Source organism: Providencia sp. PROV156, from assembly GCF_028480905.1.
Taxonomy (GTDB): domain Bacteria; phylum Pseudomonadota; class Gammaproteobacteria; order Enterobacterales; family Enterobacteriaceae; genus Providencia; species Providencia hangzhouensis.
The window spans coordinates 115,343-173,013 of the sequence record NZ_JAMPPE010000005.1; the positions used below are offsets into that span (position 1 = coordinate 115,343).

The window sequence follows — 57,671 nt, forward strand, 5'->3', positions numbered from 1 at the left end:
AAGCTCCTAAGTGGTCAAAAGAATTATTAAGGTATTGGAAGTTTAATCACGATATTTTGCCGCCGATTTACCAATGCACCTCTGTGGTTGGTAAAGTGAGTAAAGAAGCCGCTCAAGAAACGGGATTAAAAGAAAATACGCCAATTATTTTAGGGTCGGCAGATACCGCCGCTGCAGCATTCGCGGTTGGGTTACTTGACCCTGAAACGGCTTTTGAATCAACAGGAACATCGGGAGTCATTACGTTTTGCTTAGAAGAGCCAAATTTTGATCCTCGTTTTATGAACCGGTACCACATCGTCCCCAATCAATGGTTGGCCCATGGTGCGATGTCGACAACAGGGGGAACATTCAGTTGGTTAAATCAGGCTATTTGGCCGGAAGTTAATGACCATGAACAGTTGGAAATATTTTCAAAATCATCAGTACCTGGTGCCAATGGCTTAATTTATCTGCCTTATTTAGCTGGAGAACGTAGCCCTATTTGGGATGTTAATGCATCGGGAGCGTGGATAGGCTTACGTCTAAATCATACTCGCGATGATATGGTCAGGGCGGCATTTGAAGGTACAGCATATGGTTTAAAACAGATTTTAAATATTGCTAATGAAAAATGGGGAGTGATATTAGATGAATTACTCAGCGTAGGGGGAGGATCACGTAATACGTTATGGACTCAAATTAAAGCGGATATTCTTCAGGTTGAATATAATATTGCCCAAACAGCAGACGCAGCGGCTTTTGGCGCCGCAATGGTTGGTGCGACAGGAGCTGGTTTTTTCTGTGGCATTAATGACCCTGATTTACCGATTATAAAAACAGAAGATATCACATTCACACCAAATCAAGATAAAAAAACGCAAGATACTTATGACAAGCAGTTTAATATTTACAATGGGCTGTATCCTTTATTAAAAGAAACAATGCATAGCTTGTCGAGTAAATAAAATTATTTGAAGTAAGTTTAAATTAAATAACGTTCCTAAATGTTAATTTTAATGAATTAGCAGGGATCGTTTCATTCTTAAAAAAGCAGGTAATAAAACGTGTATTAAATAATAAACTGCTCTGGAGCGAAAATAATGATAAATTCAAATCCGATTAAGCCAAAGACGAATTATCGTTGGGTGGTATTAGCCCTGATTTTTATCGTCTATGCTGTAAATTATGCAGACAGAAGTAATATTGGTGCAGTTCTACCTTTTATTACTGATGAGTTTAAATTAACTAATTTAGAAGCGGGATCTCTCGCGAGTATGTTTTTCCTCGGTTATGCTTTATGCCAAATACCCGCGGGCTTTTGGATGGCAAAACGTGGGATCAGAGGAATGGTGTCATTATCCATTCTCGGTTTCTCCGCCATGACTTGGTTTATTGGCTTAGCCCAATCTGCCTTTGCAATTAAGTGGTTGCGTCTTGGCCTAGGTATGGCAGAAGCGCCAACTCCTGTCGGGCTAACGTCGACAATTAATAATTGGTTTCCAGCAAAAGAAAAAGCAACTGCCACTGGGGTTTATATTGCTTCAACGATGTTTGCTCCGATTATTGTTCCACCATTAGTCGTTTGGATTGCATTAACTTATGGATGGCGCTGGGTCTTTATTCTGTTCGCTATTCCCGGTATTTTTCTCGCTATTATTTGGTATTTATTTGTTAGAACAAAACCAGAGGAAAGTCGCTTTGTTTCACAAAGTGAATTAGATTATATTCGTGCCGATAATTCAGAAATTGCAGAAAAGAAAATAGAAGGCAATATTGTTCTGAGTCCTAAATTTAATACGCTAGATAAATTTATTCGTGTTAAATCAGTCACGCCATTAAGTTCAGCTTCCCAAATATTTAAATCTAAAAATATTTGGTGTAATACCATTTCTTATTTCATGATGGTCAGTATTTTATATGGAATATTAACCTGGATACCTTCTTATCTGGTGAATGAAAAAGGCTTTTCATTTATGAAGATGGGCTTTGTTGCATCAATGCCATTTGTTGGTGGGTTTATCGGTTCGATTTTTGGTGGCTGGATTTCTGATAAAGTTTTTGGTCGTCGTCGTAAACCTACGATGCTATTTACCGCGGTAGCGACGATTGCCATGATGTTAGTGATGTTGAATGTTCCTGAAAGTACGACTGCAGTTGCGCTTGCCCTTTTCTCGGTTGGTTTATTCTTGAATATTGGCTGGCCTGCATTTACTGCTTATCCAATGGGAGTTGCTGATAATAATAACTACCCAATTGCGATATCTGTTGTGAATAGTGGAGGAAACTTAGGTGGCTTCGTTTCACCTATGATGGCAGGGCTATTGTTAGATATGACTGGTAAGTTTGATGCTGTTTTCTCTTACTTTGGTATCTGTGCGGTGATTGGCTTAATTATGATCCTGTTACTTGATGAACCGAAATAATAAAAAGTCGTATCAGGTGGGGCAATACCCACCTGAATTTTTAACTTATTGGTAATAAAAATTTCTAAAGGATTATTTTTATGAAAATAGTCATTGCACCTGACTCATTTAAAGAGAGTTTATCTGCATTGAAAGTCGCAACGGTTATTGAGAACGGGTTCAAAGAGGTATTTCCACATGCAACTTATGTAAAGTGTCCTATTGCGGATGGAGGTGAAGGCACTGTTGTGACGATGGTTGAGGCTACCCATGGCGAAATCTATCACCTTGATGTTATTGGTCCTTTAGGCACGAGTGTTCAAGCATTCTATGGTTTATCTCAAAATAAGCAGCAAGCATTTATAGAAATGGCTGCAGCAAGTGGGCTAGAGCTAGTCCCTGTTGAATTAAGAAACCCGTTACTTACGACATCATATGGCACAGGAGAGTTGATAAAAGCCTGCCTAGATACTGGGGTAAAGCAGATTATTATTGGTATAGGCGGGAGTGCAACTAATGATGGCGGAGCAGGAATGTTGCAAGCACTTGGGGCCAAATTATTAGATTCACATGGGCAACAAATTAAATTAGGAGGACAAGCACTTGCCGACTTAGCGTGTATTGATGTTAGTACAATAGACCCTAGGATAAAAGCTTGTCAATTTAGTATTGCTTGCGATGTTTCGAACCCATTGATTGGTAAAAATGGTGCATCTGTAATATTTGGCCCCCAAAAGGGTGCGACAAATGAACATATTGAAATGTTAGACAAAAATTTAGAACATTTCGCAGATATCATTAAGCGAGATTTGCATGTTGAAGTTCATTATATTGCAGGAGCCGGTGCAGCAGGAGGGATGGGAGCGGCTTTACTTGCTTTCCTAAAAGCGGAACTTAAGCCTGGCTTTGATATTATTGCACAAACCTTGAACCTTGAATCACATATGGTAGGGGCGAGTTTAGTCATTACAGGGGAAGGGCGATTAGATAGCCAAAGTTTGAATGGCAAAGTGCCTTTCGGCGTCGCTCAGTTAGCTAGAAAACATAAAATACCCGTTATTGCCATTGTTGGAAGCCTTGGTGATGACCTCAGTCATTTACAACAATATGGTATTGATTCAGCGTTTAGTATTTTGCATAAAATTAGTTCACTAAAAGAAGCACTGAATAATGCTGAAAGTAATTTATTTAATTGTACTAAAAATATAGCGAATACGTTGAATATTAAAATTGACAACAAGAATTGAAGTAATAATTTGAAAATTTAGCTTTGTTTGCTTTATTTTGAATTGAATTTATTTTTCTTGATTTTTTCAATGAATATTGAATACTGGAACCAATTAAATTAATAATAAACATTATTAAAACTTATAGTTTAAAATCTTGTTTCTATTTTACAGCACCAGCAAAAGAGGTTGAAATATGTATGATTATTGTCTTACCTCCAAATTAGCGCAAGAAATCGTTGATAGAACCATGAAGATTATTGATTGCAATATTAATGTTATGGACGAAACTGGATGTATTATAGGAAGTGGAGATAGTAATAGATTAGGCGAATTTCATGAAGGCGCTTTGCTTGCAATAAAGCAAAAGCGAACGGTTGTTATTGATGACGCCACTGCAAATCATTTACATGGGGTTAAACCAGGTGTTAATTTACCTCTTTATTTGAATAGTAAAATTATAGGTGTAATAGGATTAACAGGAGAACCAACCCAAATTAAACAATTTGGGGAGTTGGTTTCAATGACAGCCGTAATGATGCTAGAGCAGGCAGAGATTTATAACCATTTGAATTTAAACGATCGTTTTAAAGAAGAAATTATTCTAACTTATATCGAAAATGGAACAATTCCCGATAATATAACTGAATGGTCTAAAAAGCTTAATATTAATTTTTCTATTCCACGAGTTGCTATAATTATTGAATTAGATAGTGGCCAATTAGGTGTGAATAGTGCATTTAGTGAATTGCAAGAAATTAAAAAGCTAATTGAATATAAGAATCCTGATAACTTAGTCGCTATTCAATCTTTGACGGAAATTGTTTGTTTAACCCCTGCACTAAATAAGTTTAATCGATGGGATATTGATAATGAAAAAAAGAAAATTATAAAATTAGAATCAGATATTCAGAAGTTATTTAAATTACAAGTGAAAATATCATTAGGTAATTTTTTTTTAGAGCCCGCAGAGGAATCGATTAAAAAATCATACGAGACGGCTAAAATTACCATGCAAGTAGGGAAAGCTAAGAAACCCCAGTTAAAAATTTACTGTTACCAAGATATTATGCTACCGGTTTTATTATACGGTTTAAATTTTAAATGGTCTTCAGAAGAACTATTAAAACCATTGAATACATTATTACATGAAGATTCTAATGGTGTGCTAATTAAAACATTAACAGTCTGGTTTAAAAATAATTTATTATCTCGTGAAACAGCTAACGAGTTGTTTATTCATAGAAATACATTAGATTATCGTTTAAAAAGGATATCTGAGATAACAAAATTAGATCTATTAACGATTGAAAGTAAGGTACTGTTGTATGTTGCTCTACAGCTGAAAAACTAATCTGATAACACTATTGAGGGGCAGTTTTCATAGAGTAATAGAAGAAAATGCCATCCTTGTAGGGAATCGCCTCAAACTCTGATGCAACGAAACGTCAGTAAATTTTTAACTTCTTATCTCATACCCTGATTAGTTAGCGGCTATTTGTCGACTCGCAAGTGCTTCGAGCATGATAAGGCTTTTTACCTACATCACATGACCACCCAATGAGTAGCCTATCAGGAAAACAAAAACGTATTAACATCAAACTAAGCTAGCACAGATTGTTTTTAATCTGCTAGAGATCAATCTATCTTCTATTTTGCTCAATAACGTCTAATTTAATCATATTTTAATTCCAATATTTTTTATTGGTATTTTTACTTAAATGTATAGCCTCTATATTTTAACTATCACCATTAGGTCAGTGATGTAATTATCGAGAATAACTTAAGGTGTTCTGTTTATTCATGGTGGGTTTTCTAGAAACTGACTTTATCCAACGTATATTAATTTAGTTAGTTAATCTTAAAAAATAACCTAATTGTAATTATAGGAGCCAATTTTTGGGTTTTTTGAGGCTTAAAGATAAGATTTATATAATTATAGATTTATTGAAAATTACTTTTTATTACCATTTGAAATATTTTGCAATGAAGTTTTTTTCTAGTAGATACTTATTTAATTCGTTTGTTCTTAATTGTTTCTATTTTCATTTCAATTTAAAAAAATGTTTTATTATATTATTGTTTTCTAGGTGCCATTCATATAAAAAACACAAAAATTTAATGTATCTATATGATATTTATTGTTTTATGTTTATTTTTCTTTTTGGCTTAAATGTAACAATCAGTGAATTGAGAAACATTATGAAAATATTTAATTGTTTTTTTTGAGATGTTTCTGATTAATTATTTTTCAGTAAACTTTTCGTTTTAATGATTTTATCTAATTCTAGTTTCATTATTATCTTCCACCTCATTTTTTTTCACTAATAAGAACCCGTTTTATGAGTATAAAAAACTTTATTAGTAATGATTGGGTTTATTTTGTGGTTTTTTATTAAAAAAAGGTCGATTTAATTAGATGTACATCACTCGTTTATCCAGTAATGGAGTATTTAAAATAGAGTATTCTCTGGATATTATATATATATCACTAACTTACAATGTGAGTAGTTAATTAATCTTCAGATTTGACATAACTAGAATGAGATATAATAATGGCACCGCATTGATGCATTGTTTAATTATTTTATTTATTAATGGAGTTTGATAAATAGGAATAGTTATTAGTGTCAATCCTTAATATTTACTAATCGAATATATTTTAAGAAAAAATTAAAATAATCAGATTGATAATAACTCATTATTTTAATTTGTGTCGTCTTTTTTATCTAATGGAAATGTATAAAATGAAATTAAATAAACTTGCTTTAGTATTAGGTTTAGGTCTGGCAGTAGTTGCTGGTTCTGCTTCTGCAAACCAAGGTGGCGGTCAAGTCACTTTTAAAGGTTCAATTATTGATGCTCCTTGCTCAATTCCACCAGGTTCTCAAGCATTTGAAGTACAAATGGGTGCTATCGCGACGTCTGCATTAAACGGTGGCGGTAAAAGTATTGCTCGTGACTTCAATATCCAATTAGAGCAGTGTGACATCACAACTCTGAAAACTGTTCAAACTACATTTACTGGTATTCCAAGTACTTCGGTAACTGATGGTTTAGCTATTGCTGGTACTGCGAAAAACGCGGGTATCGTGATCACTGATTACAACGGAACTAAAATTGCTTTAGGTGCTAAATCACCATCTCAAACTTTATTAACTGGTGCGAACACATTGCGTTTCCAAGCTTATTTGCAAGGCGATGATGATGCAGCAAACAAACCAGCTGTACCAGGTGAATTTGATGCAATTGCAACATTTGCTCTGAGCTACCAGTAATTGGTATAGCCCGTACAAGGATGTATGGGCACTAATTTTAATGCATTGAAATTGGTTATTAAGTTGAAATGGAGTCGCTATGAATCACTTTGGCATCATTGTCATGGTGCTTTCAGGAATGATATTTGCCCCGATAGTTAGTGCGCAAAATCAAAATTCTCGGGCACAAAGTCAGTTCAAAGGAACTGTTACCATGGGCGGTTCAATCATTGAGAGCCCTTGTGCAATAGATGCAGATAGCCGAGATCAATCAGTTAACATAACGACTGTACCGGTTAGCCAGATAATTCACGACAGAGAAAGTCCTACAAGTGATTTCTCTATACGCCTTATCAATTGTGTTTTAACACCGGTAACTCCTGGAACTCCTAATTGGCAAACTTTCAATATTACATTCGATGGTCCAACAGATGGCCGTAACTTCGATGTTTTTGGGCATGCAAATGGATTGTCAGTAAAAATTTCTGATACAGCTGGAAATGTAGCTATACCTGGTAGAGCAATGCCTGATTTACCCATTAGCGCAGGCAATACAACTCTGCATTATAAGGTGCGGGTAGTATCTAATAATAAACGTTTAAAACCAGGCAATTATCAGACAACTATCCGTTTTAAAATGGATTATTACTGAGTTATTACTAAGGGACTATTATGGCTCTGCAATTAAAAAGTAAAAATAAAGTATTTAATAACTCAGTAAGTTATTTTTTAACGCCTGTTGCTACCATGGTGTTTCTTGCTATTGCTCATATAAATTTAGCTAATGCAAATAATGATAGTATTGAGTTTAATACAGATGTTTTAGATCTTCAGGATAAAAAAAATATTTCCTTAAACGAGTTCTCTCGTGCGGGCTATGTTATGCCAGGGAAATATCCATTTAAAATTAATTTAAATAATCGCGACTTAGCTGACATTTTTGATATTGAATATATCGAGGATCCTAATGATCCAAGTATGACGGAGCCTTGTTTAACGCCAGATGTTGTTGAACATATTGCTTTGCGCGATGAATGGAAGAAAAAGGTTGAGTTTGCTAAAAATGGCCAATGTTTAATTCCAGAAACGATCCCTGGAATGACAGTAAGCGGTTCTTTAGCCAAAGAAACAGTCACAATTACTGTACCTCAGGCTTATATCGAATTTACTTCTGATAACTGGGATCCGCCATCTCGTTGGGATGAAGGTGTACCCGCCCTAATTTTTGACTATAACTTGAATGCTAACTTAACAAGGCCTGCGGATTCAGCCAATACCCAGTCAGTTACTGGTAACGGTACAACTGGCTTTAACCTTGGTGCGTGGCGTTTTAGGGCAGATTGGCAAGCAAGTTATAATCGCACTAATGGGCAATCGACCGACCGTAAATGGGATTGGAGCCAATATTATGCCTATAGAGCAGTAAAAGAGCTAAATGCAAAGCTCACGATGGGTGAGCAATTTTTACGTTCAGGACTATTTGACTCATTCCGTTATATGGGGGCCAGCCTGATCTCTGACGAAAGAATGCTACCACCAAACCTACGTGGCTATGCACCGGAGGTGACTGGCGTTGCAAGAACCAATGCAAAAGTGATCGTGACTCAGCAAGGACGTGTTATTTATGAAACACAAGTTGCTCCGGGGCCTTTTCGTATTCAAGATTTAAGTGATGCGGTTAGCGGTAAATTAGATGTACGCGTCGAAGAGCAGGATGGCTCGGTACAAGAATTCCAAATGAATACCGCCTCCATTCCTTATTTAACTCGTCCAGGCTCAGTGCTGTTTAAGATTGCAGGTGGCCGACCGAATAATATGGAACATGAAACAGAAGGGCAAGGGTTTGTTACGGGGGAATTTAGCTGGGGGGTCTCCAACGGTTGGTCATTATTCGGCGGTGCAATAGCAGCAGGTGACTATAACGCGTTATCACTCGGTGTTGGTCGAGATTTACTCGCCTTTGGTGCAATTTCATTCGATGTCACCGAGTCACGCGCGAAACTGAAAACAGATAACAAAATCTATACAGGGGCATCGTATCGCTTAAGTTATTCAAAACGTTTTGAAGACTATGATAGCCAAGTCACTTTCGCAGGATACCGATTCTCTGAACGTGACTTTATGAGTATGAACCAGTACCTCGATCGTCGTTATAGAGGTGTGGAATTCGATAATAGTAAAGAGCTGTATACGATTACATTTAATAAGTATTTCACCAGTGCAGATCTGACAGCGTATCTGAACTATAACCACGAAACCTATTGGAATAAACCAGCGGCAAAACGTTATAACCTTTCTATTGCGAAATATTTTGATATTGGCCGTTTTAAAAATATCAACTTAAGTTTAACGGCATTCCGTAACAAATTTGATAATAGAAATAATGATGACGGGCTATATATGAATCTCTCTTTGCCTTGGGCAGATAGAGCGTCAATTAGCTACAACAATATGGTGACAAGAGATGGTAACTCACACACCGTCAGTTATTTTGATTCCATTGATGATAAGACGAACTATCGCGTGGGTACTGGGGTAAGTAACCGAGGCCGTGGAACTATTGATGGTTTCTATACACGTTACGCTGATTTAGCAACACTTACTGCAAGTACCAGCTATATCAATGGTGATACTGCTTCAGCTGCATTTTCTTTACAAGGTGGGGCAACAGTCACAGGGCATGGTGCGGCATTGCACCGCATTAATACCCCAGGTGGAAGCCGTGTGATGGTGGGAACGGAAGGTGTGAAAAATGTGCCTATTCAAGGTTTTGGGCCGACCACTGAAACCAATATTTTTGGTAAAGCGGTAGTTGCTGATATTAGTGATTACTATCGTACCAGTACATCCATTGATGTGACTCAATTGCCTGACAACGTAGAAGCCATCCGGACATCTCAGCCAATTACGCTGACAGAAGGGGCTGTAGGTTATCGCGAGTTTGAAGTGTTATCGGGTATTAAAACCATGGTGAGATTGGCATTGGCAGATGGAAGTTATCCGCCATTCGGTGCAACCGTGAGAAATGAGAAGAATAGAGAGCTCGGTATCGTAACTGATAATGGGTCTGTGTATATCTCAGGTATCAACCCAAATGAAGTTTTAGATGTGTATTGGGATGGAAGTGTGCAATGCAAAATTCAGGTTCCAGAAAATATTACCACGGCTGAATTTAACTCACTGTTATTACCGTGTACAAACAGCCCAAGTGTTGAACCTGGGTATATGCCAGCAAAAGCCGTTCCTGTTGGGCAGTCTGCTCCAGTTTACAAGCCTGCGCCGATTAAACAGGGCGTAGCGCCGAGTCAGCGTTGGTTATTAAAACCACCGGATATTGCTTACAGCACAGATTATACAGAGTAACCCAAGTTGCTTGATTTTATAAATAGTTGGTACTTATGAATATTAAAAAAATTGCATTTTTTACTACAACAATCACGTTATCTGCGGTGCTATGCGGGCAGGCTCTGGCTGCTATTGCACTTGATAGAACACGCGTTATTTATAATGGGACTGAAAAAACCATTAGCTTGAATATTAAGAATGAAAACACAGAATTACCTTATCTTGCGCAGGGTTGGATTGAAGACGCTAATGGTAACAAAATTGAAAGCCCACTCACGGTTTTACCACCAGTTCAACGTGTAGAACCAGGTGAAGGTAGCCAGGTTAAAATTCAATCTCTTCCTGATATCGCTACATTACCTCAAGACAGAGAAAGTGTTTATTACTTTAACTTACGTGAGATTCCACCACGTAGTAAAGAAGCTAACGTTTTACAGATTGCATTACAGACGCGTATTAAATTGTTTTATCGACCAAAAGCGTTATACGCCACTCGTACGGATTTAGAAAATCCATGGCAGGAAAAAATTACGTTAACGCGTAAAGGAGATGCCTACGAAATCACAAATCCAACTGCTTACTTTGTCACGATTGTGGATGCAAGTTCAAGAGTGGGAGGAGATACGGTGAAGCAATTTGAGCCTGTGATGATCTCACCAAAAAGTAACGGAATGCTTAAGGGTAGCGCAAGTGCCATGGGGGCAAAACCAGTTCTAACTTATATCAATGATTATGGTGGAAGGCCTAAATTGACGTTTGGTTGCGCCGGTACAACTTGCAAAGTTGAATCTTCGACGGACAGATAACGGAGAATAATGTATGAAAAGGACTCTCCAGTTCAGCACTATCTTATTTGGCTTAGTTCCAGTGTTTACCTTTGGAATAAATAGCTGGGATATTGATGGATTACACGGAACATTGACAGTAAATGGCATGATGACCGAGGCACCTTGTACGATGGATGTGACCAATTCAAAGCGCCAAGAAGTGTCTCTAGGGGAGATCCCTTCTTATTCACTCCGTAAACCTGGTGATAGAGCTGAGCCAGTGTCATTCGAATTAGAATTTAGGCACTGCATTCGTACGGAAAGCCGAATGAAAGACACTCGAACGGGTCGTGCACTTTGGGATGCAATGCAACCGGTGATAACGGTTTCTTTTGTTGCCGTATCGGATAAGCATTTTCCAGAAATGTTAAGTGTAAAAGGTGTCTCTGGCGTGGCGTTAGAAGTGACGGATGCACAACGAGAAGATATCAGGCTAGGAAGTCGTGGTCGTCCACAATTTCTCGATGCACCGCAAGGCACACTTCAATATTTTGTAACGCCAGTGAGAACTCCCGAAAAACTGACGGAAGGAAGTTTCAGCGCCGTAATGGACTTTAAGGTGGATTATGAGTGATTTAAATAAGCAGCGGTACCTGCTGGCATCATGTCTCGCTGGAATATTTTTTACATCGGTTTCCTATGCAGGATTACCCGATTCGCGTATTAGCCCATCAGGAAGTACAAGGGCGACAATTACGCCAGGTATGATAACCGTACCGATTAAAGGGGTTGTTTTGGCACCACCACCTTGCAAAATTAATGGCGGAAATATAATCAAAGTTAATTTTGACGAAATCATGAGTACACGGATTGACGGTAATGCCTATGCAAAATCGATAAATTACAATATTGATTGTGAAAAAAGACCGACATCACAAATGAAAATGACGTTGGTTGGTATTCCTGCCTCCTTTGATAGTGGTGCGATTGAAACAGACATTCAAGGTTTAGGAATCGCTTTTCGTTATAACGGAAGCAAACTTCGATTAAACCAAGAAATTAAGTTTGTGTATCCAAATGCCCCTCAATTTGAAGCCATACCTGTTCGTGATTTATCCACAACATTAACAAAGGGTGGGGTTTTTCATGCGGGCGTCACTATCAAACTTGATTATCAGTGAGGGGAAAATAATGAAAAAAATAATGAAAAGACTTCCTCTGATAATGAGTTTGTTAGTTATACCTGTTAGCGCTGCGATGGCAAACGATGTGGAATTTACTGGAACCTTGTTACTTCCACCGCCTTGCACTGTTTTTGAAGATAAAGTTCACGTCATCGAATACAAAGACATTGGTTTACATAAGGTTGATGGCGTTAACTTTGCGAAACCGATTAATTACGCATTGAAGTGTGAAGAAAACTTAAAAGGTTGGGACTTAATGCTAACTATCAAAGGGACAGCAACAGATTTTGATAAGTCGGCACTGGAAACTAATGTTCGAGATCTTGGCATGCGTATTACCCAAAATGGCCTCGGTTTTGAAATTAATAAACCGTTAAAGATTAGCTATGGGCAACCACCTGTTTTAGAGGTTGTTCCTGTAAAGAGATTGGGCGTTACGTTGCCTGAAGGAGGCTTTGCCGCAACAGGGACATTGCTAGCGGAGTACCAATAATGAACAAACTAATTCAATGTGCAGTAGCTAGTGCCTTACTTATCAACGTTAGCACTGCTTTCGCTGTGCCTGATAATTTAAGGATTATCGGTAATTTAGTGGAGGAACCCTGCACTATTTTACCGGGTGATGAAAACATCCTGATGGAGTTTTTTGATACACCAGAAAAAAACTTTTACGCCTATGGTGAAACGCCTCCTAAAGAGTTTGCGATTAAACTGGCCGACTGTGACACAACGATAGGCAAATTTGTGGAAGTGACGTTTTCAGGAACACCTAATCTTGCACTTCCTGGTTTTATTGCATTATCAACAGGTAGTGTTGCATCTGGTTTCGCAGTGGGGTTACAAAACTCAGATAAAACACCACTGGCTATTGACCAGAAAGGCTCGAAGTTAACGTTACAAGATGGTGCTAACCAATTGAGGTTCTATGCCTATTTAAAAGGTGAACCGGATGCTATTGCAAATAAGACAATAAAAGTAGGCCCTTACAGTGCTGTAGCAACATTTAAATTAGATTATGAATAATAAGGCTGTGAACTAATATGAAAGTATTTTTATCGCTATTAATTGGTGCAGTCATGTTTTCATCTACTGCATCAGCCTCTGTTTTTTCCTATATCACTGAATCAAAGCCCGGTAATAACCCAAATAATGGGGATGCAAACTATAAGTACGTCATTGCTCGCTGGGACCCTGAATTGCCAACTACGCGTAATCCTTGCTTTAGGTGGTCGAAATGCTATCTCACCATAAGCCATAAGCATACAGCTGCTGGAACACCAGGGGCGGCAACCGTCGAGTTGGCCGAAATTTCTAAGTATGAATACATGCGTGACGTTCAGAACATACCCGGTGTTTTGGCAAAGGCGACAGCTCCAGCAACACAGTGGGCTGTTCATACTGGGGTTAGGCTACAGAATAATCAGGAATGTGTGGGGCTGTTTTACCAAGATCGTACTGGGGTTACGAGTAACGGTGGGTTAATTCCCGGCTCATTATGTGGTATTGCGCCTCCACCGATTGGGGCTTGTAAGATTAACAATACGATCCCTGATATTAATTTTGGTTCGATTAGTGAAGCTGAACTTGCTGGTCAATCAAAACAAGTAAACATAAGTGTGACCTGTAACTTAGCGATGGATGTGCTAGTGATTGCCACAGGTGTTAACGTGACAAATGGCCGTGTTAATTTACGACCAGATAACAGTTTATACGCGAATTTGTATCTAGGTGGAAACGATACGCCAGGAGAAGCTGGTTACAGAATTCATGTGCCTGCTGGTGGAACAAATTCGGTAACCATGAAAGCTGTATTAGGTACTAATGGCCGAGTTCAAGCCGGTCAGTTTGAAGGTGCCGCAGCCCTTATTTTAACTGTGCCTTAATAAATGGTGAAAATATGTATTCAGAAAATGGCAGTGAAAAAATCCATTATATGGTAGGTCAGAGGATCTTAGAAAAGCGTAGAGAACTGGGGTATACAGGGTTTCAGTTAGCTCAGTTATTAGGTGTTAGTCAACAACAGATCTCACGCTATGAAAGAGGCAAAATCAAGATTGATTTGTTTCACTTGTTTAAACTTGCATTTTTGATGGGAACACCAATTGATTGGTTCCTTGAAGATATCAGCTCTCAGCTCAGTGAAAATGGGCGACTGGATGATACGCAATAATAAGTCTTTAAATGGTTGTTAATGATAAATAGGTTGAGATGATGATTTTATGTCTCCTAACTGTAATAGAAGTCGCTAAGCAAACACGTACAGTAACAGTAGAAAACTCAACCTATTTATTTTTGAATAAAGTGTCGTAACAAACTGCCAACCCTTTCTTTTATAGAGTTCTCCTCGTTTTTTTATCTCGCTCTTGCCTTTTAACACTTTAAAATTCATAGATTCAACAAATTAAATTGATGTTTTTGTGCGTTGCAACAACTTTTTAGTGAATGCAAATGCAAACTAATATCATTTGCGCTTATTTGCGTGTAATATACGCTACATTGTGGATCACCAAATTTTATCATCAGTACTTTTATCGATGGACGGAGGAAATTAGATGTTTGCAAAATCATTAGTTTCGGGTATTGCGTTGTTATCTGCGTTAGTGTTAGCTGGTTGTGATAACGCAAAAGACACGACAGAAACAGCTCAAGTCGCAGAAAAACAAACTATCACAATAGAACATGCCCAAGGCAAAACTGAAATTCCTCGTCATCCGCAAAAAGTCATGGTGATGAACATGGAAACATTGGACATCATGGATGCACTCGGGGCTCCAGTTGCCGGTGTTCCACAAACCAACGTTCACTTCCCTGAATTCTTAACTAAATACAGTGGTTCTGAATACATCAATGGCGGGACATTATTTGAACCTGCTTATGAAGCCTTAAGTAATGCTAAGCCTGACCTGATTTTAGGTGGTAGCCGTGCTCGTGATGCCTATGACAAACTCAGCGGTGTTGCACCAACTATTTCATTAGATATTGATAACAAAAACTTTATTGGTAGCTTAACTGAACGTACTAATGAACTTGGCGCGCTATTCGGTAAAGAAGAACAAGCCAAAAAACTGATTTCTGACTTCAATACTAAAATTGAAGGTATCAAAGCTAAAGCGCCGACTGCGGGTAAAGCGATGGTAATCTTAGTTAGTGGCGGTAAAATTTCTGCGTATGGACCAGGTTCTCGTTTCGGTTTTATCTTTGATGTATTAGGTTTTGAACCTGCTTATGTATTTGAAGAAAACACGGGTCGCCACGGTAATATCGTTAATGCAGAATTACTGGTGAAATTAAACCCAGACTGGTTATTTGTTATCGACCGTGACAGCGCAATTGGCAAAACGGATGCACAGCCTGCTGCGGAAGTATTAGATAACGCATTAGTTAGAAAAACCGCTGCATGGGAAAAAGGCCAAATTACTTACCTTGACCCAACAGCAGTATATATTGCCGGTGGGATCCAAACTTATTCTCAGTTAATGGACGATATCAATACAGCATTAGAGAAGAGCCAAGCAAAATAACCGATGAAAACGCTTTATCTTTTTTGTGGAATTGTCGCGTTATTGGTTTTAGCGGTATTAAGCTTGTTTATTGGAGCGGGTGACGTGTCACCCGTTTCGCTTTTCACCGACCCAGAGATGCAAGACATCTTTTTTATTAGCCGAATTCCCCGAACCGTCTCCTTGATTTTAGCTGGTAGCGCCATGAGTGTTGCTGGGCTAATCATGCAATTATTAACACAAAACCGTTTTGTTGAACCTTCCCTCGCAGGAACAACCCAGTCAGCCAGTTTAGGCTTATTGGTCGTCATGGTGCTTTTCCCAGCAGCAAGTATTATGACTAAAATGGTGGTGGCCAGCGGTTTTGCACTTCTTGGCACCATGTTGTTTATGGTGCTATTACGTCGTGTGATTTTAAAATCTGCCCTGATAGTTCCACTGGTGGGGATTATGTTAGGGGCAGTTATTAGCGCATTGACCATTTTTACCGCTTATTACTTCGACTTACTACAATCTCTTGGTGCATGGATGAGCGGTGACTTTTCTAGCATCATTCAAGGCCGATATGAACTTTTGTGGTTAGTGGGAATATTAACATTAATTGCTTGCTGGATTGCCGATAGCTTTACGGTGGCTGGTATGGGACGTGAGTTTTCAATTAATGTTGGCCTAAATTATCGCAAAGTGATGACCATTGGTTTATCGATTATCGCTTTAATCAGTGGCGTCGTGGTCGTGGTGGTCGGGGCATTACCTTTCCTAGGCTTAATTATTCCAAATCTCGTGAGCTTAGTGATGGGCGATAACATACGTAAAACCATCCCATGGATTTGTATTGCTGGTGGTGGCTTAGTTTTACTGTGTGACATTATTGGGCGCTTAATTCGCTATCCATTTGAAATCCCAGCAAGTGTGATTTTAGGTGTCGTTGGCGCGGTGATTTTTTTATATTTATTGTTGAAGCAACAACGTTATGCAAAAAGTTAATTCATCAATAGCGTTACCTAAAAAAGGGGTAACGCCGTTGCAAAGAATATGGATACTACTGGCACTATCGCTGCTATCCATTGTGCTTTATATGACGGTCAATTTGGGTAGCAATCTTGCTTATATTTTGCCGCATCGAGGCTATATTGTTCTCACCATGGTTGTGGTAGCTTTCTCGGCTGGGGTTTCAACAGTTCTCTTTCAAACGATTGCTAATAATAAGATATTAACCCCATCTATCATGGGATTAGAAGCATTGTTTGTATTATTACAAACCATTTTTATCTTCTATAGTGAGAGCTTTCCATCCTCTTGGTTATTGAATATTGGTAAGTTTCTATTAGAGTCCACACTACTTGTACTGTTCTCTGTTCTGCTCTACCGCTGGTTATTTGTGTCAGTTAAAATGAATATCAACCTAGTATTGATGGTGGGTATCATTCTTGGCACATTATTTCGTAGCGTAGCGACATTGCTGCAGCGCCTAATGGACCCTAATGAATTTTCCATTTTACAAAGCCGGATGTTTGCCACCTTCACAAAGGGAACACCTGAGCTAATTCTATTCACATTAATGATCACGGCAGTCGTAGGTGTCCTATTGTGGCGCATGCGTTATTGTTTTGATGTTATCGCGTTAGGGCAAGCCAATGCGGTGAATCTAGGGATTAATTATCGCCAGCAAGTCACTGTCATTTTGTTGCTTATCTCAATATTAGTTGCAGTTTCTACAGCATTAGTTGGGCCTTTAACATTCTTAGGTTTGATGGTCGCGAATTTAGCTTATTTAGTGGCTGGCAGTAGCCAACACCGCTATTTGCTACCCGTTTCCTTTCTACTTGGTGTCATTGCGTTGATTGGTGGGCAGTTGATTCTAGAATATGGCTTAAATATGGCTGGGACATTATCAGTTGTTATCGAATTTGTCGGCGGTATTTTCTTTATTTATATGGTGTTAAGAAGGTTTTAGTATGATTGAAATTAGTCAGATATCGAAAAGTTATCAGGATACTAAAGTCTTAGATAACGTAACAACAACAATTAAAAATAGCGGTATTACCTCAATCATCGGGCCTAATGGTGCAGGTAAATCAACACTGTTGTCGATAATTGGGCGCTTGTTACAGCCTGATCACGGTGGTTACGTCAAAGTGAATGATTTAGACGTATCGACAACACCGAGTGATAAATTAGCGAAATGTTTGTCAGTTTTACGCCAAGAAAATCAATTTGCCAGCCGTTTAACAGTCGAGGAATTGGTTGGTTTTGGGCGTTACCCATACACTAAAGGCCGTTTAACCATTGACGATAAAAAGAAAATTGATGAGTCACTCTCTTTTCTAAATTTGTCAGATTTACGTCACCGTTATTTAGATGAATTATCGGGTGGCCAACGCCAACGGGCTTATGTCGCAATGGTTTTATGTCAAGATACAGAATATGTTTTACTTGATGAGCCATTGAATAACCTGGATATGAAACATGCGGTGATCATGATGAAACTGCTGCGTAAAGCGGCAGATGAGCTAGGCAAAACCATTATCTTAGTAATCCACGATATAAATTTCGCTTCCGTTTATTCGGACTATATTGTCGCTCTGAGAAACGGCCGCCTGTCTTATCACGGTAAGCCAGAAGAGATCATGAAATCTGACATTATTGAGGATATTTTTGATACTCCGGTTGATATTAAACGGGTGGATGATCAGTATATTGCTCTCTACTACTAAATTTTCGTCATCCTTCGAGCTGTAGCGGTGTTGGCTACGCTCAGCTACTCGGGTCACATACTTTTGTATGCTCCCCGAGATATCTTCTCTTGCCGCCTTGCTACAGTTCGAATGATTTAGAAAATTAAATGGTTATCATCCTTCGAGCTGTAGCGGTGTTGGCTACGTTCAGCTACTCCGGGTCACATACTTTTGTATGCTCCCCGAGATATCTTCTCTTGCCGCCTTGCTACAGCTCGAATGATTTAGAAAATTATAGTGAATTAGAATATTTTTCTTGGGAAGAAAATAGAAAAAACAAAACATCTACGGTGAAATTTCAATGTCTTCATCGGTTGTCAGTAAATCTAGTGATTGCAACACTTCTAAGCGTTTTATCCCATCGGCATTAACCACTAAACGCGCCAGCTCATTGTAGGTTTTTTTGTTAATTGTGACACGGCGGCAAAGGTAAATATGGTAGACCTTTTCACCAATGATTGCAGGTTCATCATCATTTACAGTGAGTTCTTCATAGCTAATATCGATATATTTTAGAAAATCTGAAATATTAAAGCGTGTGATATCAGCAATTGATGATTGGTTTTTTTCAAACACCGAATGGCGGTTATGAAGCAATACATCTTTGCGGTAATACAGGATATCTTCCATACGTTGGACATTAACTAAATTAACCCAATGGGATTTTTGTCGCATTTCACGGATATCAGGGGAGAGCATGTTTTCACTGATGAAGCGAAAAGACTCTTTGCATAGCCCGACAGGGGCCTTAACACCTTCACGATAAATACGTAGCTGTCTATCCGGGATCCACTTTTGGAAAACGCGATAGAGTTGCTCACGACCGATTTCTTTCAGCCTATCTTTGAAAATATAGCCAATAACCATAGCTAAAAATAAATTTGCACTCAATGCGCCATATTTTCCTTGCCAAAGAAAGGCGATTAACGTGGCAAAAATCATTGAGATTGCTGCAGCGATACCATAAATGGAGTGCAATAATAATGGCAACCCACGTTTATGGCGGATCTCTAAGTAAAGGTAGCGATTGATGTATTTTTTCAATAAATTGCGACGATATGTCACTAATTCGGCATCAGTTTCATCACTGGGAAAACAATCAGGGTATTGTTTCTTTAGGTAACGCATTTCTTGATACCAAAAATGACGGATTTCTTCACGTAACGGTATTTGCTTCTCAGCTAATAAATCACGCAAATAATTCATGGTGTAGTAGGTCATAAATTCGTCGCAATAAGAAAATGCATTTGAGCGAATGCTTTCTTCAATTTTTCCCGCCAGTGGCGCTAACGCCCGATAAACCCCGAGGCATTTCGCCATGTTCGCCATAAACTCGGTTAAGTATTCATCTGTTTGTCGTTGGGCGTTTTGGCTTATCATTTTGACATTAATTCGTACCGTGCGCTTAAAGGTTAAAGCATAGCGTTTTAACTTGTTCTCATACTCGTCCAATGAGGGTGGGTTTAATGGGTCACATTGTTCTAACCAGCGTTTTAAGTCATCTAATTCGCCATTTTCTTCTGGTAAAGCTGAAAGCTTAACCGTGGGTGGGCTTAAGCGGATATAGTTTTTGAGGCTACGTTGAAGGCTTGATGGCGTGTATAGATCAGGGTTGACTTGCAATGATGATGGAAGAAAGAAAAAACTTTCGACCTGATAGCGGATCTCTTTTGATTTACGAGGCAATAGAACTTTTTGTTTGATTTCAAACTGTTTTTTACCGTGGATCTTGAGAGACTCTTTAATCATATATTGCCTTATTTGATGCGATGACTCATTTTTACCCTAATGATTGCAGTGCTAATGATTGCAGTGCTAATGATTGCAGCATAGCACGTTTATTTATTGAAGAACTTTAAGCAATAGCATACAGGAAGCAATAATGACAGTCTGTGAGGGAATGTTGAAAGATGTGGCAATTAAGAAGTGTTATTATAACGAGGCACATTACTATGCCTCATTATCGTTTAGCTATTCGTTATTGAATAACTTATTTTTTTGCAGCAGGGCGTACCGCCGTCACTTCGATTTCTACTCTCCAAGCTGGGTTAGCCAGTTTAGCGACTTGGAAGGTAGAACGAGCTGGCAGATTAGTAATTTTCTCAGACTCATAGAACTTATTGTAACCAGCCATGAAGCCAGCGAAGTCCATAGTACCTTGAGTTTCTTCACCACCAACTAAAAATACTTGCATTTTAACAACGTCATTCATTGTCAAACCCATACCTTCGAGGTTAGCTTGGATTTGTTTTAATACGTTGATTGTTTGTGCTTCGGTATTACCATAAGACTCTAAAACGCCTTCTTTAGCGTCTGCAGAGATTTTAGAAGGGACTTTTCCGCTTAGGAAAATGAGGTTGCCCGCATTGATTTCTACTGATTCAGAGATAGGGAATCCTTTCACTGGAACGCGTTTAACATCATCAGCTGCATTCGCACTTGCTACACCTAAAATCAAAGGCAGAGAAAGCAATAAAGTTTTATAGCGCATGTAAACTCCTTAACATTATCAAAGTAAATAGGATCTATTAATTTTATCAAAAATTAAACTTTCATTTAACTTTAAACTATTCGCTAATAGATCCACAGTAAAAATCGTTATTTTCCCCGTTTTTTAGTTAAAACGAGAAAGTTTATACGGCGTAGGGTCGATAAATGGTGTTTCACCCATTAACAATTCTGCCGTTAATCGACCAGATGCAGGGCTTTCTGTCATACCCCAGCCTGTAGCGGTGTTGATGACCAGACCTGGATACTGCTCGATGGTTGAAATAATTGGAATTTCATCATCCGTTGGTGCAACAGTACCACCCCAACGCTCAACCACTTTAGACTCTTTAAATACTGGGAACTCTTTTCTCAGTCTTTCTAGAACGCCATCTAAGTGTTCATTGTTTGGTGTATTTGTTGCCGTACGGAACTCTTCGAATGGTGTCTTCTCGTCTAAATTCCAAGATGTTGCCATCATGAAGGAGTTGAATAAGTCTTTACCAAGAGAGAATTCTAATGGTAATTCACCGCCACCTAATACATGTAGGAATCTTGGGCCTAACAGGAAGCTGTCTTTAACAATAGAGCTGGTAAAGATACGTGGTGCAACAGCATAAGTCCCATCAGCTTGTTCACGGAAGTGAATACCGTTAGGTAAGTGTACGTTACCTTTTGGTGCACCTGGTACGCCAGTAATACGCTGTTGTGACAGATAAACGTTTAGTGTTGGAACGTCAATACCTAAGTTACCCATGAACAGACGCGACCAAATACCCCCCGTCAGAACAACACGAGACGTTTTGATTGCACCTTTTTCAGTGACAACATCAGAAATTTTGCCGCCTGCAGTTTCAATACCACGTACTGCACAATTAGTGTAGATGCGAATACCGATTGATTTAGCGTAGTTTGCCATCGTTGGCGTAACAACTTCTGGGTCAAGGCTACCAGAGTCTTCTTCAAAACCACCAATTTTCCATGGGGTTTGCGCATCAACCAGACGATTAGCCAGTTCAGTACCTTCAATCATACGGGTACGTAAAGGCGTATCGAAACCTGGGTTTTCAGATGCAGACTTAATCCACGCTCTTGAAATTTCTAAATCTTCTTCGCTTGAAGGCACTTCAACGCGGCCTTGAACACGGTAGCTGGTATCAGCACCGATTTTTTCGTTCATACCGAGCCATTGAATTTTCCCATAGTGGTGTAAAGGGAAAATAGCTGGAGAGGTTTTGTAGCTGATGATTTGGCTATATGCACGGCCTGATTGCTCACCGCCCACAACACCTTTTTCACAGATAATAACATTAAGACCTTTCTCTGCAAGGTTAATTGCGGTCATGATCCCTTGAAGGCCAGCACCGATGATGACTGCATCCGCAGACTCTGGTAATTTGCCTTCTGTACCAGCAACAGCGGGTACGCGTGATTTAGTCGATTCAAAACGACCTTCACGATTGATCATAGGAACAACCGCAGCACCTCCTGCTAGAACACCAGCAGCACCAACCCCTAATAATAGCTTTCTTCTCGAGATTTTCATCTATAACCTCAATAACAATCTTGTTTTTTATATAGTAAATAATTTCAAATTGAGATAATGATCTTATCATATATTTTGTAATTGTTAAGTGGCGGTAGCATTTGTTAATAAAGGTCATTGAAATGAAATGCGACGTAAATTGATCTACTCAGTGCTGTAAAGGCTTTGTAGGTGATTACTTTATTTTAGAGATATAAGAATTAATATTTTTTTAATGTTAATGTCATTAAAAGTGTACAGGTGTAAATATGAAAATTTAGCTTAAAGGCAATAATTGATGAGGGAGTCAAAGAGGGAGATTAATATTTCACCATAGATGAAAATTCTGAATATCCCTTAAGTTCTAAAATTGGGAAATTAATATATAAATGAGTTTTAAATGTACTTTTTGAGCTATTTTTGTTCATTTGATTATTAATCATCCATTTGTTAAGGCTTGCAGTATTTAAACGTATTTAATATTGATTGGTTAGGTTGCATAAATATTGTCCACTAGGTTAGCTGGGGAGTTGGTATATAACAAGTTGATAATAAATGTTATTTTGTTTCTGTGGTGAAGTGTCTAAACAAAAATAAATAACCTAGTCTTTATTAAGGTTAATTATCGTAATCATTTATGAGATAGAATTAGATAAATTTAAAGCAATAGATGTTTTTCATTATTTTTAATGTTGTTAAAAATAACCACTTATTTTCTGATGGCAACGAATAGTAAAAAGTAATAGGACGTATGACAAGAGCGAATAATTAAGATTAAGTAATGAATGATAAATTGAATAATAAGCTAAACTGGCTTTAATGATAAAAAATACAGAGTTATTCATGCAGTTAATAATATTTTCATAAATAGTTACTTTTACTTCAGGTACACATCATTCAGTTATTTTACTTTATTAGTCGATATGCACCATGATAGCTTCACTTATTAGCGATATATTCATTTCCTGTGGGGATTTGCGCGAAAAAATTAGCATAATCCTCGGAGCGAACCTGTTGAAGGATGGTTTCAAGCGCTGATAGCGGTGCTTCTGACCAATCGCAGCGAATATCAATGTCTGCGTATTGCCGGTCATTCCATACTTTTAATGCAGCGGAGCGGATGCCTCGATAATCACCACCTTCATCGGCACCGGCTTGCATGGCAATGAGTAATCGATCAGCCAGATCTTGGTCAGCATTTTTATAATAGCTTTGATAAATAGCGCTTAGAACCTGTTCACCTACTAACATATTTCCAGCAATGGCTAAGTTGGGTTCCGATAGACTTCCACACCAAGGTAAGCAATATTGACCTGTCCAATCAGCTGTATCACCATAGTTATCCATAATAATTAATTGTCGCCGTTCACAGTCAATATCTTCCTTAACCAGATGATCTAAGCTTTTATTCGCATTATGGCCTTGCTGCAAATATTCAATACCTGTTAAGCCAGCAATGGGGTTGGTCATTGCTTGAGTTGCGATTGCCCCCGTTTGGCTTTTGCCATGTAAGACCAATGCACCAACCGCAGGACCACCCGTTGCCGTCGCTGCACCTATTTTTCCTGTCAATGGGCAGCGCGCCACAATTGAAAATGTCATTTTACACCTCATAAATTAGACCTTGATCAAATTTATCATTATAAATTCTTGCTTGAAATATAATTTATCATCATAAATAAAGAAAAAGATAAAATTATTAACAAAATTGACACAAATCACACTTCACAATCATATAGCAATGTCAGCACTCAGGGGGAAGCAAATGAAAATGCGTTTATGTAGGTGGATAGCCAGTTTTTGGCTTTTATGCTTTATTTCGCTACCGACATTGGCGGTGAACCATCCTGATGTCTTATTATTAGGGCAAGTTGCTGAGCCGCAGTCATTAGACCCACAAGTGGCAACCGCTGCGAATGATTCCCGAATTTTGGTTAACTTGTACGAAGGGTTAGTTCGCAATGCGGACGGTACATTAACGCTTGAACCTGCTTTAGCCCAATCATGGTCTGTTAGTGATGATGGCCTGACATATACTTTCCATTTACGCGAGAATATAAAATTTCACGATGGTAGCCCATTCAATGCGGATGCAGTTAAATTCACATTTGAGCGAATGTTGGATAACCAGCACCCGTACTACCATACAGGGCCATTCCCATTATCATTTTTCTTTTCTGCAATAGACAAGATAGAAACTCCAGATGATAAAACGGTGGTGTTTGCCTTAAAAGAACCGTTTGCCCCGTTTTTATCGAACTTAGCGACACCAGCAGGGCTGATTGTTTCACCCACAGCAGTAAAGAAATATGACAAAGACTTTAGCCGGCACCCCAGCGGAACAGGTCCCTTCAAGTTTGATGAGTGGACCGCAAACCAAAGGGTGGTCGTATCCGCTAATGAAGACTATTGGGATGGTAAACCCAGTTTAAAACATGTTGTTTTTCGGCCTATCACTGACGCCAATACTCGGGTAGCCGAAATGTTATCGGGGGGAATTGATGCCATGGTGGAAGTCCCTGCTGATAACGTCCCATTATTTGTTAATGACAACCGCTTTCATGTTTATGAAGCCGTAGGGCCTCGTGTTTGGTACGCCATGCTCAATGCGTCTCAGCCACCGTTTGATGATGTGCGTGTGAGGCAAGCCGTTAACTATGCGGTAAATAAAGACAATATTGTGAAATACATTCTTCAGGACTCTGCGGGGGTAGCACAAGGGCCCATCCCATCGGCATTTGATTGGGCATTTGATGCAGAAACCAAGGCTTATCCTTATGACCCTGAAAAAGCACGCCAATTAATAGCAGAAGCAGGGGCTCAAGGGCAAAAAGTTATTTTTCATGTCACGGAAGGGGGCTCAGGGATGCTAGACCCGATCCCCATGGCGACAGCCATTCAAGCAGACCTGAAAGCGGTTGGGCTATCTGTCGAAATTCAAACCTTTGAATGGAATACTTACCTATCAAAGGTCAATGCAGGTCTAAAACAAGCGCATATGGCCGAAATGGCGTGGATGACGAATGACCCAGATACTTTACCCTTTTTAACCTTACATAGCGCTTCTTGGCCGGATAAAGGCGGGTTCAATTCTGGTTATTACAGTAACAAGCAGCTCGATAGGTTATTAGACAAAGCTCGAGTCATCAATAATCTCGAGGAGCGCGCCCAGTTATATCGGCAAGTACAAAAAATTGTTCATCAAGATGCCCCTTGGTTATTTGTGGCGAATTGGAAGCAAAATGCGGTCGCTAATGAGCATGTTAAACATTTCAAATTGCAGCCTAACTTTAACTTATTACTTAAAGACGTTCGTAAAGATTGATTAATGTGAATTAAATATTCAATTAATCTTTTGATTTTATGGGGAAAAACTATGTGGTTATACTGTTTGAAACGCATTTTAGCGACCATACCCATACTGATTGGTTTGACGTTAATTGTCTTTTTTATCATGGCAATGATCCCTGGAGACCCTGCTCAAGCGCTGCTTGGCCCTTGGGCGACTCCTGAAAATGTGGCTAGAGTAAAAACAGAGCTTGGGTTGGATAAGCCGTTATATCAGCAATATTTTATTTGGATGCATAATTTAATTTCGGGTGACTTTGGCCGTTCATTTGTTCTTAACCGGCCTGTCGTTGATGAAGTTTTAGAGCGATTTTCTGCCACATTAATTTTGGGCGGAAGTGCGTTGTTACTGAGTTCAGTTTTAGGGTTACTGGCCGGAGTCCTTTCCGCCATTCGCCAATTCAGTTGGAGTGACCGATTTATTACACTTGCTGTTTTATTGGGTATCTCAATGCCATCTTTTTGGATCGGCTTATTGATGATTATGCTTTTTTCTGTTCAATTACAATGGGTTCCGGCATCAGGAATGTACGATATTTGGCAAGGCGGTGGCCTGAGCGATTTACTGCATCACCTTGTTTTGCCCGCAGTGACGCTTTCATTAGTCGCGACAGGGGTGATAGCGCGCCTGACGCGTACAGCAATGTTAGAAGTATTGCGGCTTGATTTTATTCGCACCGCAAGAGCAAAAGGTTTGAGCGAGCGCAAAGTGATTTTTCGCCATGCATTTCGCATGGCACTGGTTTCCGTTATCCCAGTCATTGGTATCCAAGCGGGCTTTGTTTTTGGTGGTGCGGTGTACATTGAAACCGTTTTTCAGTGGCCGGGGCTAGGTGCCATGCTAGTGAAAGCCGTGGCAACCCGTGACTTGTTTTTAGTTCAAGGGGGCGTATTGATTGCAGCAGCGTCCTATGTCTTTATCAATTTACTTGCTGATGTTGTGCAAGCCATGTTAGACCCGAGGTTGAAATCATGAGCCAGTCTGTGACCCCTGTTATTCAGCATCGTCATCGCCAATCGATTGGCTCATTATTACTGGCGAACCGTTTAGCAACTTTGGGCTTATTTACGTTATCTATCATTATGCTCTTGGCATTTTTAGCACCTTGGCTCCCCCTTGCTAATCCTGATGAAACGGATTTAGTTAATCGGCTACTTCCCGCTTTTTCATCTGGCCATTTATTAGGTACTGACCATTTAGGGCGAGATATTTTGTCTCGATTGCTGTGGGGAACACGAGTATCTCTATTGGTTGGTATTTCCGCAACGCTAATTGCGGCAATATTCGGCACCCTGATTGGCTTGGTAGCTGGGTATGTAGGCCATCGTACTGATACATTATTGATGCGTTGTATTGATATGCTAATGGCATTTCCATACATTTTATTAGCCTTAGCGATTGTAGCGGTACTTGGGCCAGGGCTACTCAATGCGTTGTATGCTATCGCATTAGTGAATATTCCCTTTTTTGCTAGGAATATTCGTGGGTTAACGGTGGGTTTACGTGATAGAGATTTTATTCAAGCTGCAAGGTTGTCAGGTAAAAACCACCTACAAGTCCTATTAACGGAAGTGTTACCGAATGTCTTGCCAATCATTGTGGTTACCATGTCAACGACCATTGGCTGGATGATCTTAGAGACGGCAGGCTTGTCATTTTTAGGGCTAGGTACTCAACCACCGAATGCAGATTTAGGTTCAATGCTAGGGCAAGGGCGCGCACAAATGTTTGTTGCTCCTCATGTGGCATTGGTACCTGGTATTATGATCTTTCTTATTGTGATCAGTTTTACCGTTGGTGCGGGGGAATGTTTAGGGCTAATTGGAGAAAGCGGTTCGGGTAAGAGTGTTACGGCTTTATCGGTAATGGGGTTGCTTGCATCGCCTCCTGCGTTGGTTACCGCTGGTGGTATTTATGTAGAACATGAAGAAATGTTGTCATTACCGTTATCCGTTATGCAACGCCGTCGCGGTGCGAAGGTATCTTATATTTTCCAAGACCCACTGACGACACTCCATCCGCAATTTACCATTGGTGTGCAATTGCGTGAGGCCATTACCGCTCACCAATCGTTGTCATTCTATGAGGCGAAAAATAAAGCCATTGAATTATTGGATAGCGTTGGGATCCCAGATGCGCAGGAGCGTTTTGATGCCTACCCCCATGAGCTTTCGGGCGGGCAGCGCCAGCGTGTAGGGATAGCGATGGCATTGGCTAATGACCCTGTGTTGATTATTGCCGACGAGCCGACCACCGCATTAGATGTTACGGTGCAGGCGCGTATTTTAGAGTTACTCAACCAACTACGCCGTGAACGTGGTGTTGCACTCTTATTTATTACCCATGATTTCGCGGTTATTAACCAAATTTGCGACCGTGTTGCCGTCATGCAGCAAGGTGAGATAGTTGAAACAGGGGAGACACAAACGGTATTACGCCAGCCTCAGCATCCTTATACACAACGCCTGATCGCCAGTGTCCCTAAATTAGGGGAAGGGCGTGGATTTTTAAAACAAGTCCAACAACTTTATGGTCATCAGCCCAATGGTAATGATTTAACATCGGCACAGGAGGTTTAATGAAAAAAGTGATTGAAGTTAATCAGTTGGTGAAAACCTTTGGGCAGCCAAGAAGCCTATTTCACCCTCGTGGACGCCAAGTTCACGCACTAAAAAATATTTCATTATCGCTCTATGAAGGTGAAACCCTTGCTGTTGTAGGGGAGAGTGGCTCTGGAAAAAGTACCTTAGCGCGTATTTTAGTTGGGTTGGAGCGTGAAACCTCGGGGGAAATCACGGTATTAGGGCAAACTCGTGACGAATGGCTGCAACATGGTTCACGTGCATTTGGGCAAGCCATTCAGTACGTTTTTCAAGACCCGGTTGCATCTTTGAACCCCCGTAAAACGATAGGCGAGACATTAACGGTTCCATTGAAATACTTAAAGCACATGAACACATCACAAAGAGCGAAGCGTTTGGCGGAATTACTCGAAGCCGTCAATATGCCAATCGACGCTTTAGCTTGCTATCCTCATGAGTTTTCAGGAGGGCAGGCACAGCGGTTAGCGATTGCGAGAGCATTAGCTGCGGATGCACGAATATTGGTACTTGATGAACCCGTTAGTGCGCTGGATGTTTCGGTACAAGCGCAAGTTTTATTGTTATTAGAACAACTTAAACAACAGTTTTCATTGTCGTATTTATTTATTAGCCATGATTTGGCGGTAGTGGAGTCGATTGCAGATAGAGTTGCCGTACTCTATTTAGGGGATTTGCTAGAATGTCGAGATACCCGCAGCTTATTTGCCGCACCGGAGCATGAATATACACGAAATTTATTGGCAAGTGCCCCACGAATTCGTGTTGATTCAGTCGATTAGAAACTTATTTAAACCAGTTGAGAAGCTAATATGAGCACCAATAAGCCAATGACGATAGAGTCAGTGCGTATTAAACGTACTGATGAAATCGTCAATGCGATAAAAGAAACCATTATGGCCAATAACCTCATACCCGGTGACCGTTTGCCACAAGAAAAAGAGCTAATTGAACATTATAACGCTAGCAAAAGCACTGTGAGAGAAGCATTAAAGTCATTGGAAGTTCAAGGGTTAATTAAAACAAAAACTGGGCCTGGTGGTGGCGCGTTTATTGATTCAATGACTGAAGCGCGAGCGATGAGTTTGTTATCGAACTATTTATTTACGCGGGATATATCAATCAAGGATATTTATACGTTACGTAAATTATTAGAACCGGTGGTAGCAGTCAGTGCCATTGATAATATCGATAACGCAGGAATTCAAAAGCTGTACGATACCATCGCCGTTTATGACCATGAGCCCGTAGATGAAAATGAACGCTGGCAGCAACGAATGGCAGAACTGGATTTTCATGCGGTGGTCGCCAGCTATTCCGATAACGTTTTATTAGTGTTTATCTGCCATTTTTTACAACGCTTACTCAAAGACTTAGCCGTTTGTCAGGACATTTATTTAAAACCTGAGCCTGTCGACAGGCGCCAAGGCATCGAATACCAATATCAATTAATCGAGGCTTTACGCCGTAAAGATGCCGCTAAAGTTCAATCGGTAATGGAAGCACATATGGCTTATGCAGAACAAGCCATGTTAGCTCTACAAGCCACATTACAAGAACGTTTCTTAAGTGAAGATAGGTAATATAATGATAGATAAAGTATATCTGACCTCTGTATTAAAAACATTATTATGCACACCTAGCCCTGTAGGGATGACTGAACAAGCCGTTGCGCAAACTCACCAATGGTTGTCGGAGTTGGGGTTTACACCAAAATACACACGCCGCGGGGTGCTCTATATCACACTCGGTTCTGAAGAACCTAAACGTGCATTAGCCGCACACCTTGATACATTAGGGGCGATGGTGACACAACTCAAACCGAATGGGCGTTTGGCACTGCGTAATACAGGCACATGGGCAGCCCGTTTTGCGGAAGGTGCAAGGGTGACAGTATTTAGTGATGATCACCAATATCGTGGGACGATTTTGCCGTTAAAAGCCTCAGGGCACCGTTTTAATACTGAGGTAGATACCCAAGTAGCCGATTGGGATAATTTAGAAATTCGCCTTGATGCCCCCTGTTATAACTTTGCTGATTTGCAATCCCATGGCTTAAACGTCGGTGATATTGTTGCGGTGGATGCTCAGCCCGAATTCATTGATAACGGTTTTATTGTATCGCGTCATTTGGATGATAAAGCCGGATGTGCAGTGATGTTAGCCGCATTAAAATCACTGGTGGATGACGGTATTGTGCCAGCGGTATCTTGCCAAATGATGTTCACGATTTCAGAAGAGGTCGGTATCGGAGGCACCCACGGTTTTGGTCCGCAAGTTCAAGAGTTATTGGCGATTGATAACTCCGTTTCTGCGCCAGACCAAACCACAAGGGATGACGCCCTCACCTTAGCTTTTCGCGACAGAACTGGCCCGTTTGATTTAGCAATTACGCGGCATTTATTACAATTATGCCAGCAGTATGATATTCCTCACGTCCGCGATACGTTTAAACATTATCGTTCGGATAGTGCTGCAGCAATTGATGCAGGATGGGATATTCGTGCGGCTTTAGCATGTTTCGCACTAGATAGCTCCCACGGCTGGGAAAGGACTCATTTGGACTCATTAGTCGCGCTCGCGACGTTAGTAAGACGCTATATTGAAAGTGATTTAGTGCCATTACCGGGGCAATCATTATAAAGCGAATAATGTGCGGTTGATGGTAAAAAGCCCTCATATCATTTAACGTGAGGAGGGCTTTGAACATGTTAATTGTTAACTTAGATTGGCTTGTGATAAATATTTTTGCATCTCATCTGCGGGTACCATACCGCCACCTGTTGCCCATACCAGATGTGTTGCGTTGGCCAGTTGCTTAGGCGTGAGTGATTTGGATTGCAAATAATCTGTGCTTTGCGTGACATGCACACAGCCAGTCATACCCGCCAAGGCCGAAGGCTCTAATTTAATAGATTCTGTCTGGTTGAGTAAGCCTAACAGGTTATACATTTCGCTATCATCGATAGTGTAATAACCATCAATCAACCGCTCCATCGCGCGCCCCACAAAACCGGATGCGCGGCCAACGGCAAGGCCATCAGCGGCAGTGATATTATCGATACCAATCTCTTGAACTGACACGCCATCATGTAACCCGGTATGTACTCCTAACAACATGCAAGGTGAATGGGTTGGTTCTGCAAATAAGCAATGGGCGGCATCCCCAAAGGCGAGTTTTAACCCGAAAGCAACGCCACCGGGGCCACCACCAACACCACAAGGTAAATAGACAAATAGCGGGTGGTCGTTATCCACTGTAATCCCTTGCTCTACAAATTGTTTTTTTAGGCGAAGGCCTGCGACGGCATAGCCAAGAAATAGGGTTGTGGAGTTTTCATCATCAATAAAAAAGCAGTTTGGGTCTTTTTCTGCTTCTTTACGGCCTTGTTCAACGGCGATGCTGTAATCTTGCTCATATTCCACAACATTCACACCATGTGAACGCAATTTGTCTTTTTTCCATTGTCTGGCATCTGCGGACATATGCACGCTGACGCTAAAGCCAAGTTTAGCGCTCATAATACCGATGGACATGCCAAGGTTACCGGTTGAGCCCACCGCGATGCGGTATTGGCTAAAGAATTGACGAAATTGTTCTGAGAATAAAATTTCGTAATTATCATCTGTTGATAATAAACCAGCTTCTAAAGCCAATTTTTCTGCATGGGTTAAAACCTCATAGATGCCACCGCGGGCTTTGATTGACCCTGAAATTGGCAGGTGGCTATCTTTTTTCAGTAACATTTTCCCTGTTATTGGCGTTTGATACCGTTTTTCCAGCGCGGCCTGCATGTTGGGAATATCGATAACTTCAGATTCAATAATCCCTTGTGTCGCTTGAGTTTCTGGAAACGCTTTCATCAAATAAGGCGCAAAGCGGGTTAAGCGCGCTTCTGCATCTTGAACATCTTCAATGATAAGCCCGACATAAGGCAAACCCGCTTGGGTCGTCGTGACCTTTGGGTTGAACCACGCAATTTGCTTTAAATCGATTAAGTCCTGAACTAAAGGGTAGTCAGCAATTAACTTATCAACATTTATCTGAGTCATAATTACTCTCTTTTAAATCACAAATGAAAGTGCAAAAGTCCCGGCCAGCGCGACGAAAGACGCAATCAACGTGGCGACACTATAAAAACGGAATGTTTCGGCTAAAGTCGCATTACAGTACTGTTTGACTAACCAGAACAATGAATCAGTGACGATAGTGCAGCCAATTGCGCCTGAGCCAATGGCTAATGTCATAATTTCTGGGCTAATGTGTGGGTACATTGGCATTAGCGGAGCAACAATCGCCGTTGCGCCCATCATCGCAACGGTGGCAGAACCGACAGCGGCATGAAGAATAATGGCGACTAGCCAAGCCAGTAAAATTGGGTGCATATCAATACCAGATAACACCATCGCTAAGGAATCGCTCAGTCCACTGCCTTTTAAGATACCGTTAAATGCCCCGCCTGCGCCGATAATCAATAAAATATTAGCGATTGAGCTAAAACTCTCTTCGGTTTTGCTGAGTAATACGCTCATACCCATGTTACGTCTTATCCCTAACATGTAATAAGCGACAAAAGCAGCAATAAACATAGCGGTTATTGGGTTACCAATAAACTGTAAGAGGGTAAATAACTGGCTATCTTTGCTCATGTTCAAGTCAGCGGCAGTCTTGATTAACATGAGGGCAATTGGCAATAACACCGTGAACAGTGTCGCACCTAAAGAAGGTAAGTCTTTTTCTTCACGTACCTCAAGATCTGAGAACGCTTCTGGCACAGTTTTAAACGGTAAGCGGTCACCTAAGAATTTGAGGAACAGTGGCCCGCCGACTAATGATGCGACTAGGCCTACGGCTAACCCTGCAACAATCACCGTACCAATATCAGCACCTAATTCATTTGTGACAAATAGAGCGGCAGGGTGTGGCGGTACGATGCAATGGACAGCCATCAGCGCAGTACACAATGGGATCGCTAACTTTAATAATGAAGTATTGGTTCTTTTGGCAATGGAAAATGCGAGTGGGATCAGTAACACCACACCGACCTCAACAAACAGGGTGATACCGCAGATTAACCCAATGAGTACCATGGTGACATCGGGAGTTAACCAACGGCTTTTTTGTAATGTCACCCCAATTCGCTCTGCTGCCCCGGAGATTTCCATCATTTTTCCAAGAATAGTTCCTAGCCCGATAATGGCAGCTAAGAAACCAAGTGTACCCCCAATGCCATTTTCGATAGCGTTGACCATCTCCAATGGATTCATTTGCATGGAGATACCGACAAAGAAGCTGGCGAGTAAAAGTGCTAAAAAGGGATGAAACTTAAATTTAATAATTGAAACGATGATTAGTAAAATACTGATAACTAAAGTACCAATCATCCACATTGTAGAGTCCATATCCTACCTCTGATCATCTTGTTATTGTTTTTCTATTGGATAATAAATATTCAGTGGTGACAAACGATGAAACACGAGCTTTAGATGAATCAAATTAACCCAAAGGTGTGATATTAGTCATATAAAACGGAGAATAGCGTCTTTGGGTCATATAAATTCATCTTAAAAAGGGTATTGTAGAAATCACTGAGTATCGTTGTTTTTATTGGAGGCGTTGATGTCAGAAAATTTCAATCAATTTGAGCAATCTGGATTTATTCAATGGAATAAACGGCTATCAAGTTATCAGCTATCGCGCCTACATACCTTTGAAGCAGCAGCACGGCATAGCTCTTTTGCATTAGCGGCAGAGGAGCTGGCATTAACACCCAGTGCAGTTAGCCACCGAATTAATACGTTAGAAGGGGAGTTAGGTTTTAAATTATTTGAGCGTTTTCATCGGCGTATTGAGCTGACGATTGATGGTGAGCGAATTTATTGGGCACTACGCAAAAATTTGGATGATATTAACCAAGAAATTATTGATATCAAGAACCAAGAAATCTCGGGTGAACTTACGGTGTATTCACGGCCATCCATCGCCCAGTGCTGGTTAATTCCCAAAATTGCGGATTTTGCTAACCAATATCCCTCTATTCAGTTAAATCTATTAACGGGCAACGATGACGTTAACTTTCGTGGCTATGGCATTGATATTGCTATTTATTATGATGATATTACTCGGCCCAATTTATATTGTGAAGATTTAATGTCAGAGTCAATTGTTCCGGTCTGTAGTCCACAATATGCTAAACAACATGATTTGCTTAATAATATTCATCAATTGAAAAATTGTACTTTGCTACATGATAGACAAGCTTGGAGCAGTAACTCTGATTATGATGAATGGAAGGCGTGGAGTGAACATTACCAATTAACCTTGTTTCCTCATCGCCGAAACCTATGCTTTGATCGCTCTGATTTAGCGATTGTTGCCGCAATGAACCATGCTGGTGTGGCGATGGGACGTAAACAATTGGTTGAAAAACGCTTAAAGCGCCAAGAACTGGTAATGCCATTTGGTGATATTTCGCTGAAGTGTCAACAGCGCCACTATTTTGCGATGCTAAATGATAAACGAAACCCAAAGGCGGATATTTTTATTCAATGGTTAAAACAGTAAGTTAACGCAATACCACAAGTAAAATGATGCTTATTCGAGTAAGATAACCTCTTGGTGATATTTCTAGAGAATGGAAAAACCTGAAGCTATGGCCCCGAAAACGCAAAAAGTTGCCACGATCAAAGATGTCGCTGCCAAAGCTCAGGCAGGGAAAACCAGTATCTCACGTTATTTGAATGGTGAATTTCATTTGCTTTCTGATAATTTACGTCAACGCATTGAAAGCGCCATTCGTGAATTAAACTATCGCCCAAACCAAATGGCGCGTAGCTTGAAACATGGGCGGACAGGCTTGATTGGTTTGATTATTGCCGATATCGGTAACCCATTCTCTGTTGAAGTATTAAAAGGGGTAGAAGCCGAGTCAATCAAACAAGGTTTCATGACCGTGGTTTGCAATGCAGATAACAGCATTGAGCGTGAATGTCAATTTATTCAATTGCTAAAAGGTTACCGCGTTGATGGGCTTATCATAAATTCAGCGGGTGTTAACGAACAATTCATTGAAGTGCTGAAAGAAACCACCCTACCTTTCGTCTTGTTAGATAGAAAAATCGACAATTTTCCCAGTGACATGGTGGGGCTAGATAACCCCGCTTCTGCACAAATGGCCTTTAATCATCTGATTGAACAAGGGTTTGAAGCGATTTGCTTCGTGACTGAGCCCATTGTGTATAACAGCGCACGCCAAGAGCGCTTACAGACCTTTCAAGCGTTATCGCAGAGCCATCAACATATCCAAAGCGAATTTCATGAAGTGACCTTGCCTGACCCTACAAAATTGGAGGCCATTGTTGCCGATTTTTGTACTGCACATCGTGGTATGCGCAAAGTGATTGTTGCCGCTAATGGAGTGCTCACTTTGCAGTTGGCATATGTCATGAATAAACAAGGGTTACGTTGGGGAACGGATATTGGCTTTTTGAGTTTCGATAACCTCGAATGGGCGGCATTGGCTGGGCAAGGGGTAACCTCAGTGTCTCAACCGACAGCGGAAATGGGGCATAAAGCGGTGGAGTGCTTATTGGAAAAACTTGAAAACCCAGATAAACCCCCGATGCAATACTTATTTAATGGGGAATTGCTGATCCGAAAATCGACGACATTGTAGTCTTTGGGGCTAAGTTATTCGGTTCTTAAAATTTCGTTACTATTTCTCAATTTGGCTTAAGGTTTGTTGCATGTATACTGATATGCAGATTATGTTATAACCATTTTGAGGGCATAGGGAACATATGAGAAAGATAGGGATATTATTGCTAGCTAGCATTGTTCTAGCGGGGTGTAGCACCAGAAGCGGTATCAAAGAATATACCTGCCAAGTTGACCAAAGCTATAATCACATCACATTAGAGCGAAATGGCAAATTTATCTTTCCAACGGGTGCAAGTAAGGTACAAGTCTTTTTCAATAATAATCAGGTTAATATCGTTGATTTTGTTGGCTATGAGTATATGAGTTATCCGTTAGTGAAAAGTACGGAACAGCGACGCGTTGAGAAAATAAAAGATTTTAACATCGTGATAAATAAAGGTGATTATTATTCTGATGTCAATGGCATGTTGGAGATTTACTCACCCAGTCAAAAAACCGTCGGATTATATTATTTAGCACCATCAACCAGTAAACTGAATTCTATCCAATTTTTGACCGAGTGTGAGCGAAGCAATGTTGCTCGCCCGGGACACGCTCATGCGCATTGATGGTTAAAGAGCCAAAGAGCCCTAATAAATTAGGGCATTCCAGCTATTTTGCTATTTCAGGGTTAACACAGTTTTGGCTTAGGTCACCCTTTAAAGCCGCTATTAGGTTATCAACGGCACATTCGACCATAGCATAACGGGTTTCATGGGTGGCAGAACCGATGTGCGGCAGAGCAACCACATTTGGCAGCGTGAGTAGCTTAGAGTTGCTTGGAAGGGGTTCAACTTCAAACACATCTAAACCCGCCCCGCGAATTGTGCCACTTTCTAATGCATCGATCAGGGCGGCTTCATCGACGATACGGCCTCTTGAACCGTTGATCAAAAATGCACTGGGTTTCATTTTTGCCAACTCATTTTTACCGATCAACTTTTCGGTTGACGCTGATAATGGCAGCACGACACAGACAAAATCCGATTCTGCCAGCAACGTATCGAGGTCACAACGACGTGCCTTAAGTTGGGTTTCTGCATCGGGGTGGATATGGTTATTGTAATAGAGAACTGGCATCCCGAAGCCTAAATAAGCGCGTTTGGCAACGGCATAGCCAATGCGGCCCATGCCTAAAATACCGATAGTTTTCCCATTCACATTACTGCCATATGCATCTTCACCAATACTTTGAGTCCATTGGCCATTTTTGACCATCTCAGCCATTTCGATAATGCGGCGTGCACTGCAAAGCACTAACGTAAAAATGGTATCGGCGGTGGTTTCGGTTAATACATTAGGTGTATGCATTAATGCAATCTTTCTAGCATTCATTGCATCAATATCAAATTGATCGACACCAACGGAAATGGTCGATGCCGCTTTCAAATTCGGAGCATTGGCAATGTCATCTGCCGTGATAGGATAGCTGGCCCCGATAATGCCGTCAGCGCGGGATAACGCTTGTTTAAAGCTAGCGAGATTTTCAGGTGTAACGCTATCAAATACAGTAACATTAAAGTGTTGCTGTAGCCGTTCAAGTTGATCCGTAGGAATGGATTTATATAAAATAATATTCTGTTTCATAGTATCCCTTTTAAGCATGCTTCGTGATGACAACATCATTGTTTTGTTCTTGGCTTGGTTTGACTATCAAGGTAAAGAAAACCGAGGCTAATAATGCGAGTCCCATAAACATATACGAAGCACTTGGGCTACCTGTTGCTCCATTTAAATAGCCAACAAACCATGAACCAAAGAATGAACCTAATGCGCCCATACTATTGATTAATGCCATTGCACCACCTGCAACGTTCTTTGGCAACATTTCAGGAATGATAGCGAAGAAGGGCCCATATGGGGCGTACATTGCTGCACCCGCAATCACTAATAAGGTATAAGAGAACCAAAAATTCGTGCTACCGAGTAAGTACGAACCGAGGAAGCAAATCGCACCGAGTAAAAGCATTGGCCAAACGAATAGTTTGCGGTTATGCATACGGTCAGATGCCCATGATACGAGGATCATCGCTAAGGTTGCCGCAAGGTAAGGAACGGCAGAAAGCCAGCCTGTTTCTACCATCCCAAGGTTAGATGCTCCACGAATAATAGATGGCAGCCACAGTACGAAGCCATACACACCGATGCTCCAGCAAAAATACTGGGCGCACAGTAAAATCACGTTACGTGATTTAAAAGCTTCACGGTAGTTACGGACAGGTTTGATGTTTTTCTGTTCGTCACTGAGAATTTTATCTAATGTCTCTTTTTCAGTCTGGCTTAGCCAATTCACTTGGCTTGGTTTATCACGTGCTGTTCTCCACCAGAAAAAAGCCCACAAAATCGCTGGAACCCCTTCAATGATAAACATTTCACGCCAACCGAACGCTTGAATGAGATAACCGGATAGCACGGACATCCACAACACCGTGACTGGGTTACCTAAAATTAAAAAGGTATTGGCGCGTGAGCGTTCTGATTGAGTGAACCAGTTACTGATATAGATGAGCATCGCTGGCATCACGGCGGCTTCAACGACACCCAAACTAAAGCGAATAATCACTAGCATTGGGATATTACTGACCATTCCCGTTAAGCTGGCAAACATTCCCCAGAGAAAAATACAGGCAAAAATCAGTTTGCGGACACTGCGCTTTTCCGCGTAGATAGCGCCTGGTATTTGGAAAAAGAAATAGCCAAGGAAAAATAATGAGCCGAGTAGTGACGACATCCCTTTGGTAATGCCTAAGTCAGCGTTGATACCTGCAGCGGCGGCAAAGCTATAGTTTGCTCTATCCAAATAAGCAAGGCTATAGGTGATAAACACGATTGGCATGATGCGCCACCAACGTGACGCTGCTGGAGTATTCATTGTCATAATCGATTTCCTTTTAACATGCAGCTTTAGTGGTGGTGGCGGAGAGTAATGCCATTTCATGCTGCAATTGCGCTTGAGTTGGTAAGCCTTCACTATCACCTATAACTTGAATGGCTCTAGCTCCAACAAAATTACCTCTTGCAACAGCTTGCGGTAGTGTTAAGCCTTCAAGTAAGGCGCTAATGACGCCAACGGCAAAACCATCGCCGGCACCGACGGTATCAATGACTTGTTTAATATGCACGGCAGGAACCATACCTTGTTGGTTACCCGCAGTTTTATAATATGCGCCGTGTTCTCCGGTTTTAATCACAACGGCTTCAACACCTTGAGCGAGGTAAAAGTCAGCAATAGACTCGGGTTGGTCGAAGCCCGTCAGAATTTTGCCTTCTTTTAAGCCTGGTAAGACCCAATTAGCTTGGAACGCGAGTTGGTTGAGCTGTTCTACCATCGCTGTTTCACTCTTCCATAGAGAAGGGCGCAAGTTGGGGTCAAATGATAGTGTTTTTCCTGCATTTCGCATCCATTTCGCGGCATGCAGTGACAGTTGGTAGCTGGTGGGTGAAAGTGCTGCTGCCACGCCACTTAAATGTAAATGGCGTGCGGATAGAAAATAATCTTCATTAAAGTCTGTTAAATCTAAGTGACTTGCCGCAGAACCTTGACGAAAATACTCTACGATGGGATCGGTTCCATTTTCGGCTTTAGATTTGAGTTGAAAGCCAGTTGGGTAACGAGAATCTACCGTAACACATTGAGTATCTATATATTCATTATCCAATGTGGCTTGGATAAAACGCCCAAAAGAGTCATTACCTAAGCGGCTAATCCATCCCGTTTTTAACCCAAGGCGTGAAAGGCCAACAGCAACGTTGAGTTCAGCCCCTGCGGCACGGCGAACAAAGTTTTCGACCTCATGTAATTTCCCTGTTTGTGTGGCGACGAACATCATCATGGCCTCACCAAGAGTTACGACATCTAATTGGTTTTTCATAAAATTAATTCTCCCTCTAACCTAGAAAGTCTTTAACAGAGAAACATAGTATTCAGTGACTGCACGTAAATCATCGCCTTCGAGTGGAAACTCGATACCACAAGGAACGTCATTCGGTAGGGCGGTTAGCACTTCTTTCCAAGTGCCATCACTGTCATCAAGTGCTACAGCAACACGTTTGTTGTCACGCAATTGGCAGGCTTTAACGTGAATGTAAGCGACTTGGGGAGCAAAAATATGTGCGGCTTTTAACGGATCTTCCCGATGCCAATGCCAGTTCGCCATATCAAACGCCATTTTTATGGGCATATTCTGGGTTTTGACATCAGCAAAAAAGCGTTCAAGAGGCGCAATATGACCACCGGCTTCTGTTTGGTCGTTCTCAATCACTAATTGGGTGGTGTATTGATTGATGACACCAATAACTTCGGATAAGTCATAGCACTCAGGTAGCTCACCAAGTGATAGTTTTAAAAAGCGTGCATTGAGTTGTTTGGCATCTTCGAAATAGCCTTGTAATTTGGTGATTGCGATAGGAGCTCGTTGTTGAAATAGGGTATCAGGAATAGAATAGACAGCTTTTAGTTGCCTTGTTTGTAGCTTATCAGCAATATCCGTCAGGCTATCATTCGGCAGCAAAAGCTCTTGGCGGATCTCCACGCCATCTGCATGGCTGTTTTGAATCATTTCGAATAAGGCTTGTTGGCCGCCTAATTGTTTTACGGTTTGCGCCCCATAGGCCGCAGTGACAACAATAATGTGTTTGCTCATGACTTTCCTCTGTCTGATTAAAGGGCATTTTGCCCATTTGTCATTGCGAATAATGCATTATGGAACCGGTTCCATAATGCTTTCTAGTGAGGAAAGAGCAAAATTAGAGCTGTATCACTAATCAAATGGCGATTAATGTTTAATTGCAGATCTTTATCACAACTCTAGATGTAATGGGTGTAACGCTTATTATTCATTCTGATAAATGAATTTATGGTATATAACTAGTTGATTACTAATTTTTTATCTTTCTTGATATACAGCTAACATGAAAATATGCCTAGTAAATGCGTGATTCTTCATAATTAATTATTGTTAGCTGTATCTCAATTTCGTCTTCTTCGTCTTTTAATGAAATAATATTTCAATATATTAATTAAGGTGTGAAATTTTAGTGCAATGCTACATTATTTCACAAACTCTACCCTGGCTACACCACAGCAACTCATAAATATAATAAGTTACGAAGATGAGGTTCTGAGTATGAAAGTAATGAAATTAACCGCACTTTATAGTGCGCTTCTGTTAGCTAGCGTTTCATGGGCTCAAGCAAATACCAATGAAAGTGCCGGCGTCTATAAAAAAGCCTGTACACCTGAGTTAATTCAAGCAGCAAAAAGCAATGCAGATATTTGCTATGGCGTGAATACGGCTAGTGATATTCAAATTACTAAAAAAAACGATGATAAATATAAGATAAAAGTTGTCATTATTGGTGAAAGTACCAATAAGAATTATATGAATACTTATGGCTACCCATTAGAAAATACACCGTTTCTTTCATCGGTAAATGGGCGTTTTTTCAATAATTTTATTAGTGCGGCATCCAATACGGTACCGACCTTAACGCGAGCTTTAGCGAAAAATGATTTAAAGACGATCACTCAGCACCATGAAAAGCCGTATTACAATAATAATTCAGTTGTTGATTTAGCCAACAAAGCGGGTTATGAAACTTATTATATCGGTAATAATGGCAGTTTTGGTGATGATGAAATTGGCTTTACAAATTATTTTCTAAAGGCGAATTATTTTTTACCGGTTAGAGACAGCAAGCCTGGTTTTGAAAACCTTTTCGTGCAAGAAAAGTTTGTCGTTGATGACAGTGTGAATAAACTCACCAATGATTTTAAAATGTTACCTGCCTTTAAAGCTGCGTTAAATAACCCGTCAGAGAAAGAAAAAGTCATTTTTGTTCATATGTGGGGGCCTCACCATGATGGTTGGCCGAAAGGAGCTTGCGAACTCGTTAAAAATAATTACAACATTAACCCTGAGCAATTTGATACTGGCTGGGGAAGTATAGCGAACTGTTATGTTTCAGCGATTAAACTGAGTGATGATTTTATTGGCGATATTTATAGTATCTTGCAAGAAAATAATAAAAATGGGGATTACCCGTTCTCCATTTTATATTTTTCTGACCATGGGCAAGGGCTAGTCAAAGCCAATAAGCAGCACGTAAAAGCTCTGGAAGCAGAGTATAAAGGGTATATCAAAGACGGAAATTTATACTTACGCCATGGTCAACTCGTGAAAGGGGCATATCAAGTCCCATTAGTGGTCATCAATTCGGATGATACTAAACGTGAATTTCGCGATGAAATGTTAAGTGAGTGGAATTTATTTGATTACTTCGCGTCGTGGTTAGGAGTAGAAACTAACCTAACCTCCCCAGCGAAAAGTATCGTGGCGGAGACTATCACACCTGAAAAAGATATCGATGTCTTTGTTTTCCCACGGGACGAGTTTGTGAAGTACGATAGCTTGCCGCAGGATACCGTATTATCACCAGCCACAGTTAATACCAAAGTTGTCGCTGACAATTAATATGTCAAAAAATAAGGCAGAACCGAGCTATCAGTTCTGCCTTTATTTTTATTCAACAAGTTATTGACTCAATGCATCTGCAACTGCTTTAAAGCGGGCAAATTTATCACGTAACTGTTGATACCCAACGGCGTTTGGTTGGTAAGTCGTGATTTTGGGTGTGCTTGCCGCAATAGCGACATCAAAACCTGAATAGTAACCTGTTCCGACTGCGGCACAAAGTGCAGCGGCTTGGCAACCTGATTGCTGTACATTGACGACATCTAACGGCAAGTTACTGGCATCACAGAACATTTGCATCCACAGTGGTGACTGTGTTGGGCCACCCGTGAAACGAATAGATTCTGTTGTATTATCAAGGCCAACAATACGGTCTTGATGTAGCAAATGTGAAAACACAATTCCTTGATAGATAGCATAAACAATATCAGCATCCGTATGGTGTGAGCTCAAACCGAGTAGACCACCATGCAAATTACTGTGGTAGTTAGAACCGTACAGCCAAGGAAAAAACAGAATATCATTTGGCCGTGTTGCCCCTTCAGCCACACAGTGATTCAGTACGTTATAATCTTGCAAACGTTGATTGAAGAAGTGACGAGTGAACCACGCGAGGTTACTGGCGGAAGTCGGGCTGCCTTCGTGGACAAAATAGGTACCTGGAATACAGTATTTACTCCATACGTATGGGTAATCTGAAGGCACAATTTCATCGAAGACACGGGTTGAAATGGTCCAAGTTCCGGCTACGGCGCTGAGTTTATCTTTTTGGCTCACCCCTGACGCCAACGCTGCACCCACGACATCAAAGAAGCCACCAAATACAGGGGTTCCTTCTACAAGTCCAGACTCAGCAGCGGCTTTGTGGGTTACCGTTCCTGCAAGTTGAGCCGAATTAATCACCGGTGCTAGTTTGTCATTTGCCTCATCAATACCAAATAGTTGGCATAATTTAGGGTCATAACTCGACAGGGTTTGGTTAAATAATTGGCTGCCAGAAATATTGGTTTCTTCGCAGGCAATTTGGTCGGTTAGACGGTAGCGAATGTAATCGTGGACCATCAAAACATGTTGAGTATCGCGATAATTATCGGGCTCGTGTTGTTTTAACCAACGTAGCAGCGCCACAGGATGAGAAGCCCATAATTGCTGCAAACTCAATGGATAAGCTTTATCCGCGGTGCCGTCTTGGTGCCATTCATCAACAATAGATTGAGCTCGTGAATCAGATGACACAATCCCATTCCTAACCGGTTTTCCTTGGCTATTGAGTAAATACAGCCCTTTGCCGTGAGAAGAAAAGCTGACACCGGAAATTTGGGCGGCGTTGAGCTGGCTATTTTGAATCGCTTGGCGAATCACGCTGCAAGCCGCTTCCCACAGCATTTCCATATTGCGTTCACTAAAACCTGCTTGTGGACTCTCAGTGGGAAAAGAATGTTCAGCAACGGTAATTTCTTGGCCTTCTGCGGTGTAGATACCCGCTTTAATGACGGTACCACCAAGGTCAACACCCATAAAAAATGCATTCATTATCGGCTCCTTTAGGCGTTGTGCCAGCCTGCTTGTTGCATTTTGTCTTCCATCCAATGACGAGCTTTGATAATTTCAATCAGTGGCTCATCGGCTTTTTCTGTCCACATTTCAATCAGGAAGGAGCCACGGTAATTTAAACGTTTTAATAATTTGAATAAATTAACAAAATCCACGCAGCCTTCACCGAAAGGCACATCACGGAATTGGCCTTTACAGGTTTCAGTCACCGCATACGTATCTTTTAAGTGAATTGCTGCGACGTGTTCAATTCCTTGGGTGAATTCTTTTTCGACATCATTGCCCCATGCCGTTAAGTTGCCGACATCAGGATACACCTTGAACCAAGGCGAGCGAATTTTATCGGAAAGCGTTTGCCATTTGCTAATGGAATTCATAAATGGCGTATCCATGATTTCTACCGCACACATCACTTGAGAAGCGGCCGCAATTTCACTGACCCATTGCATGCCTTTTTCGAAATTGGCAATCGTTTCGGCATCTTGCTCTTCATAGTAAACGTCATAACCCGCGAGCTGAATAGTGCGAATGCCTAAGTCTTGAGCGAGCTTAATGGCTTTTTCCATTAAGGTATAGGCCATCATGCGAGTGCCTTCATCATGGCTACCGAAAGGAAAACGGCGATGGCCCGATAAACACATACTTGGAATGCGAATACCTGTTTCTTGAATGGCTCTAACCACTTCCAGACGTTCAGCGGTGCTCCAGTCTAACCGAGCTAGACGTTCGTCAGTTTCATCTACTGACATCTCCACAAAATCATAACCTGCAGATTTTGCGATAACTAATTTTTCTAACCAACTGCTGTTTTTCGGTAATGCTTTTTCATAAATACCAATTGGATGCTTGCGCATGGTTTTCCCCTTGAAAAATTAACTTTGTGTCGATGCTTTATTAAGGCGTTGGTTGCGGTTCATCGCACGTTTAGCACTCCATTTTTCTTTGAAGAACTTGAATGCTAGTGCCAAGATGAGCGTGATCCCCCAAACTGCGAGGTTAAAGTGCAGGCTTACACCAAGCAGGCTTAAACCTGTCGCAATGACCTGTAAAACCAATAAGGCACAGAACACTCGGCTAACCTTACCAACCCCCCCAAATGGGTTAGTTCCACCTAATACGATGGCAAGAATGGTGAGCAGTAAATAGGAGTCCCCGTAGCCCATACGTGCAGAGTTAAAGCGAGCCATCATGATGAGCCCAGCTAATACACATAACAGGCTAGAAATGGTGTATATCGCAATCATGACACGGTCGGTACGAATACCGCTGAACCACGTTGCATTGATGTTACTGCCACTCATATAGATATTTTTACCTAAACGCGTACAGCCTAGAAACAGCGCTAAGAGAATTGCGGTAACAATGAAAATAATCATCGCAATTGGTACCCCAAGCACCGTATCGGAACCAATGGCACGAACAATGGGCGGCATGCCACTCAGCGCTGCTCCTTTGGTGAGGTAAACGCCAATACCGCTAATAATCGTCATAGTACCGAGAGTGACTAGAATAGGGTGTGCCCCGATATGGGAAATCATCAGCCCTGTTAAGCTACCGATAATGACCGCAATTACAGTTGCGCCGATCAATGCGAAGACCAGCCACATCAGCTGTGTGCCCGTCCCTGCATCCACTGGCAGGTAATTGATAAACACCCAAGCCATAAACAGGCCAGTTAAGTTAGCGGTACTAATAATGGCGAGGTTTAAGCCGCCACTTAACATAGGTACAAACATGGCAAAGGTGAGTAAGCCCAATTCAGGTAACTGAAAAGTGATACTCAAAAAGGTATTTTGAGTAAAAAAGTGCCCTGGCATGGCAATACTAAACGCGGCGATAGCCAGAACAAAGATTGAAAGCAGTCCGATAACAGAGCCATCAATTTTAAAAAAAGCATTTTTTTTCATGGTGATATTCCTGTTAAACAAAACCTACGTCCGTCTCTTTACGTTTTTTATAGTGGGTAATACAAATCGCAATGAGAATAACCAGCCCGATGACGATATTGACGAAGTAGTTTGAAACACCAATCAGGTTAAGGCCGTTTTTCAAGATACCAATCAGGAAAACCCCCATTAATGTACCTATCACCGAGCCTCTGCCACCGGATAAACTGGCTCCACCCAATACAGCAGCGGCAAGCACATCCAGCTCCCCTCCCACAAGGGCACTCGGTACCACTTCACTCATTCGGTAGGTTTGCAACATGCCGCCAATCGCTGCCATCGCGCCAAGGTAGCCGTAAGCAAACAGATAAATCACGCAAACACGAATACCAATACGAGATGCAGATTCTTGGCTGCCGCCAACAGCATATAACTGACGGCCGATGTGGGTTTTATTCATTAAAATCCACGTTAAGAAGGCAATGCCTAGCATTACAATTAACGGCAAGCCAACTTGGTAATATTCGCCATCCACTTCAAAAGGCAGGATAGTCACAGGGTCAACCCACCAATCAGGCAAGTCATAAATGCTGTGACCGTTGGTTAACCACATCAGCATTCCAAACAGCAGTGATTGCATACTGATGGTGATGATAATTGACACAACATTCAGCGAGTAAATCAAAATGGCGTTGATTAAGCCAAAAGCGATACCGATGATAATCGCCAATGTGATACTAACGGCAGGGCTTGCAATAAAACCTTGCAATAACCAAGTCGCAATCACGTATTGCACTACGGAAGCCACAGCGGCAAACGAAATATCAATACCCCCAGTGACAAGAACCACAAATAAGCCCAAGGCGAAAATACCCGTCACCGCATAGCTTTCACTGAGGTCGAGTAAATTTTGAATAGTCAGAAATTGTGGGCTCATCAATGTGAAGAACACCACCATGATAAGAATGACCCAAGTCAGCCAGCCTTCGACAGATTGTGGTCGTAATTTTTGCCAATTAGCCATTGATGATTTCCTCCAATTGTTGCTCATTGATGGAATCTGTCACAATTTCTTTGACGATAGCGCCTTGTTTCATATGTAAAATTCTGTCGCAATTGTAATAAGCTTCGGAGGCTTCATCGGTAATTAATAAAATGGAGATACCAACACCTGATAAACGGTGAATCAGCTTGTAAATACTGTCTTTTGCACCGATATCAACACCAACGGTTGGTGAATCTAAAATCAGCACTTTAGGTCGCGTTAAAATCCATTTGGCGAGTACTACTTTTTGTTGGTTACCGCCTGAAAGTGTTGAAAGGGCATTATTGGGGTCGGTGACTTTAATATCTAAGTCGGCTATCCACTCTTGTACGATTTCTTGGCACTGTTTTTCATCGATTAAATGCCAAGGTGTTTTGAGTCGATCAAGAATCGAAATCACCATATTGTCTGCGATGGATTGCTGTAAAATGGCACCTAAAGTCAGGCGGTCTTCAGAGACATAACCAATGCCACGCTTAATGGCGTCGGTGTTGTTTTTTAACTTAACAGGCTTGTCTTCGATAAATAATTCGCCGCTATCTGGATGGGTAATGCCAAATAACGATAATGCTAATTCGGTACGGCCTGAGCCTAACAAACCACATAAACCTAACACTTCACCGCGTTTTAAATTTAAGTTGATATCACGATATTGCCCAGCTCGACTGAGTTTTTTTAGCTCAAGTACTGTGCGTCGGTCTTCCGCGTTATTTGGTGGCTTGCGTTCATGGACAATGTCTAAGCCAGTCATTAACTCAGTAATTTTGCGGGTAGTTAAGCCTTCAGCAGGCCAAGTCCCAATTTTTTGGCCATCGCGGATCACCGTGATGCGGTCAGAAATCTCTTTCACTTCTTCTAGTCGGTGACTTACGAAAACAACAGTAATACCCTTATCTTTTAGGTAATTAACCGTTGAGAGTAGTTGGTTGACTTCTGTACGGGTCAATGAAGCTGTTGGTTCATCCATAATGACCAGACGTGCATCGGCAACTAGGGCGCGGCAGATGGCAACTTGTTGGCGTTGAGCAATGGGTAAAAATTGCACAGGTGTGTCGGGGTCAATGGTGAAAGCCAGTTCATTGAGGATTTCTAGCGCTTTTTCGCGCAGTTGTTTTTTGCGAAACCAGCCAAAATAGCCTTTGAGGTTCAGCTCAAAGGCGATATTTTCGGCAACGGTTAAATTTGGAAATAACGACAAATCTTGGTAGATAACTTGTACGCCTAATTCACGCGCTTTATCTGGTGTCAACCGGTGATAACTTTTTCCATCAATTTCAATTTTGCTACCGTCATCAGGGGCATAGACACCACTGATGGTTTTAATTAATGTGCTTTTCCCACACCCATTGGTGCCCGCTAAACAGTGCACTTCACCTTTGTTGAGCGTCAAATCGATATTGCGTAATGCACGGTGACCACCGAAGCTTTTGGAAAGGTCGCGCAAGGTAATGAGTGGATCGGATTTGTCAGCTTTTGAGGTGCTTGTCATAAGTACAATTCCTACTGCAAATAAATTGGTGTTGGCTTGTTCGTGATGAGTTCGAGCCGCTGCGTTAGTGCAGGCGACTCGAACTCAAAGAACATTAAAATTAATATCTTGATAAATATTGTATTTTTGTTTTGAACATTATTTTGACAAGGTGAAATTACAGACCGACTTCGACCAATTTTTTCGTATTTTCAATATTCAAATTAACGGGGTTGTCACTCAAAATCGTGTTGCCACTGACTTTGATTTCACCCATATCACCAATAGACACGCCATCTTTAATTTCTTCACCATTCATCATGGCAGTCGCCACCTGTACAAATACTTGTCCTGCGACTTTTGGATTCGAAATATAGCCGCCATCAATTGCGCCTTTTTCCAGTAATTTGATGCCTTGGCCAGGTGTGAATGTCCCGAATACACAGGTTTCATCATTTTTACGGCGTTTATCAATGGCTCGGCCTGCACCGATAGGGCCTTGTGAACCAAATGACATGATGCCTTTTAAGTCTTTGTGCTTAGATAACAAATCATTAGCTGTACGCATTGAGTCATCAACGGATTCGGCAACACCAAAGCGGTCATCGACCATTTGCATTTTCGGGTAGTTCGCTTTCTGGTAAGCAATTGCAGCGTCGGCCCATTCGTTCACTAATGGTACTGTCAGGCTTCCCACAAACATGGCATATTTGCCTTCTTCGCCCATGCATGCCGCCATATCTCTCATATGGTTAGCGCCCATACTTTGGGTATCAAGTAATTCAAAGTCCCAATCTGCATTTTTTTGGTTTGGTGATTCGTGGGTAATGACTTTAATTCCAGCATCTTGAGCACGTTTTAATACAGGCTCAAGAACTTTAGCGTCGTTAGGGACAACGCCAATGACATCCACTTTCTTCGCGATTAAATCTTCGATAGCACGAACTTGTTCCGCTGGGTCAGCCGTTGTTGGACCGACTTGGAAGGCATTTACACCGAGTTTTTTGCCTTCTTCAGTAATACCTTGTTCCATCACATTAAACCAAGGAATACCACCGACTTTAACGACGACACCCATGGTAAAGGGCTTTTGTGCTTTTTGTGATTCAGCCATCGCGACATTTGAAAATAGTGCAACGCTCATTAAACAAGGTAAAACTAGCTTCTTCATGTTCATAGTTGTATTCCTTAGTGTAGATGGATACTAAATCAAGAAATTCCATTATTTAGAAATAATGAACTTCTTATATTTAGATATGCCTATAATTAAGTGCCAAGGAATTATGGGTAAATAATATCCCTGCGCTTATTTAATACAGAAAATAAAATAGAACTTATTGTTTTTTACTTACATCACAGTTACATGATTTTTATTTTTATAACTTATTTATCGCACTCGATAATTCTAAGGTTAGAGAACTTTTCTTGAAAACTATTATCATTTAGTTTGTTTGTAATTAATACGTCAATATCATCAAATGTACAAACCTGGCTAAATGCATATTTTCCTAATTTACTATTATCCGCGAGCAAAACTTTATTTTCGGAAACCTGTAACATAATATTTTTTAATTTTGAGTTTATTTCACTGCCATCGCGAATACCATTTTCGATATTGAACCCTTGGCATGAAAGAAATAAGGTTTTTATCTGAAAGCTACGGATAATACTTTCTGCAATTGGGCCATGAAAATCATCATGGCGTTCTGAATATTCCCCGCCAATACCAATAACACGTACTCGGTCACGGCAGGCCAAGGCTTGGATAATCTTGACCGAGTTTGTCACTACCGTAATGTCGATATCAGGTATTTGCCGTGCTAAAAACCAGCAAGTACTGCTGTTATCTAACATAATACAGTCACCAGGCTGAATTAATTTTAGTGCGGCCTTTGAAATCTTCATCTTGGCATCAGGGTGCTCTTCGGTTCTTTTGCGAAAAGACTCTGCGCCATCAACCATTTGACTGAGTTTGACCGAAGAAGGCATAACATTCACCATCGACATTTCTTCTTGGTCGATGGCTACCGCGCCCCCAAAGCTACGGATGATCTTATTTTCCCGCTCAAGGGCAGTTAAATCACGACGGATAGTTTCTTGAGAAACGAGACACAATTGAGCTAAATCACGTACTAACGCCGAACCATTCTGCGAAACATGAGAACAAATTAATTTATGGCGTTCGGCTTGTAACATATTTAACTCCTATTCTTTCCACGATATTTATTCTGCCCGTGTTGCTTTTTTTTTGTCGTGATTGGATTCAAGTAATCTGTTTTTGAAAAAAACAAAGCCTGCTAAAGTGATTTTGATCTTAATTTTAAGAGTGCCAATGTGGCTTGTTACATAATAATTAGATTTGAATCACTATATTTGCGGTGTTTTTTTGCTTTTCTCTTAATAAACAAAAAATATTGGGCTAACTCGGTCATTTAACCATATCTTTATTATGACTTTATTTGACTGAGTATGCCCGAATAAGACCGACTTAGGCGATTTTGTTACGAATTTGTAAAGTGAGGTGCTTTTTAAATGGCCTAAATCTGTTTACCTTAATAGCCAGATAAAGGTTATCAACACACAAAAAACATCACCATAATAAATTTTTGTTGTTGATATTAAAGCATATTTAAGCAAGCTAGGGAGTTGTTATGTTAGAACAATTGAAACAACAGGTTTTTGAAGCGAACCTTGCCTTACCCAAACATAACTTAGTGACATTTACTTGGGGAAATGTGAGTGGTATTGACCGCGAAGCTGGGCTAATGGTGATAAAACCTTCTGGCGTTGACTATGAAACCATGAAAGCAGAAGACATGGTGGTGGTATCGTTAGAAAGTGGAGAAGTAGTCGAAGGGAAATATCGACCGTCTTCAGATACCGACACGCATTTGGCACTGTACAAAGCATTCCCTGAAATTGGCGGTATTGTTCATACTCACTCCCGTCACGCCACGATATGGGCTCAAGCAGGGCAGCCATTGAGCGCCTTAGGGACAACCCATGCCGATTACTTCTACGGTGAAATTCCTTGTACCCGTAAAATGACAGAAAGTGAAATTGAAGGGGATTATGAAAGAGAAACGGGCCATGTGATCATTGAAACCTTTAAGGAAAAAGGCCTGTCAGCAAAAGATATTCCTGCCGTATTAGTGAATAGCCATGGCCCATTTGCTTGGGGGACAAGCCCCGATAACGCAGTGCATAACGCCGTAGTGTTAGAAGAAATTGCCTATATGAATTTATTTACCCGTCAATTAAGTTCACAAGTAGGTTCAATGCAACAAGTATTATTAGATAAACACTATTTACGTAAGCACGGTAAAAATGCATATTACGGGCAAAAATAAAGTAGCTAAAAAATTAATTAAATAGAATTGGCGAACGAGAGTAATTATTGATTCTATGATCAATAATGGATTTTTTTCGTCAATAAAATAGCCACAATGAATATTCTATGTGGCTATTTTACTGTTATTTTAAATAAAGCAATTTCTCAGGTTTATTTTATTAAGCCTGTGGTTGTTTATAAGATAATTAAATTTATTTAAACTAAGTATATCTCTCTAAGCTGCTTAATATCATTATCTGTGAATTTAAGTTCATCTTTAATATACCTTTCAACAGAGCCAGATATTTCTTCCATTGTATTAAAGACTTCTAAAATAAATGATTCTTGAGTATCAATTAGTGAGAGTAAATAATCCAGTACATTTTGGTCTTGGGTTATTTTTCGATATCCCGCCATTTTAATTTCGTTACGTTCAAGCCGGTTAAAATGGGTGATCATATAATCCTGTACAATGGTTTCTTTTGGCACTCCTAACATGGAAAGTACCAGTAATGCACCATAACCAGTTCGGTCTTTTCCTCCACGGCAATGCTGAATACTTGGGGCATTTTGTTTATTTAATAAAATCTCTATCATTTGCTTAAAGGCAGCTTTTGACTTATCACTCACCACAAATTGGCGATATTGTTCCAATATTTGTAACCCATCGCCGTTAATCATTTCTTTCGGAATGTGTTGGATAACACTTTCGATTAGTGCTTTGTCTTCATTATCTGGTGATGCGGCAAATTGCGCTGCTAATTCAGCAGTTTGAGCCGTTGCATCAAGATGATAAGTTTCCTTTTCACCAACATAGCAATTAGGCGATTTATTAATTTCATTTTGAGTACGATAATCGATAATGCTGTTAATCCCTAGGTGGGAAATATAGTTGACCGCTTGTTGATTCAAATTAAACAAATGGTTGGAACGGTATAACATTCCCCATTTCACCTGTTTTCCGTCTGTTGTGGTATAACCCCCAAAATCACGGAAGTTATTTAATCCCTCAATAGGCAATGTTCTTTCAGCGAATAATCTACGTCCGTTGGCATTTTGTAAAATAAAATAGATACGTTGTTTAGCATTTAATGGGTCTTGAACTGTAATGGTATTCTCTAATTTATCTGTAATGAAATTCTCAGGATAAACTTGAGTATCAGGTCTATCCGTCCAATATAATGCTAGAGGAGAGGATGGAATTTCACTAAACTTTATTTCGAGTGTTGATTCACTCACTCTGTTGACTTCGATTTCCATATATTTCCCTTTATCATCCTAAAATTCCGAACACAGAACAAATAACACCTAAAACCATAATGGCGACAATGAGTGCAACGGTATGTTTCCCTTGAAATTTACGAACAAGGAAGAAAATACCGAGGGCAAAGAGAAGAGTGAGTAAGTTAGGTATTACCTTGTCAAACATCTCTTGTACTTTGATAGATTGCTCACCGACGGCAATGGTTAGCGGAGTGGAAAGCTTGACGGTCGTCGCTATCAAGGAACCTAGGACCATGACCCCGACAACGTTCGCTATATTAGTAATTCGCTGAATAATATTTGATTTTTTCGATTGCTCGATTAAATCAACGCCTTTGTTATAGCCATAATGAATAAAGAAATATTTGGTGCCGATATTGACGATATTAAACAGAATAAACATTAAGATAGGGCCAATAATATTACCTTGCAGTGCAAATGCGGCTCCGATGCTGCCGCAAATAGGCAACCACGTAAATTTTAATAAGCTATCACCTAGGCCTGCAAATGGCCTCATTAAACCGGCTTTTACAGAAACGACAGCTTCTTTTTCTTCTTCTGTTGTTTTTTCTTCTAATGCAGCGGTGACACCGAGAATTAATGCGCCAGCGTTAATTTGCGTGTTAAAAAACTCGAAATGGCGTTGCATGGCTTTAATACGTGTTTCTTGATCTGCTTTTTCATACAGTTTATCGAGAACGGGCACCATACAATGCGCAAAACCAATAGTTTGCAGTTTTTCGTAGTTGTATGAGAATGACATGGTTTGAATTCGCCAAAACATACCATTAAGCTCTTTTTTCGTGAGTTTTTTATTTTCAGAGGTGGTTACTTCACTCATAGGTCATACTCCTCTTCTTCATTTTTATGGGAGGTTGGTGCTGTTTTTTCTTCTGGTGTTTGGCGCAAACTGCTGGCAAATGCCATGTCATAAAGCACTGCAAATGCCAGAGCGATAAAAGTAATTGGGATAATTGGCAGTTTTAAATAGGTTGTGAGCATAAAACCGAGCAGAAAGAAAAACCACATTCTGCCTTTAAGCAACATGAGTAGCAGAATACAGATACCGACAGCAGGGATCAGTTTAGATGCGACCCCCATACCGGTAAGAATACTTTCAGGTACGGCATTTAATATGCTATTGACTAAGTCACTACCAAAATAAACGGCAATAAAGCAGGGAATGGCGCGAATAAAAAACCACAGTGGCGTCGAAAAATAATGGACTTTTGTTAGGCCACTGTAGTTTCCATCAAGAATGGATTTACTGGCCCAGACATTTAAGAAACTGGCAAAAGAACGCCAGATAATCAGTAATTGTTGACATAGAATAGAGACTGGCACGGCAAGGGCGATACCCGCTGCAATTCCGCCATTGGAAGCAATACCGAGTGCAACTCCAATAATTGAACCAGCGATAATATCGGGTGCAGAATAAGCGCCGACGTTACCAATTCCCATCCACATCAATTCTAATGTGGCGCTAATGGCTAATCCTTGAACCATATCGCCCATGATAATACCAGCCACAGTACCGGTGAGCAGTGGGCGTCTTAGCATTTGCGGACCGACATCATCCAATGAGCAAATGCCTGCCCAAATTGCAATTAAAATGGCCTCTACTAACATAATAGGCTCCTCACTTATTAAGTGAAAATAAGCATGACTAAATGAATTAATTGAGTAATGTTTTCAATTCAACAATGGGATCTTTAGGAACCATTTGAATTTCAACGGCAACGTTATTGTTGATAAGTGACCTAAAGGCTTGTTCTTCTTCTGGTGTGACGGCAACTGCACGGGATAAATTACGACGGCCTTCTTGCATACGCATCCCGCCGACATTCAGTTTTTCCAGTTTTAAGCCACTTTCGACAAGCCTGTTCACATCAATACTGTTAGTAAACAGCAGCATAGTGCGGCGTTTAATTTCCGCTTTTTTTAAGACTTCAATGAATTTATCGACGCCAAAAACGACTACTTTTAGATCTGGTGGAGCAGCCATAGTAAGAACTGATTGTTGAACGGTGTCATTGGCAACTTTGTCATTGACGATAATCACCTGTTCAATATCAAAATTTTTAACCCAAGTGGTTATAACTTGGCCATGGATAAGTCTGTCATCAATTCGAGCAACATTAATTGGCATGGGATTCTCCTAAAGTTCGCTATCATTTTGTGCTAATGGTTTAAGTTGTTCACCGACATTAAGGCAACTGTCAGGGAATACATCATTAATGACTTGATGAAGTTCATGTAAAGGGAGGTCTCGGTTGCTGAGTATTTCGAGAAAAGTAGGAACATTGATTCCGCAGTACAGCACAACATCATTTTGGGTAATAACGAGCTCGCTGGCTAAATTGCAAGGAGAACCGCCTAATAAATCCACTAAAATTAAAACGCCATCGCCTTTATTAACATTTTGATATGTTTCAAATAAATGTTTTTTTACCTCATTAATATTGCTTTCTCTTTGAATGGAAATCACGCTGATATCTTCTTGAGAGCCGATTAGCATTTCAGCACATTCCAATAACCCTTGTGCAAAAGGCCCATGGCTAGCCAGTATGATAGGTATTTGAGAGCTCATTTTTTCCCCTTATATTTATTTTTTTATTTTAGTAATAAAATTACTTTTATATATTTATTTTAAAGTAACAATATCACAAAAAAGGGGAATGAAAAGGGGGAGTTCCTAGAAAGGGTCATTTTTGTGAGCAAGATCGAAGTGGCTACTTAGAGCCACATAGAAGATATTAAGGAGGAGAAAGCCGATTAGTTATTGCTATTTAAGCGAGAAAAGCGCTCCGCACGAGTACTAATTTGTTTTTGAATTCGTTCATCGTACTGTTTAATAAATAAGTTAGTAATCAACATATTAATTACAGTCAGTTGCGAAATTTTTGAGCGAATAGGGATAAGCCTTGAAACGTGCTCCGTGGAGATCGTGTGCAAGACTGTTTCTGCTAGCGATGACACCGAGCTTTGCCCCATTTTCGTGATAGCAATGGTCGGAACTTTCAATTCTCTGGCAAGAGTGAGTAGTTTGATACATTCGTGGTTTTCACCAGAATGAGAGATGACAATGACAAGATCGTTCTGATCTAATGTATTCACAATACTGAATTGGATGCTGTAATCAAGGTGACAATTAACATCTTTTTTTATTTTAATTAGTTGATATTCAAATTCTTTTGCAACTAATCCACTACTGCCTGCACCATAAATGACAATTTTTTTACTCTTACTAATTAATTCATTTGCTAGCTTAAAGGCATTTAAATTGACCAAAGCGCAAGTTTCTTCTATGGATGATTTTTCAATCAATCCTACTTTGTGATTAACGGTTTCCATTGAATCACTAATATCAATATCTTCTTGTAGTAGAGTGCCGTAAGACTTGTGATTAATCGATGAAATTAAATCAATTTTTAGATCGCTAAAGCCTTGGTAGCCTAACTTATGGCACAGGCGCAAGATAGTGGTGGTACTGACCTTATTTTCTTGGGCTAGGGATTGAATGCTCATACTTTGCATGTTTTTCTTATTAGCAATAATGTACTCAGCGACTTGTTTTTCTTTGGTGGAAAGGCTGTCTCTGGCCTCTCTAAGTTTTAGGTCTATCATTATTTACCCTGCTAATAAATTAAAATTCGTCATTACGAAATGGATCCTACCATATCTTAAAAATAGGGAAATGGTGACTTTTCTTTATTGTCTTCGTATCACGATAAATGGGCTTATGGCTTAGGATAGAAAGTAAGGTCGGTAGGAAAAAGTTAATAAATATAAATAGTTAGTTATATCCCTATTGCTTAATAATAACCAAAGCAATAGGGATCAGTTTGTTTTTAAAGTGTGACGCCCATTTTAAAAATTGCTAATTCACGGAAATCATTGATTTCATTTTTTGTAGGTTCACCATTAACGGTTTTGACAACCAACTGAATGAAGGCATCTAATAACTGATCCATGGATTTTCCTGTTAATAAGGCACCTGCATTAAAATCAATCCAATGGGGTTTTTTGGCGGCTAATTCATTATTGGTCGCAATTTTCATGGTGGGAACAAAGCCACCATATGGCGTGCCACGACCTGTTGTAAATAACACCATATGGCAGCCAGCTGCTCCTAAGGCACTGGTGGCAATGGCATCATTACCCGGCGCGCTTAACAAGTTGAATCCTGGGGTTGTCAGGCGCTCCCCGTATTTTAAAACATCCATTACTTGGCTAGTGCCAGCTTTTTGTGTGCAGCCGAGGGATTTTTCTTCGAGTGTCGAAATGCCTCCGGCTTTATTACCTGGAGATGGGTTTTCATAAATTGGCTGGTCATGGGCAATAAAATACTGTTTGAAGTCATTGATCATATTGACCGTTTTCTCAAACGTCAGTTCATCATGGCAGTGGTTCATTAGAATTTGTTCAGCACCAAACATTTCAGGTACTTCGGTTAACACCGTAGTTCCGTTATGACTGACTAAAAAATCAGAAAAACAGCCTAACAATGGGTTAGCCGTGATCCCTGAAAGGCCATCAGAACCACCACATTCAAGACCAAATTTCACTTCGCTCAGTTTGCCTGACTCA

General features: G+C 40.5%; 53 protein-coding genes (2 of these 53 running past the window's edge). 29 read left to right on the top strand and 24 right to left on the bottom strand.

What is annotated here, in order from left to right:
* From PSF31_RS05135 to PSF31_RS05220, 18 genes are all read left to right on the top strand, one after another.
* Positions 1-947: the 3' portion of a xylulokinase gene (locus PSF31_RS05135; RefSeq protein WP_096864455.1), read on the top strand. Its footprint begins 556 nt before the window's first position; 947 of the gene's 1,503 nt are visible here — the last part of the coding sequence; the start codon falls outside the window, past its left edge; the stop codon is at positions 945-947.
* Between the two features lie 135 nt (positions 948-1,082).
* On the top strand, positions 1,083-2,405 hold the full coding sequence (locus tag PSF31_RS05140; protein ID WP_004259309.1) for an MFS transporter: 1,323 nt from the start codon (positions 1,083-1,085) through the stop codon (positions 2,403-2,405).
* An 80-nt stretch (positions 2,406-2,485) separates the two neighbouring features.
* Positions 2,486-3,631: a glycerate kinase gene (locus PSF31_RS05145; RefSeq protein WP_004259307.1), complete on the top strand. Its 1,146-nt coding sequence runs from the start codon at positions 2,486-2,488 to the stop codon at positions 3,629-3,631.
* 175 nt (positions 3,632-3,806) lie between these two features.
* Positions 3,807-4,964, top strand: a complete 1,158-nt coding sequence (locus PSF31_RS05150; protein ID WP_004259303.1) for a sugar diacid recognition domain-containing protein — start codon at positions 3,807-3,809, stop codon at positions 4,962-4,964.
* 1,393 nt (positions 4,965-6,357) lie between these two features.
* Complete coding sequence (locus PSF31_RS05155; RefSeq protein ID WP_036958062.1) at positions 6,358-6,888, top strand: fimbrial protein; 531 nt, start codon at positions 6,358-6,360, stop codon at positions 6,886-6,888.
* Positions 6,889-6,967: 79 nt separating this feature from the next.
* On the top strand, positions 6,968-7,519 hold the full coding sequence (locus tag PSF31_RS05160; RefSeq protein ID WP_004259299.1) for a fimbrial protein: 552 nt from the start codon (positions 6,968-6,970) through the stop codon (positions 7,517-7,519).
* Positions 7,520-7,539: 20 nt separating this feature from the next.
* Positions 7,540-10,230, top strand: coding sequence for an outer membrane usher protein (locus PSF31_RS05165; protein ID WP_096864456.1), 2,691 nt, complete (start codon positions 7,540-7,542; stop codon positions 10,228-10,230).
* Between the two features lie 35 nt (positions 10,231-10,265).
* Entirely contained in the window at positions 10,266-11,018 is a 753-nt protein-coding gene (locus tag PSF31_RS05170) for a fimbria/pilus periplasmic chaperone (RefSeq protein WP_004259296.1), read from the top strand.
* A 13-nt stretch (positions 11,019-11,031) separates the two neighbouring features.
* Complete coding sequence (locus PSF31_RS05175; protein WP_096864457.1) at positions 11,032-11,613, top strand: fimbrial protein; 582 nt, start codon at positions 11,032-11,034, stop codon at positions 11,611-11,613.
* Complete coding sequence (locus PSF31_RS05180) at positions 11,606-12,160, top strand: fimbrial protein (RefSeq protein WP_004259293.1); 555 nt, start codon at positions 11,606-11,608, stop codon at positions 12,158-12,160. The genes PSF31_RS05175 and PSF31_RS05180 overlap by 8 nt, the downstream gene beginning before the upstream one ends.
* 10 nt (positions 12,161-12,170) lie before the next feature.
* On the top strand, positions 12,171-12,656 hold the full coding sequence (locus tag PSF31_RS05185; protein ID WP_036958061.1) for a fimbrial protein: 486 nt from the start codon (positions 12,171-12,173) through the stop codon (positions 12,654-12,656).
* Positions 12,656-13,186 carry a fimbrial protein gene (locus PSF31_RS05190; RefSeq protein WP_004259289.1) on the top strand — a complete coding sequence of 177 codons (531 nt, stop codon included), beginning with the start codon at positions 12,656-12,658 and terminating at the stop codon, positions 13,184-13,186. Before PSF31_RS05185 ends, PSF31_RS05190 begins: the two co-directional genes overlap by 1 nt.
* A gap of 17 nt (positions 13,187-13,203) precedes the next feature.
* Positions 13,204-14,046 carry an MrpH family fimbial adhesin gene (locus PSF31_RS05195; RefSeq protein WP_096864459.1) on the top strand — a complete coding sequence of 281 codons (843 nt, stop codon included), beginning with the start codon at positions 13,204-13,206 and terminating at the stop codon, positions 14,044-14,046.
* Positions 14,047-14,060: 14 nt separating this feature from the next.
* Positions 14,061-14,333, top strand: coding sequence for a helix-turn-helix domain-containing protein (locus tag PSF31_RS05200; RefSeq protein WP_004259284.1), 273 nt, complete (start codon positions 14,061-14,063; stop codon positions 14,331-14,333).
* 382 nt (positions 14,334-14,715) lie between these two features.
* Positions 14,716-15,684 carry a siderophore ABC transporter substrate-binding protein gene (locus PSF31_RS05205; protein WP_094961600.1) on the top strand — a complete coding sequence of 323 codons (969 nt, stop codon included), beginning with the start codon at positions 14,716-14,718 and terminating at the stop codon, positions 15,682-15,684.
* 3 nt (positions 15,685-15,687) lie between these two features.
* The gene (locus tag PSF31_RS05210; RefSeq protein WP_004259272.1) at positions 15,688-16,650 is read left to right on the top strand and encodes an ABC transporter permease; all 963 of its coding nucleotides are present in this window, start codon (positions 15,688-15,690) and stop codon (positions 16,648-16,650) included.
* Positions 16,637-17,620 (top strand): iron chelate uptake ABC transporter family permease subunit, encoded by a 984-nt coding sequence (locus PSF31_RS05215; RefSeq protein WP_096864460.1) that lies wholly within the window; start codon positions 16,637-16,639, stop codon positions 17,618-17,620. The genes PSF31_RS05210 and PSF31_RS05215 overlap by 14 nt, the downstream gene beginning before the upstream one ends.
* A 1-nt stretch (position 17,621) precedes the next feature.
* Complete coding sequence (locus PSF31_RS05220; RefSeq protein ID WP_004259268.1) at positions 17,622-18,380, top strand: iron ABC transporter ATP-binding protein; 759 nt, start codon at positions 17,622-17,624, stop codon at positions 18,378-18,380.
* Positions 18,381-18,686: 306 nt separating this feature from the next.
* Here the strand turns inward: PSF31_RS05220 and PSF31_RS05225 are convergent, their stop codons facing one another.
* The 4 genes from PSF31_RS05225 to PSF31_RS05240 form a co-directional block, all read right to left on the bottom strand.
* Complete coding sequence (locus PSF31_RS05225) at positions 18,687-20,150, bottom strand: hypothetical protein (RefSeq protein ID WP_164560875.1); 1,464 nt, start codon at positions 20,148-20,150, stop codon at positions 18,687-18,689.
* 241 nt (positions 20,151-20,391) lie between these two features.
* Positions 20,392-20,892, bottom strand: coding sequence for a RidA family protein (locus tag PSF31_RS05230; RefSeq protein WP_004259262.1), 501 nt, complete (start codon positions 20,890-20,892; stop codon positions 20,392-20,394).
* Between the two features lie 123 nt (positions 20,893-21,015).
* Positions 21,016-22,434, bottom strand: coding sequence for an NAD(P)/FAD-dependent oxidoreductase (locus tag PSF31_RS05235; protein ID WP_096864461.1), 1,419 nt, complete (start codon positions 22,432-22,434; stop codon positions 21,016-21,018).
* Between the two features lie 918 nt (positions 22,435-23,352).
* Positions 23,353-24,015 carry a DUF1028 domain-containing protein gene (locus PSF31_RS05240; RefSeq protein ID WP_094961597.1) on the bottom strand — a complete coding sequence of 221 codons (663 nt, stop codon included), beginning with the start codon at positions 24,013-24,015 and terminating at the stop codon, positions 23,353-23,355.
* Between the two features lie 163 nt (positions 24,016-24,178).
* Here PSF31_RS05240 and PSF31_RS05245 point away from each other — a divergent pair, with 163 nt between their 5' ends.
* From PSF31_RS05245 to PSF31_RS05270, 6 genes are read left to right on the top strand one after another with little or no spacing between them, the layout of a single operon-like run.
* The gene (locus tag PSF31_RS05245; protein WP_096864462.1) at positions 24,179-25,738 is read left to right on the top strand and encodes an ABC transporter substrate-binding protein; all 1,560 of its coding nucleotides are present in this window, start codon (positions 24,179-24,181) and stop codon (positions 25,736-25,738) included.
* Between the two features lie 51 nt (positions 25,739-25,789).
* Positions 25,790-26,737 (top strand): ABC transporter permease, encoded by a 948-nt coding sequence (locus PSF31_RS05250; RefSeq protein WP_096864463.1) that lies wholly within the window; start codon positions 25,790-25,792, stop codon positions 26,735-26,737.
* Positions 26,734-28,341, top strand: coding sequence for a dipeptide/oligopeptide/nickel ABC transporter permease/ATP-binding protein (locus PSF31_RS05255; protein ID WP_272683179.1), 1,608 nt, complete (start codon positions 26,734-26,736; stop codon positions 28,339-28,341). Before PSF31_RS05250 ends, PSF31_RS05255 begins: the two co-directional genes overlap by 4 nt.
* Positions 28,341-29,144: an ABC transporter ATP-binding protein gene (locus PSF31_RS05260; RefSeq protein ID WP_096864465.1), complete on the top strand. Its 804-nt coding sequence runs from the start codon at positions 28,341-28,343 to the stop codon at positions 29,142-29,144. The genes PSF31_RS05255 and PSF31_RS05260 overlap by 1 nt, the downstream gene beginning before the upstream one ends.
* A 30-nt stretch (positions 29,145-29,174) precedes the next feature.
* A complete protein-coding gene (locus PSF31_RS05265) occupies positions 29,175-29,945 on the top strand; it encodes a FadR/GntR family transcriptional regulator (protein ID WP_096864466.1) in 771 nt (256 codons plus the stop codon).
* Between the two features lie 4 nt (positions 29,946-29,949).
* The gene (locus PSF31_RS05270; protein ID WP_096864467.1) at positions 29,950-31,005 is read left to right on the top strand and encodes an osmoprotectant NAGGN system M42 family peptidase; all 1,056 of its coding nucleotides are present in this window, start codon (positions 29,950-29,952) and stop codon (positions 31,003-31,005) included.
* Positions 31,006-31,080: 75 nt separating this feature from the next.
* Here the strand turns inward: PSF31_RS05270 and dsdA are convergent, their stop codons facing one another.
* Both dsdA and dsdX read right to left on the bottom strand, forming a co-directional pair.
* Entirely contained in the window at positions 31,081-32,415 is a 1,335-nt protein-coding gene (gene dsdA, locus PSF31_RS05275; RefSeq protein WP_096864468.1) for a D-serine ammonia-lyase, read from the bottom strand.
* A 12-nt stretch (positions 32,416-32,427) separates the two neighbouring features.
* On the bottom strand, positions 32,428-33,765 hold the full coding sequence (gene dsdX, locus PSF31_RS05280) for a D-serine transporter DsdX (protein ID WP_094961591.1): 1,338 nt from the start codon (positions 33,763-33,765) through the stop codon (positions 32,428-32,430).
* Positions 33,766-33,982: 217 nt separating this feature from the next.
* Between dsdX and dsdC the strand changes: the two genes are divergently transcribed.
* The 3 genes from dsdC to PSF31_RS05295 all read left to right on the top strand — a co-directional run bounded on the left by dsdC (position 33,983) and on the right by PSF31_RS05295 (position 36,630).
* Positions 33,983-34,927 carry a DNA-binding transcriptional regulator DsdC gene (dsdC, locus tag PSF31_RS05285; protein ID WP_096864469.1) on the top strand — a complete coding sequence of 315 codons (945 nt, stop codon included), beginning with the start codon at positions 33,983-33,985 and terminating at the stop codon, positions 34,925-34,927.
* A gap of 70 nt (positions 34,928-34,997) precedes the next feature.
* A complete protein-coding gene (locus PSF31_RS05290) occupies positions 34,998-36,038 on the top strand; it encodes a LacI family DNA-binding transcriptional regulator (protein WP_096864470.1) in 1,041 nt (346 codons plus the stop codon).
* A gap of 124 nt (positions 36,039-36,162) precedes the next feature.
* The gene (locus tag PSF31_RS05295; protein ID WP_096864471.1) at positions 36,163-36,630 is read left to right on the top strand and encodes a hypothetical protein; all 468 of its coding nucleotides are present in this window, start codon (positions 36,163-36,165) and stop codon (positions 36,628-36,630) included.
* 43 nt (positions 36,631-36,673) lie between these two features.
* Here PSF31_RS05295 and PSF31_RS05300 read toward each other — a convergent pair whose 3' ends face one another.
* The 4 genes from PSF31_RS05300 to PSF31_RS05315 are packed head-to-tail and all read right to left on the bottom strand — an operon-like array spanning position 36,674 to position 40,704.
* Complete coding sequence (locus tag PSF31_RS05300) at positions 36,674-37,648, bottom strand: NAD(P)-dependent oxidoreductase (protein ID WP_096864472.1); 975 nt, start codon at positions 37,646-37,648, stop codon at positions 36,674-36,676.
* 10 nt (positions 37,649-37,658) lie between these two features.
* On the bottom strand, positions 37,659-38,939 hold the full coding sequence (locus tag PSF31_RS05305) for an MFS transporter (RefSeq protein WP_096864473.1): 1,281 nt from the start codon (positions 38,937-38,939) through the stop codon (positions 37,659-37,661).
* A gap of 13 nt (positions 38,940-38,952) precedes the next feature.
* Positions 38,953-39,933: a sugar kinase gene (locus PSF31_RS05310; RefSeq protein ID WP_094961587.1), complete on the bottom strand. Its 981-nt coding sequence runs from the start codon at positions 39,931-39,933 to the stop codon at positions 38,953-38,955.
* 21 nt (positions 39,934-39,954) lie between these two features.
* Positions 39,955-40,704, bottom strand: coding sequence for a sugar phosphate isomerase/epimerase family protein (locus tag PSF31_RS05315; RefSeq protein WP_004259217.1), 750 nt, complete (start codon positions 40,702-40,704; stop codon positions 39,955-39,957).
* A 483-nt stretch (positions 40,705-41,187) separates the two neighbouring features.
* On the opposite strand from PSF31_RS05315, the gene PSF31_RS05320 reads away from it, so the two are divergent.
* Entirely contained in the window at positions 41,188-42,534 is a 1,347-nt protein-coding gene (locus tag PSF31_RS05320) for a phosphoethanolamine transferase (protein ID WP_161595390.1), read from the top strand.
* Positions 42,535-42,594: 60 nt separating this feature from the next.
* Here the strand turns inward: PSF31_RS05320 and PSF31_RS05325 are convergent, their stop codons facing one another.
* From PSF31_RS05325 to PSF31_RS05355, 7 genes are all read right to left on the bottom strand, one after another.
* Complete coding sequence (locus PSF31_RS05325) at positions 42,595-44,067, bottom strand: FGGY-family carbohydrate kinase (protein ID WP_096864475.1); 1,473 nt, start codon at positions 44,065-44,067, stop codon at positions 42,595-42,597.
* An 11-nt stretch (positions 44,068-44,078) separates the two neighbouring features.
* On the bottom strand, positions 44,079-44,942 hold the full coding sequence (locus PSF31_RS05330) for an L-ribulose-5-phosphate 3-epimerase (protein ID WP_096864476.1): 864 nt from the start codon (positions 44,940-44,942) through the stop codon (positions 44,079-44,081).
* Positions 44,943-44,960: 18 nt separating this feature from the next.
* Positions 44,961-45,995 (bottom strand): ABC transporter permease, encoded by a 1,035-nt coding sequence (locus PSF31_RS05335; protein WP_004259206.1) that lies wholly within the window; start codon positions 45,993-45,995, stop codon positions 44,961-44,963.
* A 13-nt stretch (positions 45,996-46,008) separates the two neighbouring features.
* Positions 46,009-46,998, bottom strand: coding sequence for an ABC transporter permease (locus PSF31_RS05340; protein WP_096864477.1), 990 nt, complete (start codon positions 46,996-46,998; stop codon positions 46,009-46,011).
* Positions 46,991-48,508, bottom strand: coding sequence for a sugar ABC transporter ATP-binding protein (locus PSF31_RS05345; RefSeq protein ID WP_096864478.1), 1,518 nt, complete (start codon positions 48,506-48,508; stop codon positions 46,991-46,993). The genes PSF31_RS05340 and PSF31_RS05345 overlap by 8 nt, the downstream gene beginning before the upstream one ends.
* A gap of 157 nt (positions 48,509-48,665) precedes the next feature.
* A complete protein-coding gene (locus PSF31_RS05350; RefSeq protein WP_036958239.1) occupies positions 48,666-49,658 on the bottom strand; it encodes a substrate-binding domain-containing protein in 993 nt (330 codons plus the stop codon).
* Positions 49,659-49,870: 212 nt separating this feature from the next.
* Positions 49,871-50,683: a DeoR/GlpR family DNA-binding transcription regulator gene (locus PSF31_RS05355; protein ID WP_096864479.1), complete on the bottom strand. Its 813-nt coding sequence runs from the start codon at positions 50,681-50,683 to the stop codon at positions 49,871-49,873.
* Between the two features lie 455 nt (positions 50,684-51,138).
* Between PSF31_RS05355 and araD the strand changes: the two genes are divergently transcribed.
* Positions 51,139-51,837, top strand: a complete 699-nt coding sequence (araD, locus tag PSF31_RS05360; RefSeq protein WP_004259191.1) for an L-ribulose-5-phosphate 4-epimerase — start codon at positions 51,139-51,141, stop codon at positions 51,835-51,837.
* A gap of 197 nt (positions 51,838-52,034) precedes the next feature.
* Here the strand turns inward: araD and PSF31_RS05365 are convergent, their stop codons facing one another.
* The 7 genes from PSF31_RS05365 to PSF31_RS05395 form a co-directional block, all read right to left on the bottom strand.
* Positions 52,035-53,078 carry a tyrosine-protein phosphatase gene (locus PSF31_RS05365; protein ID WP_004259188.1) on the bottom strand — a complete coding sequence of 348 codons (1,044 nt, stop codon included), beginning with the start codon at positions 53,076-53,078 and terminating at the stop codon, positions 52,035-52,037.
* 13 nt (positions 53,079-53,091) lie between these two features.
* Positions 53,092-53,922 (bottom strand): PTS system mannose/fructose/sorbose family transporter subunit IID, encoded by an 831-nt coding sequence (locus PSF31_RS05370; protein WP_096864480.1) that lies wholly within the window; start codon positions 53,920-53,922, stop codon positions 53,092-53,094.
* On the bottom strand, positions 53,919-54,710 hold the full coding sequence (locus tag PSF31_RS05375; RefSeq protein ID WP_047756133.1) for a PTS mannose/fructose/sorbose/N-acetylgalactosamine transporter subunit IIC: 792 nt from the start codon (positions 54,708-54,710) through the stop codon (positions 53,919-53,921). Before PSF31_RS05375 ends, PSF31_RS05370 begins: the two co-directional genes overlap by 4 nt.
* 46 nt (positions 54,711-54,756) lie before the next feature.
* On the bottom strand, positions 54,757-55,230 hold the full coding sequence (locus tag PSF31_RS05380; RefSeq protein ID WP_096864481.1) for a PTS system mannose/fructose/N-acetylgalactosamine-transporter subunit IIB: 474 nt from the start codon (positions 55,228-55,230) through the stop codon (positions 54,757-54,759).
* A 9-nt stretch (positions 55,231-55,239) separates the two neighbouring features.
* Positions 55,240-55,671: a PTS sugar transporter subunit IIA gene (locus PSF31_RS05385; RefSeq protein WP_096864482.1), complete on the bottom strand. Its 432-nt coding sequence runs from the start codon at positions 55,669-55,671 to the stop codon at positions 55,240-55,242.
* A 185-nt stretch (positions 55,672-55,856) separates the two neighbouring features.
* A complete protein-coding gene (locus PSF31_RS05390) occupies positions 55,857-56,708 on the bottom strand; it encodes a MurR/RpiR family transcriptional regulator (RefSeq protein ID WP_094961576.1) in 852 nt (283 codons plus the stop codon).
* A gap of 224 nt (positions 56,709-56,932) precedes the next feature.
* Positions 56,933-57,671: the 3' end of a UxaA family hydrolase gene (locus tag PSF31_RS05395; RefSeq protein WP_096864483.1), read on the bottom strand. Its footprint extends 755 nt past the window's final position; the window shows 739 of its 1,494 coding nt (coding positions 756-1,494); its start codon lies off the right edge, out of view; the stop codon is at positions 56,933-56,935.

Excerpts from the sequence above, each read along its gene's own strand:
- PSF31_RS05175 (WP_096864457.1), top strand. The coding sequence starts at position 11,032 with ATGAAAAGGACTCTCCAGTTCAGCACTATCTTATTTGGCTTAGTTCCA.
- PSF31_RS05305 (WP_096864473.1), bottom strand. The coding sequence starts at position 38,939 with ATGACAATGAATACTCCAGCAGCGTCACGTTGGTGGCGCATCATGCCA.
- PSF31_RS05315 (WP_004259217.1), bottom strand. The coding sequence starts at position 40,704 with ATGAGCAAACACATTATTGTTGTCACTGCGGCCTATGGGGCGCAAACC.
- PSF31_RS05165 (WP_096864456.1), top strand. The coding sequence starts at position 7,540 with ATGGCTCTGCAATTAAAAAGTAAAAATAAAGTATTTAATAACTCAGTA.
- PSF31_RS05270 (WP_096864467.1), top strand. The coding sequence starts at position 29,950 with ATGATAGATAAAGTATATCTGACCTCTGTATTAAAAACATTATTATGC.
- PSF31_RS05385 (WP_096864482.1), bottom strand. The coding sequence starts at position 55,671 with ATGAGCTCTCAAATACCTATCATACTGGCTAGCCATGGGCCTTTTGCA.
- dsdX (WP_094961591.1), bottom strand. The coding sequence starts at position 33,765 with ATGGACTCTACAATGTGGATGATTGGTACTTTAGTTATCAGTATTTTA.
- PSF31_RS05170 (WP_004259296.1), top strand. The coding sequence starts at position 10,266 with ATGAATATTAAAAAAATTGCATTTTTTACTACAACAATCACGTTATCT.
- PSF31_RS05255 (WP_272683179.1), top strand. The coding sequence starts at position 26,734 with ATGAGCCAGTCTGTGACCCCTGTTATTCAGCATCGTCATCGCCAATCG.
- PSF31_RS05325 (WP_096864475.1), bottom strand. The coding sequence starts at position 44,067 with ATGAATGCATTTTTTATGGGTGTTGACCTTGGTGGTACCGTCATTAAA.
- PSF31_RS05160 (WP_004259299.1), top strand. The coding sequence starts at position 6,968 with ATGAATCACTTTGGCATCATTGTCATGGTGCTTTCAGGAATGATATTT.
- PSF31_RS05240 (WP_094961597.1), bottom strand. The coding sequence starts at position 24,015 with ATGACATTTTCAATTGTGGCGCGCTGCCCATTGACAGGAAAAATAGGT.
- PSF31_RS05210 (WP_004259272.1), top strand. The coding sequence starts at position 15,688 with ATGAAAACGCTTTATCTTTTTTGTGGAATTGTCGCGTTATTGGTTTTA.
- PSF31_RS05180 (WP_004259293.1), top strand. The coding sequence starts at position 11,606 with ATGAGTGATTTAAATAAGCAGCGGTACCTGCTGGCATCATGTCTCGCT.
- PSF31_RS05375 (WP_047756133.1), bottom strand. The coding sequence starts at position 54,710 with ATGTTAGTAGAGGCCATTTTAATTGCAATTTGGGCAGGCATTTGCTCA.
- PSF31_RS05225 (WP_164560875.1), bottom strand. The coding sequence starts at position 20,150 with ATGATTAAAGAGTCTCTCAAGATCCACGGTAAAAAACAGTTTGAAATC.
- dsdA (WP_096864468.1), bottom strand. The coding sequence starts at position 32,415 with ATGACTCAGATAAATGTTGATAAGTTAATTGCTGACTACCCTTTAGTT.
- PSF31_RS05380 (WP_096864481.1), bottom strand. The coding sequence starts at position 55,230 with ATGCCAATTAATGTTGCTCGAATTGATGACAGACTTATCCATGGCCAA.
- PSF31_RS05320 (WP_161595390.1), top strand. The coding sequence starts at position 41,188 with ATGAAAGTAATGAAATTAACCGCACTTTATAGTGCGCTTCTGTTAGCT.
- PSF31_RS05140 (WP_004259309.1), top strand. The coding sequence starts at position 1,083 with ATGATAAATTCAAATCCGATTAAGCCAAAGACGAATTATCGTTGGGTG.
- PSF31_RS05260 (WP_096864465.1), top strand. The coding sequence starts at position 28,341 with ATGAAAAAAGTGATTGAAGTTAATCAGTTGGTGAAAACCTTTGGGCAG.
- PSF31_RS05370 (WP_096864480.1), bottom strand. The coding sequence starts at position 53,922 with ATGAGTGAAGTAACCACCTCTGAAAATAAAAAACTCACGAAAAAAGAG.
- dsdC (WP_096864469.1), top strand. The coding sequence starts at position 33,983 with ATGTCAGAAAATTTCAATCAATTTGAGCAATCTGGATTTATTCAATGG.
- PSF31_RS05235 (WP_096864461.1), bottom strand. The coding sequence starts at position 22,434 with ATGAAAATCTCGAGAAGAAAGCTATTATTAGGGGTTGGTGCTGCTGGT.
- PSF31_RS05365 (WP_004259188.1), bottom strand. The coding sequence starts at position 53,078 with ATGGAAATCGAAGTCAACAGAGTGAGTGAATCAACACTCGAAATAAAG.
- PSF31_RS05230 (WP_004259262.1), bottom strand. The coding sequence starts at position 20,892 with ATGCGCTATAAAACTTTATTGCTTTCTCTGCCTTTGATTTTAGGTGTA.
- PSF31_RS05390 (WP_094961576.1), bottom strand. The coding sequence starts at position 56,708 with ATGATAGACCTAAAACTTAGAGAGGCCAGAGACAGCCTTTCCACCAAA.
- PSF31_RS05345 (WP_096864478.1), bottom strand. The coding sequence starts at position 48,508 with ATGACAAGCACCTCAAAAGCTGACAAATCCGATCCACTCATTACCTTG.
- PSF31_RS05335 (WP_004259206.1), bottom strand. The coding sequence starts at position 45,995 with ATGAAAAAAAATGCTTTTTTTAAAATTGATGGCTCTGTTATCGGACTG.
- PSF31_RS05155 (WP_036958062.1), top strand. The coding sequence starts at position 6,358 with ATGAAATTAAATAAACTTGCTTTAGTATTAGGTTTAGGTCTGGCAGTA.
- PSF31_RS05310 (WP_094961587.1), bottom strand. The coding sequence starts at position 39,933 with ATGAAAAACCAATTAGATGTCGTAACTCTTGGTGAGGCCATGATGATG.
- PSF31_RS05330 (WP_096864476.1), bottom strand. The coding sequence starts at position 44,942 with ATGCGCAAGCATCCAATTGGTATTTATGAAAAAGCATTACCGAAAAAC.
- PSF31_RS05145 (WP_004259307.1), top strand. The coding sequence starts at position 2,486 with ATGAAAATAGTCATTGCACCTGACTCATTTAAAGAGAGTTTATCTGCA.
- PSF31_RS05290 (WP_096864470.1), top strand. The coding sequence starts at position 34,998 with ATGGAAAAACCTGAAGCTATGGCCCCGAAAACGCAAAAAGTTGCCACG.
- PSF31_RS05200 (WP_004259284.1), top strand. The coding sequence starts at position 14,061 with ATGTATTCAGAAAATGGCAGTGAAAAAATCCATTATATGGTAGGTCAG.
- PSF31_RS05185 (WP_036958061.1), top strand. The coding sequence starts at position 12,171 with ATGAAAAAAATAATGAAAAGACTTCCTCTGATAATGAGTTTGTTAGTT.
- PSF31_RS05220 (WP_004259268.1), top strand. The coding sequence starts at position 17,622 with ATGATTGAAATTAGTCAGATATCGAAAAGTTATCAGGATACTAAAGTC.
- PSF31_RS05150 (WP_004259303.1), top strand. The coding sequence starts at position 3,807 with ATGTATGATTATTGTCTTACCTCCAAATTAGCGCAAGAAATCGTTGAT.
- PSF31_RS05300 (WP_096864472.1), bottom strand. The coding sequence starts at position 37,648 with ATGAAACAGAATATTATTTTATATAAATCCATTCCTACGGATCAACTT.
- PSF31_RS05190 (WP_004259289.1), top strand. The coding sequence starts at position 12,656 with ATGAACAAACTAATTCAATGTGCAGTAGCTAGTGCCTTACTTATCAAC.
- PSF31_RS05295 (WP_096864471.1), top strand. The coding sequence starts at position 36,163 with ATGAGAAAGATAGGGATATTATTGCTAGCTAGCATTGTTCTAGCGGGG.
- PSF31_RS05215 (WP_096864460.1), top strand. The coding sequence starts at position 16,637 with ATGCAAAAAGTTAATTCATCAATAGCGTTACCTAAAAAAGGGGTAACG.
- PSF31_RS05350 (WP_036958239.1), bottom strand. The coding sequence starts at position 49,658 with ATGAAGAAGCTAGTTTTACCTTGTTTAATGAGCGTTGCACTATTTTCA.
- PSF31_RS05205 (WP_094961600.1), top strand. The coding sequence starts at position 14,716 with ATGTTTGCAAAATCATTAGTTTCGGGTATTGCGTTGTTATCTGCGTTA.
- PSF31_RS05245 (WP_096864462.1), top strand. The coding sequence starts at position 24,179 with ATGAAAATGCGTTTATGTAGGTGGATAGCCAGTTTTTGGCTTTTATGC.
- araD (WP_004259191.1), top strand. The coding sequence starts at position 51,139 with ATGTTAGAACAATTGAAACAACAGGTTTTTGAAGCGAACCTTGCCTTA.
- PSF31_RS05195 (WP_096864459.1), top strand. The coding sequence starts at position 13,204 with ATGAAAGTATTTTTATCGCTATTAATTGGTGCAGTCATGTTTTCATCT.
- PSF31_RS05355 (WP_096864479.1), bottom strand. The coding sequence starts at position 50,683 with ATGTTACAAGCCGAACGCCATAAATTAATTTGTTCTCATGTTTCGCAG.
- PSF31_RS05340 (WP_096864477.1), bottom strand. The coding sequence starts at position 46,998 with ATGGCTAATTGGCAAAAATTACGACCACAATCTGTCGAAGGCTGGCTG.
- PSF31_RS05250 (WP_096864463.1), top strand. The coding sequence starts at position 25,790 with ATGTGGTTATACTGTTTGAAACGCATTTTAGCGACCATACCCATACTG.
- PSF31_RS05265 (WP_096864466.1), top strand. The coding sequence starts at position 29,175 with ATGAGCACCAATAAGCCAATGACGATAGAGTCAGTGCGTATTAAACGT.